Consider the following 57,671-nt stretch of genomic DNA (forward strand, 5'->3'; position numbering starts at 1 on the left):
GTTACCGGCGCCGTTGGGGCCGAGGAGACCGAGCACCCCGGGCCCGATCCGCAGGCTGACGTCGGCGACGGCCTGTCTATCCCGATAGGTCTTGGTGACGCGGTTCAGCTCGAGTTGCATGACTTCAGCTGACCATTCGATCGGTGGTGCGGTCACTGGGTCCACGCGGCCGATCGAAGGTGGTGTCAGCACCACCTTTCGGCTGTACTCCGCCTCATCCTGACGCAGCGGCCGCGTCGATAGGCTCACTCGGTGTCCTCCGATGAACCGACAACGGTGCTCACCGCGATCACACAGCGGCGCTTCCTACTGACCGGGTGGCCGTGGCGGTCGCTGGGTCATGTGCTGACCACTGTCCCGGTGGTGTGCGTGGTCGCGTTGCCATTCACAGCGTTCTGCGTCCCGTGGCTCGTGCTGGCCGTATGGGCCGGTGGCGGCATGTATCCACAACCGCTCGGCAGAGTGCTGTTCCTCGGCGTCCTCGGCGCAGTGCTGATGTTCGGGCTCGGTCCGTTGGTGGCGATACCGCTGGCGGCCCTGGAACGAACGCGCCTGCGCCTGGTGAGCCGCGACCGGGCGCTCTCGGCCCACTGTTGCCCTCCGGCAGCGGGCCTGTGGGCGTGGGTGCGCACCCGCTACACCGAGGCCGCGACATGGCGGGAACTCGGCTACACGTTCCTGCTGCTCACTCTGGTGCCCGCCTTGTGGCTCTCGGGTGCGGTGATCGTCGGGCTCATCGTGGTGATGGTGGTGAGCCCTCTGCTGGTGCGTGACGGCGACGAGGCAGTGGCGCTCGGTTTCAGTCAGATCACGTCGGTCGACCAGGCCGTCCCGTACGCGATCGCGGGTCTGCTCCTGCTGCCGGCGATTCCGTACGTGAGTGCTCTCATCGCGGGCCTGCACGGCGCGCTCGCCCGGTCGCTGTTGTGCGGCGACGACCCGGACGCCCTTCGCGCACGACTCGTGGAGGTGTCCCGGTCCCGGGCCCGCCTGGTCGATTCTTTCGAGGCGGAACGCCGCAGGATCGAGCGGGACCTGCACGACGGCGCGCAGTCGCTGCTCGTCAACCTCACTTTGCAGTTGGGTATGGCCAAACTCGACCTCCCGCCGGATTCCGCGGCCGCGAAAAGCGTGTCGCAGGCGCATGATCAGGCCAAGGAACTGATGGCAGAACTGCGGCAACTCATTCGGGGAATCCACCCCCGGGTCCTCACCGACCGTGGCCTGCCCTACGCGTTGCGTGCACTGACCGAAGACTTCGTGGCCCCGGTCGGTGTCGCCGCGGACCTCCCGTCCCGCCCCGCCCCGGATGTCGAGGTCGCGGCGTACTTCGTGGTGGTCGAGGCGCTCAACAACGTCGCCAAACATGCGGATGCGACGGTCGTCGACGTGGCTGTCCGACGCGACCGGGAGGTTCTGGTCGTCGAGGTCGTGGACGACGGCTGCGGCGGCGCGGATCCGCAGCGGGGGAGCGGTCTGACGGGCCTGGCCGACCGGGTCGCGGCGGTCGACGGGAGAATGCTGCTGTCCAGCCCGCCTGGCGGGCCCACCGTTGTCCGTGTGGAGTTGCCGTGGATCGAGAGCTGACTGCCGTGCGAGTGGTCCTCGCCGAGGGCGGTGCACTGCTGCGCGAAAGCCTCGCCGCGATGCTCGAACGATTCGGGTTCGAGGTCGTGGCCGCGGTCCCCGATGCCGTGGAACTGGAATCGGCTGTCGCCGAGCACCGTCCGGATCTGGTCGTGACCGACGTGCGGATGCCCCCCGGTTTCACCGACGAGGGATTGCGCGCAGCGGTGGCGCTGCGACGAACCTATCCCGGGCTTGCCGTGGTCGCGCTGAGCCAGTATGTCGAATTGAGTTACGCCGACGAACTCATGGGGGCGGAAGGGGGCCGGGTGGGGTATCTGCTGAAGGATCGCGTCGTCGATGTAGAGGACTTCGTCTCCACTCTGCGTCAGGTGGTTGCCGGCGGTACCGTGATCGACCCGATGGTCATACAGCAGTTGTTCCGTCGACGGCGGGATCCGTTGGCGCAGCTGTCGCCGCGTGAACGCGAGGTGCTCGCCTCGATCGCGGAGGGGCATTCGAATGCAGCGATCGCCGCGCAGTTGTTCATCACCGAATCGGCGGTGGGCAAGCATGTCGGCAATATCTTCAACAAACTGATGCTGCCGCCGACCGACGACACGAATCGTCGGGTGCTGGCCGTGCTCGCGTATCTGCATCGGGACGAGGTCGGCTGAGACACATCCGACGCTCTTCGGACGTGCCCGCACGGCTCGCGGCGAGCTCCGCCGGTCGGCGCCTGTCGTTTGGGGCGAAGGCCGGAACGGCCGGGTTCACCGGCACTGGGGGATGTCGTGCGGTTCACCTCATTGTGGGGCGACTACGTCGGGCGGGTGTCCGCGTATGCCTGCCGACATGTGGACCACCACACCGCGCAAGAAGTGGTGTCCGAGAAGGTGGCCCGCATTGAGCACGTCGCGACGGCCGCGCCGCGCGCCGACGTCGCCGTTACGACACGCTAGAAGCGCACAGCAGCCGAGAGGTGGCCGTTCCCGTTCAGTTGGAGCCCATTCCCGTTCGGTCGGGCAGTGTCAGTGCTGCGCCGCCCACCACGCCTTCAGTTCGGCGACGGCGTCGTCGTAGTCGAGCGGGCCGCGGTCGAGCCGGAGTTCCTTGAGGTACTTCCACGCCCGCCCGACGTCGGGGCCGGGCGGCAGGTCGAGGACGCGCATGATCTCGTTGCCGTCGAGATCGGGGCGGACGCGGGCGAGGTCCTCCTTCGCCGCGATGGCGTCGATCCGCTGCTCGAGGTCGTCGTAGCTCGCCCGCAGCGCCGCGGCACGACGCTTGTTGCGGGTGGTGCAGTCCGCGCGCACGAGCTTGTTCAGCCGCGGCAGCAGGGGGCCGGCGTCCGTCACGTACCGGCGCACCGCGGAATCGGTCCACCGCCCTTCGCCGTACCCGTGGAACCGCAGATGCAGGAACACGAGCTGCGAGACGTCGTCGACCATCTGCTTCGAGTACTTGAGGGCGCGCATGCGCTTGCGCGTCATCTTCGCGCCGACCACCTCGTGGTGATGGAAGCTGACGCCCCCGCCCGCCTCGTTGCGCTTGGTGTCGGGCTTGCCGATGTCGTGGAGCAGCGCGGCCCACCGCAGGACGAGGTCGGGATCTCCGTCCTCGAGGTCGATCGCCTGCTTCAGGACGGTGAGCGAATGCCGGTAGACGTCCTTGTGCTGGTGGTGCTCGTCGATCTCGAGCTTCATCGCCGGGATCTCGGGGATCACGCGCTCGGCGAGGCCCGTGTCGACCATGACGTCGATCCCCTCGAGCGGATGCTCGCCCAGCATCAGCTTGTCGAGTTCTGCCTGCACCCGCTCCGCGGTGATACGGGTGATCTCGTTCGCCATGTCGGCGATCGCGTCACGGACCCGCGGCGCGAGCGCGAAACCCAGCTGCGAGACGAACCGCGCCGCCCGCAACATCCGCAGCGGATCGTCGGCGAACGACTCCTGCGGCGTCGCCGGAGTGTCGAGGACACCCTCCAGAAGCGCGTCCATGCCGCCGAGCGGATCGGTGAACTCGAGCGCACCGCCCCGCCCCAGCCGCACGGCCATCGCGTTCACCGTGAAGTCCCGCCGGACCAGATCGCCGCCCAGGGAATCGCCGAACCGCACGACCGGATTGCGCCCGACCCTGTCGTACGCATCCGCCCGGAACGTCGTGATCTCGATCTGGTGCTCCGGCGCATCGGGCGTCTCGCCACGCTTGACGGCGCTCACCGTCCCGAACTCGATCCCGGTGTCCCACAGTGCGTCGACCCAGCCGCGCAACAGTCCCTGCACCTGCTCGGGCCGCGCATCCGTCGTGAAGTCGAGGTCCGCGCCCAACCTGCCCAGCACGGCGTCCCGGACACTGCCGCCGACCAGATACAACTCGTGACCCGCCTCGGCGAACCGATCGGCGAGTGGCGTGAGGACGTCGGAGAGCTCCGCGAGTGTCGTCGCCGCACCCGCGAGCAGCCGGCTGCGGCGCTCGTCGGGGGCGCCTGCCTCGGGGTCACGGCTGGGGGCGTTCACGTGAGCGAAGCTTACCGACGCCACGAAACGACGGGGCCACACCGTCGCACCGCGAGCGCTCCTGCGTCGGTCACGAGCCGGACGCACGCCGTTCACTAGTATCGAAATCGTGACGTCCGCAGACCGCCCCCATCGCCGCCGCCGCTCCGGCCGGCGACGCAGTGGTGGGCGCAGACCGGACGCCGCGCAACCCGACACGCAGGCCCCCGACACCCCCCGCCCGGACGCCCGCCCCGCCGACGCGAACCCGGCCGGCACCGCCGGCGCGGACCGCAAGAACCCGCCGCCACAGCAGAGCCAGAAGAAGCAGCACCCCAAGAAACTGGGGGGCGACGCGCCACCACGGAAGCAGGGCGCCGACGCGCCACGGAAACAGGGTGGCGACGCCCCGCGCGCCCGCACGGGCAGGCGCGGACGCGGAGGGAAGAAGGGCGGCCCCGCGCTGCGTACCGTCCGCGAGACGTCCGCGGGCGGCCTCGTCGTCTCGGGTCTCGACGGCCCCCGCAGCGGCCAGCGCGCGGCCCTCATCGGCCGCACCGATCGCCGCGGCCGGCTGCTCTGGTCGATGCCCAAGGGTCACATCGAAGCGGGGGAGACCTCCGCGCAGACCGCGGTGCGCGAGGTCAAGGAGGAGACGGGCATCGACGGCGTCGTCCTCGCTCCGCTCGGCACCATCGACTACTGGTTCGTCGCCGAGAGCAAGCGCGTTCACAAAACCGTGCACCATTTCCTGCTGCGCGCGACGGGCGGCGAACTCTCCGACGAGGACGTCGAGGTCACCGAGGTCGCGTGGGTCCCGCTCGACGAGCTCGACTCCCGCCTCGCCTACGCCGACGAACGCAAGCTCGCGCGCATCGCGGAGGACCTCATCACGTCGCTGCAGGCCGACCTCGGGGTCCCCGCAGCCCGGACCGCGAACACCCGGACGCCCGACTCGACGCCACTCGAGCACGAGCCGCGCCGCGGATGAGTCGCGTGATCGGACGGGCCGCGGCCTGGGCGCTGCTCGTCGTGCTCGTGACGTGCGCCGCCGTCGCACCGGGACTCGCCGTCCCCACCGAGGCCACCGCGGCGCCGTCCCACACCCAGTCGTCGCAACAGACCCGCTCGCAGTTCCTGCGGCTCAGCATCGACACCGTCACACCGAGCATCGTCACGACGGGCAGCGAACGCACCGTCACCGTCACCGGCAGCGTGCGCAACATCGGCGACCGCGTCGTCGAGGACGTCGCGGTGCGGTTGCAGCGGGCGGCGGGCGTCACGGAGTCGTCGGAGCTGCGGTCGTCGCTCACCCTCGATCAGTCGAGCTTCGACACCGTCGGGCTCTTCGAGACGCTCACCGACAGGCTCGACCGCGGCCAGAGCGAGAACTTCTCGCTCTCGCTCCCGCTCGACTCCGAGACCGACTACTCGCTCGGCATCACCGAACCGGGCGTGTATCCGCTGCTCGTCAACGTCAACGGAACCCCCGCGTACGGCGGCGCGGCGCGGCTCGACGACGCCCGCTTCCTGCTGCCGGTCACGGGAGTGCCCGGGGAACGCCCCGACGCCGCCCCCGCGCCACCCGTCGCGACGACTCTGCTGTGGCCGCTCGCCGCGCCGCCGTCGCTGGCCGCCGGCGTCCCCGGCTCGCTCACCGATCCCGTCCGGCTGCTGCGCGACGACCTCGCCGACTCGCTGGCCGACGGCGGACGCCTCGACGGACTGCTCGCGGCGATCGAGGCCACCGACCCCGCCCGATCTCGCGGGGCATGGGACCGGCAACTCCGCGACAGCACGTGCCTCGCGATCGACCCCGACCTCCTCGCCACCGTCGAGGCCATGACGACCCGCTATCTCGTCGTCGACGACGCCGGCGAACCCGACGGCGCCGCGACCGAGGGGACGGGCACACCCGCCGCGACGGAGTGGCTCGAGCGGCTCCGCACCGTCGCAGGACAGATGTGCGTCGTCGCGCTGCCCCGCGCCCAGGCCGATCTGTCGGCGCTCGCGACCATCGACGACCCGACGCTGACGTCGATCGCGCTGAACGAGCCCGCCGACGTCGTCGACCGGATCCTCGGGATCACGTCGCAGCGCGGGACGACCTGGCCCGACTCCGGAACGCTCACCCCCGCCGCAGCCGACCTCGTCCGCGGCGCCGGCGCGACGACGTCGCTGCTCGCATCGACCGCCGTCGACACGCCGGGTGAGGCACCGATCGCCCGCATCGCGGGCCCGACGCCCGACGACCCCGAGCCGCTCGACGCCGTGCTCTTCGATCCCGCGGTCGGCGCCGCACTCGCCGCCGTCGGATCCGACCCCCAGACGCCGTCGTACGTGCCGTCGTCCGTCCGCTACGACCTCGCCTCCGACTCCGAGACGGCACGGCTGCAGGACGCCCTCGGCGCGGTGCTGTGGTCCTCCGTCCGTCCCGACGCCCCGGACGGACGGTCGGCGGTGATCGCACCGCCGCAGCTCTGGTCGGCCGGTCCCGACGAGGCGTCGGCGATCCTGAACTCCGTGACGGGGCTGTTCCGTTCCGGGGCCGCGACGCCGCGCCCCCTCGCCGATCTCACCCGTACGCAGGATCCGGCCCCACCCCCGCGCGCCCTCTCCGCACCGGAACAGTCGGTCTCGGACGGCGTGCCCGAGCACGTCCGCGCCGCCGTCGCCGACCAGCTCCCGCGCATCGACTCGCTCGGCGCGAGCCTCGTCACCGACCCGTCGTCGCCGCTGACACCCACGCTCTTCCTCGCACCGCTGCGCGGCGACCTCGTCCGGTCGCTGACCCTCGCGCAACGCCGCGGCGACGACCCGTCCCGCGCCGAGACCGCTGCCACGACCCGCGTCAACGAGGTGGCGACGACCGTCGACGCCCTCTACAACTCGGTCTCCGTCGTCTCGCCCGGCGGCGTCTACACCCTCGCGTCCGAACAGAGCCCGCTGCTGCTCGTCGCCCGCAACGACCTGCCGATCGGCGTCACCGTCCGGCTCGACGTCCAGGCCCCCGACGGCGTCGACATCACCGACGTCGGCGCGACCGCGCTGCCCCCACGCGGCAGCCGCACCCTCACCGTGCCCGCGCGCATCGACGACTCCCGCAAGCTCGTCGTGCAGTTCGCGCTCACGAGTGACGAAGGTCGCCGCTTCGGCGAACCGATCAGCGTCACCGTGCGATCCAACGCCTACGGGCAGGCGCTCGCCATCGTGACGGCATGCGCGGGTGCGCTGCTTCTGTTCCTCGCCGGCCGCCGGTTGTGGCATCGTTTCCGTGGCCAGCCCGATCCGGCGGACGACGCACTCGCCCCGGACGAGCGGCCTGGGTACGAGGACGGGGAAGGCGTGACCAGCGACCGGGAACGTGACGGCGACGAACGCCAGGACGAAGGACGAGGGCGGACATGACCCGCAACATGCCGCCGCGCGGACACCGGCCCGGCACCGGCCGGCCGTCCGGACCACCCGAGCGCCCGCGCGAGAACCGCGAGAAGGTCGGGCCGCTGCCGCAGGAACCGACGTCGCCGCGTCGTCCCATGCCCGCCCAGCGCAGGCCCGCTCCCCGCCGCGACTGGGACATGCCCTATCGCGGCCCCGAGATGCGCTGGGACGACGCGCCGACGGTGCAGTTCGCGGCCGTCCGCCTCCCGCAGGACCCGCCGCCGGTACCCGACTCCGAGGTCACGCCGCTCGACGAGCAGCCGAGCACCGGCGAGGCACCCGACGACGACCGCAACTCGAACTCGCGGCTGCTGGCCTCGACCGGATCCATCGCCTTCGCGACGCTCGTCTCGCGCATCACCGGCTTCGCGAAACAGCTGCTGCTCGTGACGACGCTCGGCGCCGCCGTCGCCAGCGCCTACACCGTCGCCGCCCAGATCCCGAACATGATCTCCGAGTTCGTGCTCGGCGCGGTGCTCACGGCGATCGTCGTCCCCGTCCTCGTCCGCGCCGAACGCGAGGACCCCGATCGCGGCGAAGCGTTCGTCCGCCGCCTGTTCACGGCGAGCCTGTGTCTGCTCGGCGGCGCCGCACTCCTCGCGACCGCCGCCGCACCCCTGCTCGCGCGGTTGTTCGTCGGATCCGACGGGCAGGTGAGCACCCCGCTCACCACGGCACTCATCTACATGCTGCTGCCCGCGATCCTCTTCTACGGGCTCTCGGCGCTGTTCACCGCGATCCTCAACACGCGCCAGATCTTCAAACCCGGCGCATGGGCTCCCGTCCTCAACAACGTCGTCGTCCTCGTCGTGCTCGCGATCTTCTGGGCGATGCCCGGCGAGATCAGCCTCGACCCCGTCCGCATGGGCGAACCCAAACTCCTCGTCCTCGGGCTCGGCGTCACCTTGGGCGTCGTCGTCCAGGCGTGCAGCCTGCTGCCCGCGATCCGCCGCGCCGGGGTCTCGCTGCGTCCGCTGTGGGGTTTCGACGACCGCCTCAAGCAGTTCGGCGGCATGGCCGTCGCGATCGTGCTCTACGTCGCGATCAGCCAGATCGGCTTTCTCGTCGCGACCCGCGTCTCGGCGCACTACGACGAGGCCGGACCCGTCATCTACAACAACGCGTGGCTGCTGCTGCAGCTGCCGTACGGCGTCCTCGGCGTCACCGTCCTCACCGCGATCATGCCGCGGCTCAGCCGCAACGCCGCAGCCGAGGACACGCCCGCCGTCGTCGACGACCTCTCGGTGTCGACGCGCCTCACGATGATCGCGCTGATCCCCATCGTCACCTTCCTGACGATCGCGGGACCGCAGGTCGGCGAGGCGCTCTACGGCTACGGCAACTTCGGTTCCGGCGACGCGCAGCGGCTCGGTCTCGCCGTGAGCTTCTCGGCGTTCACGCTGATCCCGTACTCGCTCGTCCTCATTCACCTTCGCGTCTTCTACGCGCGAGAACAGGCATGGACGCCGACGTGGATCGTCCTCGGCATCACGTCCGTCAAGATCGTGCTGTCGATGCTGGCGCCGTTCGTCGCCCGCGACGATCAGCAGGTCGTCCTGCTGCTCGGCGCCGCGAACGGTCTCGGCTACATCGCGGGCGCCGTGATCGGCGGCTGGCTGCTGCACCGCAGCCTCGGCAATCTGCAGATGGCGAACGTCGGCCGCACCGTGTGGGTCGTCGTCGTGGCCTCGCTCGCGGGCGGCGCAGCGAGCCTCGGGTTCGACCGCCTCGTCGGGCTCGAGCGGCTCACCGGATCCCTCGGTGCACTGGGTTCGTTCACTCGCGTCGCGCTGGGCGGCATCCTGCTGCTGATCGTGACGTTCACGATCCTGCTGCTCGCGAAGATCCCCGAGGTCGTCTCGGTACAGGTCGCGCTCACCCGCAGGCTCCGTGGCAGGCGCGGTGGCGACGAACCCGACGCGATCGACGACGCCGCACCGGCCGAGGTCGTCGCGGCCACCCCGCCGGAGCGTCACCACGACAGCTTCTCGGACGCCGCGACGATCCTGCTCCCCGTCGTGCGGGACACACCACAACCCCCGCACCACCGTGACGTGCGAGAACCGCATCATCACGGCGAGCCCCCGAGGAATGTCCCGTACCCTGGACGCGACACGACGGCGCCCGGGCAGCCCGTGCCTCACGTGCGCGCGGATGTGACGCCACAGGCGGGGACCGATCGGATCGACCGTTTCGAGCGTGAAGGAGTGAGGGTGAGCGACGAGGATCGTGGTTCACGCACGGGAGCGTCGGGGACCGGGACCGCGGACAGGGGTCCTGCCACGCCGTCCGGGCAGTCACCCGAGGCCGGCCGGCCGGAACGCAGCGACGACACCGGCGCCACCGACACCCCCACCACCGCCGTGCCGCACGAGCGCGCCGATACGACAAGCGATTCCGGTGCACCGACCGAGGCCACGCCTGCCGCACCGGGCGGCACGGACTCCGCAGCCGCCGAGTCCGACGCACCCACGCCGCCCGCCGGCGCACCCGCGCCCCGGTCGACTCCCCGTGGCCCCAAGCTCATTCCGGGCGCATCCGTCGCGGGAGGCCGCTACCGGCTGCTCACCCCGCACGGCGGCTCGCGCGGTCTGCAGTACTGGCAGGCACTCGACGTCAAGCTCGACCGCGAGGTCGCGCTGACCTTCGTCGACGCCGATCAGCGTTCGTCCGCTACGGGATCAGAAGGGCCACAGGCGATCCTGTCCCGGACGCTCCGCCTCGGGCGCATCAACTCGCCGGGCCTCGCCCGTGTTCTCGACGTCGTCCGCGGCAGCTCGGGCGGAATCGTCGTCGCCGAGTGGACGCCAGGACGCTCGCTGCGCGAGATGGCCGACACCACACCGTCTCCCATCGGTGCCGCACGTGCGATCAGCGCTCTCGCGCAGGCCGCCGAGACGGCCCACCGCGCAGGCGGCGCGCTGTCGATCGACCATCCCGATCGCGTGCGCATCAGCATCAACGGCGACGCCGTGCTCGCCTTCCCGGGCACGCTCGCGGACGCCGACGCGACGTCCGACGTCCGCGGTCTCGGTGCGATGCTCTACGCACTCATCACCGCCCGCTGGCCGCTCGACGACCCCGGCACCCCACCCGGCGGCAAGCCTCCGGCGACGGTCGGCGGGCTTCGCCGCGCGGACCGCGACGCGAGCGGCGCGCTGCTCAGCCCGCGTGCCGTCCGCCCCGAGGTGCCCTTCGAGATCTCGGCCGTCGCACAGCGCGCGCTCGAGGCCAACGGTGGAATCCGCACCGCGGCAACGGTTGCCCACATCCTCGATCAGGCGACCGTCGTCAACGACAAGACCGAACTGATCCCCGCACTGCGGATCGGTCAGCGCGCTCAGGCCACCGAATCGCTCTCGGACCCGGAAGCCGTCGCGCAGCAGAAGAAGAAGACGAACCGGATGCTGCTCGTGCTGGGCCTGCTCGGCACCGTCACCGTCATCGTCCTCGTCCTGCTCGCGGTGTGGCTGTCGAACTTCCTGGGCGGCAGCAACTCCGACGCCCCGCTCGATCAGCAGGAGTTCGGGCTGACCTCCGAGGCCACCCCGCCCGCCCAGGAGCAGGGCGGCGAACCCGCGCCGCCACCGCCGCCTGCCGCCACACCCGTCGCCCCCGCCGGCGTCACCGTCTACTCGCCGCAGGGCACACCCGACAGCGCCGCGACGGCCTCGAACGCGATCGACGGCGACCCGGCCACGCTGTGGAGCACCGACGTGTACTTCCAGCAGTTCCCGGCACTGAAGAACGGCGTCGGCCTCATGGTGTCGCTGCCCGACGCCACCCGCGTCGGCCAGGTCGCCATCACCTCGCCCAGCCCCGGGACGCAGGTCGAGATCCGGTCGGCTCCGTCGCCCGACGCCCCGCTCGCACAGACCCAGGTCATCGGAACCGCCAACCTCACGGACGGTGTCACCGACATCGCGATCACCGACGACGCCCCCACCCAGAACGTGCTCGTGTGGATCACCCGCCTGAGCACCGAGGACGGCAACAACCAGACCCGCATCGCCGACGTCTCGGTCCGCGCCGCGGGCTGACCGGGCCGTCTCGCCGCACCGCGAGGTCGACGGCGGCGCCGCGCCGCACGGTGGGCTACGATCCGCGGCGTGGCGAGCGAGCGGGGGGAGACCGCACCGACGTCGCCGGTCGAGCCCCTCGCCGACCCGGCCGACGACGTACTGCTGCGCGCCCACCTCGCGGGAGACCCGGATGCCTTCGGGCAGTTGTTCCTTCGACATCGCAATCACCTCTGGCACGTCGCGCTCCGCACGAGCTACAACCCCGACGACGCCGCCGAGTGCCTCCAGGACGCGATGCTCTCCGCGTGCCGGTCCGCGGCCTCGTTCCGCGGCGACTGCTCGATCCGGACCTGGCTGCATCGCATCGTCGTCAACTCGTGCCTCGACCGCATCCGCCGCAACAAGGCGCGCCCCGTCGCCGCCGTCCCCCTGGACGACGTCGTCGTTCCTGTGCTCCGAGATCACATGTCCGACACCGAGCTTCGGATCGCGTCGAGCACGCGCTTGCGGAACTGCCGCCCGAGCAGCGTGCCGCGATCGTCGCCGTCGACCTCGAAGGGTTCTCGACGAGCGAGGCTGCCGCACGCCTCGGCGTCCCGGAGGGCACCATCAAGAGCCGGTGCGCGCGCGGACGCAAGCGACTCGTGGTGTCGCTCGGCCACCTCCGCGGCGACGAGACCGAGCCCCCGCCGCAACGAGAACCCGAACGTACGACGCGGGAACCGGCACGGGGCCTGCTGCGTCGAACCAAGAGAGTGCAGCCGCACGACGAGCGCCGCGCTCCCCGGACCGCCACACACGGACCCGGGACGCCCGAGCCGGGAAGGGGAACGCGATGACACCGCCACCACGCGACCGACCCGAGCCGCACGAGTCCGATCAGCACGAGCCCGGCCCCACCGAGCAGCAGATCGATGCCCTGCGCGCCGAACTCCGGCGGATCGGCGAGGACGAGTCGGCACAGACGCCGATCCCGTTTCACGTGGAACACGACATCCTCGCGGCGCTGGCAGCCGAGCGGGCCGTCGCACACACCGAGACCCCCGACACCGACAGCACGGTCACACCACTGCGCCGCCGCCGGAGGTTCGCCACCGCCGCGTCCGCCCTCGCCGCGGCGGCAGCAGTCGCGATCGGACTCGTCATGGTCGTCTCGGTCCGCGGCGGCGTCCAGGACGGGGGAGAGGGGTCCGCGATCCTCGCCGATCCTCACCCGGGCACGAACGCACCCACCGAACTGCCCGACGACCCACCCGTCGCACTGTTCGCAACGCTGGCCGGTACCTCCGACCCCGGCCCGTTCGCCGACCCCGCGGTGCTGCGAGCGTGCCTCGCCGCGAGCGACGTCGCCCCCGACACTCCCGTCCTCGGATCGCAGCGCGTGCGCTTCCGCGGCACCGACGCCGTCGCGCTGCTCACTCCCGGCCCCACGCCCGGCGCTCTGACCGCGCTCGTCGTCGACACGCTGTGTTCTTCGGATCACGCCGGGGTCCTGTGGCGGCAGGACATCGGCTGACTGGCCGGTCCGCCGGGAACAAACACCCCTTACCCTGGTGTTGACGACCCACGACAGGTGGTGCCGCGCACCGCCCCATCGGACACTCCGACGAGGCGTTCGTGCGAAGCACACTCCACCGACGAACACTGTAAGGGGACCTTCTTCGATGACCACGCCATCGCCGATCCACGACCTCATCATCGTCGGATCCGGACCCGCGGGGTACACCGCAGGTGTCTACTCGGCCCGTGCCGAGCTGAAGCCGCTGCTGTTCGAGGGCACCCAGTTCGGCGGGTCGCTCATGACGACGACCGAGGTCGAGAACTTCCCCGGATTCCGCGAGGGCATCATGGGCCCGGACCTCATGGACGAGATGCGCGAGCAGGCCAAGCGGTTCGGCGCCGACATCCGCACCGAGGACGTCGAGGAACTCGACCTCGCGGGTGACGTCAAGAAGGTCGTCGCCGGCGGCGAGACGTACTACGCCGACGCCGTCGTCCTCGCGATGGGCAGCGCCCCGCGCTACCTGAGCATCCCCGGCGAGGAGACGCTCCTCGGCCGCGGCGTCAGCGCGTGTGCCACGTGCGACGGCTTCTTCTTCAAGGACCAGGACATCGCCGTCATCGGTGGCGGCGACTCCGCGATGGAGGAAGCGACCTTCCTCACCAAGTTCGCGCGCAGCGTCACGATCGTGCACCGCCGTGACGAGTTCCGCGCATCGCGCATCATGCTCGAGCGCGCGAAGGCGAACGAGAAGATCCGCATCCTCACCGACACTGCTCCGATCGAGGTCCTCGGCGAGACCGCGATGACCGGTCTGCGCGTCCGCAACACCGTCACGGGGGAGGAGTCGACGCTCGACGTCACCGGCATGTTCGTCGCGATCGGCCACGATCCCCGCAGCGAGCTCGTGCGCGGCCAGGTCGAACTCGACGACGAGGGCTACGTCATCGTCACCCACCCGACAACCGCGACCTCGATCCCCGGCGTCTTCGCCGCAGGCGACCTCGTCGACCATCGATACCGCCAGGCGATCACCGCGTCGGGCACCGGATGCTCGGCCGCCATCGACGCCGAGCGGTGGCTCGCCGACCGCGGCGACATCTCGCCCAACACCGTCGAGGCCGCCGGCGAGCCCGTCGACGCCGCCGCAGCCACTGCCTGACCCCCGCACATCCACAGGAGGATTCGTGTCGAACACCGTCAAGATCACGGACGCATCGTTCAAGGACGACGTACTCGCGAGCGACAAGCCCGTTCTCGTCGACTTCTGGGCGACGTGGTGCGGCCCGTGCAAGATGATCGCCCCGGTACTCGAAGAGATCGCGGGTGAGCACTCCGAGAAACTGACGGTCGCGAAGCTCGACATCGACGAGAACCCCGAAGCCGCACGGGAGTTCCAGGTGATGTCGATTCCGACGCTGATCCTCTTCAAGGACGGCAAGCCGATCAACACCGTCGTCGGCACCAAAGGCAAGGCAGCACTGCTGAAGGAACTGTCCGAAGTACTCTGATCGACACGATCGAGTCCTCTGACCGATCCGTCGGAGTTGCCGAACACCTGCCTCATCCGTGATGCAGCGGTGACCCCGAGAACCACATAGACGGTCGACGCATGACAGAATCGATCGATGTGCCTGGGGCCCGGCGCCCCGGCACATCGATCGTTTCGTGTGGATCGTCCAGCAGTAATCCGCGCGGTGGGAGCACGTTTCACCACCGCCGACATCTGGAGGCTTCGAGTATGCACCGACTCCGTCACGGTGATCACGGCCCGGCCGTCGCCGAGATCCGGAGCTCGCTCGTCTCGCTCGGGTTCGTCGAATCCCATGGCGGCGACCTCGCGGTCGGCGCCCCGTCCTGGAACGACACCGGCCATCTCTTCGACGCCGCGCTCGACAGCGCCGTCCGCGCCTTCCAGCAGCAGCGCGGCCTGCTCGTCGACGGCGTCGTCGGGCCCACGACGTACCGGTCGTTGCGCGAGGCGTCGTTCCGCCTCGGTGCGCGGACCCTCTCGTACCAGCTGTCCGCACCGCTGTTCGGCGACGACATCGCGACGCTCCAGACCCGGCTGCAGGACCTCGGGTTCTACGTCGGCCGCGTCGACGGGTACTTCGGCCCGCAGACCCACGAGTCGCTCTCGTCGTTCCAGCGTGAGACGGGCATCAACGCCGACGGCATCTGCGGCCCCGCGACCCTGCGGGCGCTCGATCTGCTCGGCACGCGCGTGACGGGTGGATCGCCGCACGCGATCTCCGAGCAGGAGCTCGTCCGCCGCTCCGGCCCGCAGCTCAGCGGCAAGCGCATCCTCATCGATCCCGGTCTCGGTGGAGGAGACTCCGGCGTCGTGCTCCGCACCGAGCAGGGCGAGACGACCGAGGCCGACATCCTGTGGGATCTCGCCGCACGGCTCGAGGGCCGCATGGCCGCGACCGGCATGGAGACCTTCCTGTCGCGTCCCCGGCACGCGAATCCCTCGGAGTCCGAGCGCGCTGCCCGCGCGAACGCCTTCGACGCCGACGTCATGATCTCGCTGCGGTGCGACACGAACGACAGTCCCGCCGCGAACGGCGTCTCGTGCTTCCACTTCGGCAACTCGCACGGTTCCACGTCGACCATCGGTCAGGCACTCAGCGGCCTGATCCAGCGTGAGATCGTCGCCCGCACGACGCTCCTCGACTGCCGCACTCACGGCCGGACCTGGGATCTGCTGCGGCTGACCCAGATGCCGACGGTGCAGGTCTATCTCGGCTACCTGACCAACACCAAGGACATCTCGATCCTCACCGATCCGCGGATGCGCGACGTCATCGCCGAGGCGATCCTCGTCTCCGTGAAGCGGCTGTATCTGCTCGGACAGGACGATCAGCCGACGGGCACCTACTCGTTCGCCGAGCTGCTCGCACAGGAACTCTCCGCAGCCGAATAGGCTCCGCTCCGCTCGTCGGTCGTCCCGCGCTCAGCGCAGGGCGGCCGACGTCGTCTGGTCCCCGGTGATCATCTCGAGGGCGGCCGACTGCAGCAGCTGATCGAGCGCCGCCTCGACGTCCGTCTTCCACTCGTGGTCACGATCGAGTTCGAGGCGGAACCGCGGGTATCGCGCATGGGGCGCGACGAGCTCGAACCCGAACTCCTCGAGGAAGCCGGCGTCGATCATGCAGTACTCGTCGCCGCAGGGGGTCTTCGTCACGCGCGACGGGCCCGAGACGCCGTCGCGCCGGATACCGAACGCTTCGACCGCGCGCACTCCACGGCGGACCAGATCGGTGACGACGGCGCGCACGAGATCCGTCGCCATGTCGAACTCGGTCGCGAGCGGCTCGAGCCGGATGCTCGTGAGGAGCACGGCGTCGCTCCCGACAGGGGAGGTGGGGAACGACGCGGCACGGGGGACCGTCCGGGGCGGCGCGTACAACGCGCTGCCCGCCGGACGGCCACCCACCGTCGCGAGCTGTCCGCACGTTCCCCATTCCAGGAGAACCATCGACAGCCACGCTTCCTTCTCGAACTCCGGGTCGAGGAGATTCGCGGCGTCGGCAGTCCCGGGATCCATCTCCCAGAACACGCACTTGCGGGTGTGCCGCGGAAGCTTCTCGACGCTGTCGAGGGTGAGCGGTTCGATCACGACGGACACCGGTGTCCTCCCGCGGCCGGAACGTGTGGAGCCATGATCGATTCCGTACTCAGGACTCGCCCTTGCCGGTCTCCATCATCTGCACGATGCGCTGGAGATCGTCGACGGAACCGAACTCGACGACGATCTTGCCCTTGCGCTTGCCGAGGCTGACCGTCACTCGGGTGTCGAAGGAGTCGGACAGGCGTTCCGCGACGTCCTGCAGGCCAGGCATCTGGATGGGCTTGCGGCGCGGGGGAGTGGGGTCGGTGGCGTCGCCGCGATTGGCGAGCGTGACCGCCTCCTCGGTGGCGCGGACCGACATCCCCTCGGCAACGATGCGCGCGGCCATGACCTCCTGCGCGTCCGCCCCGGCGTCGAGCGCCAGCAGTGCTCGGGCGTGGCCGGCGGAGAGCACTCCCGCAGCGACCCGCCGTTGCACCGGGACCGGGAGCTTGAGCAGCCGGATCATGTTGGTGATGACGGAGCGCGAGCGTCCCAACCGCGTCGCGAGTTCCTCGTGGGTGACCTCGAACTCTTCGAGCAACTGCTGATACGCCGCGGCCTCTTCGAGCGGGTTCAGCTGCACGCGATGGATGTTCTCGAGGAGCGCGTCGCGGAGCAGATCGCCGTCGTCCGTCTGCCGGACGATCGCGGGGATCTTCTCGAGGCCCGCTTCCTTGCTCGCACGCCAGCGCCGCTCGCCCATGATGAGCTGATAGCGGCCGTCCTCGATCGTCCGCACGACGATCGGCTGCATGAGCCCGAACTCGCGGATCGAATGGATCAGTTCGGCGAGCGCTTCGTCGTCGAACACCTGCCGCGGCTGCTTCGGATTGCGCTCGATGTCGCCGAGCGGAATCTCACGGTAGACGGCGCCGGGATCGACGAGCTGCTCGGCGCCGGACTCGGCGGCGGTCGCGTCGTCGTTGTTTCCCGTGAAACCGTCCTTCGTGTTTCCCGTGAAACCGGCGGCGGTCGTCTCCTGCTCCGTCGTCTCGGCGTCCTGCTTCGGCTGCGCTGGGGTTGCGACCGCGGTCGACGCCGAGCCGATCACGACGTCGGCCGCCGCGTTCCCGAGCCCGGGCCCTGCTGCGGGTCCGGTCGGAATCAGCGCGGCGAGTCCCCGCCCGAGTCCACCTCTACGTGTCTGGCTCATCCCTCGCGCTCCTGCTCCGAAGCGGCCCGAGCGGCGAGCTCGCGACCGGCGTCCATGTAACTCATCGCTCCCCGCGATCCGGGGTCGTAGTCGAGAACGGTCATCCCGTAGCCGGGAGCCTCCGACACCTTGACGCTTCGTGGAATCACCGACCGCAGGACGGTGTCCCCGAAGTGCGCGCGCACCTCTTCGGCGACCTGATCCGCGAGCTTCGTCCGGCCGTCGTACATCGTGAGGAGGACGGTCGACACGTGAAGCTCGGGGTTGAGATGCGACTGGACGAGTTCGATGTTGCGGAGCAACTGGCCGACGCCCTCGAGCGCGTAGTACTCGCACTGGATCGGAATCAGAACTTCCTTGGCGGCGACGAGCGCGTTGACCGTCAGCAGGCCGAGAGACGGCGGGCAGTCGATCAGCACGTAGTCCGCGTTGATGTCGGCGAGCTTCGCTTCGCTCAGCGCAGTCTTCAGCCGTCCCTCGCGAGCGACCATCGAGACGAGTTCGATCTCGGCTCCGGCGAGGTCGATCGTCGCGGGGATGCAGAACAGTCGCTCGTTGTGCGGACTCTGCTGAACGGCCTCTGCTGCGGTCACCTCACCGAGGAGGAGTTCGTAGCTCGACGGCGTTCCCGCCGTGTGCTGGACACCGAGAGCCGTACTCGCATTGCCCTGGGGATCGAGGTCGACGACGAGCACCCGCAGTCCCTGGACGGCGAGGGCGGAAGCGAGGTTCACCGCGGTCGTCGTCTTGCCGACGCCGCCCTTCTGGTTCGCGATCGTGAAGACCCGGCGGTGAGCCGGCTTCGGCAGCGACGCGCCGGTCGGATGGAGCACCTGGCTCGCGCGATGTGCTGCGACGGCAATCGGAGTATCGCCGGCCGACAGGCTCGAGTACGGCGCCGAGAAGTCGTCGTCCAGTTCGGCATCGGACTGCGTTTCACGTGAAACGACAGAATCGGGACCACCCGTCATCGAACGACTCCTCCATCTCGAACGTGCACAACGACACCCCTCATCTGTTCTGCCTCCTGCGGGTGCGAGTCGACTTGGTCGCCCGGACCACGACGGTGGGAACCGGAAGGATGCCGACGCCGCACTCGACGACATCGATCTCGTCGGCACCGAGCTTCTTCATCGCGGCGCGATCTCGTGTGATCTCCTCGGTTGCACTCGCGCCCTTCAATGCGAGCATTCTTCCACGCTCGTGCACGAGCGGCAGCGACCACCGCGTGAGCTTCGCCAACGGAGCGACGGCCCGTGACGTCACGACGTCCGCGCCACCTGCTTCCTTGACGACGCCCGAATCCTCCGCGCGACCGCGGACGACGAGAACGTTGGTCAGCTGGTTCGTCTCGACGAACTCGGCGAGGTACACCGAACGGCGCAGCAGCGGCTCCACGAGCGTCACGCGGATGTCGGGACGTGCGATCGCGAGGGGAATTCCGGGAAGCCCGGCGCCACTGCCGACGTCGACGACGCTCTCGTTCTCGGCGACGAGTTCCGCGATCACTGCGCAGTTGAGGATGTGCCGCTCCCACAGCCGCGGGATCTCGCGCGGCCCGATCAGCCCGCGCTCGACACCGTCCTGCGCGAGCGATTCGTGATACTTCTCGGCGAGGCCGAACCGATCACCGAAGAGTTCACGGGAAGCCGCGATCGGATCGAAGTCCGGCTCGGACTGGTCGGGTTCCACGTGAAACATCCTCCTGCACACCATCGACATTCAGCGGCTCTCAGCGTATCTGTCGCATCGTCGGGAGGACATACGGAAGCCTGTGTGTCTGCCGACAAACTCGCACACGGCGTCACCGCACCCGCGTCACAGTGACGAAACTCCCGCGGGTGTCCGATCATTCACGAACCGTCGCCGAAAAACACTTCGGGCCCGCGTTTCACGTGAAACGCGGGCCCGAGAGGTGGGTGCCGGGAGGGACCCGGCCGCGGCTACTTCTTGACGACGACGACGTGCCGGTTCGGCTCGGCGCCTTCGCTCTCGCTTGCGACGCCGTCGATGCGCGCGACGGCGTCGTGCACGATCTTCCGTTCGAACGGCGTCATCGGACGCATGCTCTCCGCTTCGCCCGAGGCGAGCACTCGCTCCGCTGCTTCGGTGCCGAGGTTCGTCAGCTTCTCCCGAAGCCCCGCGCGCCATCCCGCGACGTCGAGCATCAGCCGGCTGCGTTCGCCCGTCGACTGCTGCACGGCGAGCCGCGTCAACTCCTGAAGCGCATCGAGAACTTCACCCTTCTTGCCGACGAGCTTCGTCAGATCGTCGCCGCCGTCGATGGACACGATCGCGCGGTCGCCCTCGACGTCGAGATCGATGTCGCCGTCGAAATCGAGGATGTCGAGCAACTGCTCGAGGTAGTCGCCGGCGATCTCGCCTTCTTCGACGAGATCGTCGTCCTCGTCGAAGTCGCTGTCGACGGTCGCGTCCACCGCGGTGTCGTCACCCTGGGCCTCGTCACCCGGCGCCTCGGGGAGGGGAGTGGTGGCGTCGGTTTCCACGGCGTTTCCGGCCTCACTGGTCATGGATGTCACTTGCTCCTGTGTCGGGCCCGACCGGGCCACTCGTCCGGCCGCTCAGCGCCGTTTGCGCTTGGCGTTCTTGCCACGGTTCGCGCGCGGCCGGTTCTGCTGGGGCTTCGGGTTGCGTGGTGCGGAGTTCTTGCCGCCACCGCCGGACTGCCCGGAGGTCGTCTTGGGCCTCGGGTCCTGACCGGACTTCTCCGACTTCGACGCGGCACCGTTCGATTCGGCGTCGCCGGCAGGCTCGGTCGTGTCAGCCTCGATCTCGGTGGCCGAGTCGTCGGTGTCGCCGGCGACGGTCGCTGCGCTCTGGGCACCCTTGCCACGCTTCGGCTTCGCACCGGGCTTCGGCGCATTCGCGGTACGACGCTCCATGGCCTCGGCCTTCTTCGCCTGCTCCTCGCGGTCGATGCGGCCGAACACGAGGTGCTGCTGGCCGTAGGTCCACACGTTGTTGGAGACCCAGTAGAGCAGGATGGCGATGGGGAGGAACGGGCCACCGACGAGCACGGCGAACGGGAACACGTACAGCGCGAGCTTGTTCATGATCGCGGACTGCGGGTTGGCGGCGGCCTCGGGGCTCTGCCGCGCAACCGACGCGCGCGAGTTCATGTGGGTCGCGATGCTCGCGATGAGCATGAGCGGCACCGACACGGCGACGATCGGCCACACCGACGGGACGCCGCCGAACGGCTCGAACGCCTCGAGGACGTTGTCGGGGCTCGTGATCGCAGCCGAGATGGGTGCGCCGAACAGACGGGCACTCAGGAACGACTGGACGTCGTCGACACTGAAGAAGTAGTTCGGGGTGTTCGCGTTCTCCTCGGGCGACATGCCGAGCTGACCGAGTCCGGTGCCGGTGCGGTTGAACGACCGCAGCACGTGGAACAGACCGAGGAACACCGGCGCCTGCAGCAACACGGGCAGACAGCCCATGAGCGGATTGAAGCCGTGCTCCTTCTGGAGTTTCTGCAGCTCCAGCGCCTGCCGCTGACGATCGTTCGAATACTTCTTCTGCAGCGCCTTGATCTGCGGCTGCAGTTCCTGCATCTGGCGCGTCGTCCGGACCTGCTTGACGAACGGCTTGTACAGGATCACGCGGAGCGTGAACACGAGGAACACCACGGACAGTGCCCAGGCGAAACCGTTGTCCGGCCCGAGTACGGCACCGAAGACCTTGTGCCACACCCAGAGGATGCCGGAGACCGGATAGTAGATGATGTCGAGCACGGCTCTATGTACCCCTCTGCTTTTCGGCAGTAAGCAACGGTTCTGTCGTGGTCCGCTCGGGCGCTCTCCGGCGGGGCGGCACGGGATTCCAGCCACCAGGATGCCAGGGGCCACATTTGGCGAGCCGCACGAGGGTCAGCAGCGATCCGACGACGAAGCCGCGGGTCCGCAGCGCTTCGACGGCGTACTCACTGCACGTCGGTGTGAAGCGGCAGGTCGGCATGCGCGTGGGCGACACGTACGTGCGATAGAGCTCGACGGCGAAGACCGTCGCCGTCACCGGGAATCGCCGGACGGTGGCGAGTGGATGCCGGGCACGGGCATCTGAGTCGTCGGTCATGACGCCCTGCTCGTCGACGCGGTGAGGCCGAGTTTCGACACGGCCGAACGGAACTGGGTCTCGAGGTCGGTGGACGTCGCGGACGCGGCGCCCGGAAGCGCGCGAATCACGATGTCGTACGCGGGATCCACGGTCGCGACGGTCGTGGCGCAGATATGACGAAGCCGGCGGGCGACTCGATGTCGAATCACCGCCGGCCCGACAGCCTTGCTCACGATCAGCCCGTATCGCGGACCACCGCGCCTCACCAGATCGCCCGCTGCCACGGTGTCGTAGGCATGTACGACGATGTCGCGACGCCCGGTACGCCGTCCCCGACGTACCGCGGCCCCGAAATCGGCGTGACTGTGCAGGCGATGCCGATCAGGAAGCATGCGTGCTCCCGATCAGCGAATCATGCGGTGAGCGATGCGCGGCCCTTACGGCGACGCGCCGTGACGATCGCGCGTCCGGCGCGGGTCCGCATACGAAGACGGAAGCCGTGAACCCGCGCGCGGCGTCGGTTGTTCGGCTGGAACGTCCGCTTGCCCTTGGCCACGGTGAACACTCCTCGAGTCGTGCGGCGCCCACGGCGCCTTGTCTGCTGAAGACGCTGCTGCGTCCGGTCTGTCGAGCCACCGTGCCTCGGATCCGTGGGTGGAGCCTCGTGACCGCACCGCCGCCGACGGCGACATACGGCCACCGCACGACAGGGTGACCGTTCGAGAATACGGATTCGGACCCGCCTCGGTCAAACCAGCCCCGTCGCCGCGGCGACCAGGGCGATCGTCGTCACGTCCCCCACTCCTCGAGGGCGTCTCGAGGCGGGTGTCTCGAGGAGTGGCTCGAGGAGTCGTCCGCCGCGTCTCGAGGGGCCGAAGGTCCGGTGAATCTTCGATGTCCACCAAAACCGCATGACGGAGCGAATCACGCTGCTAGCGTCGACTCCATGATTTCGGGGGCGGCCTGCGGCGATTCATCCACAGCAGGCGTGTTCGGGCGGTCGGCCCGCGCGCCGAGTCGATGCAACGCGCCCACGTCCCGCACCCACTGAATATCACCCCACACCGCACTCTCTCGCATTTCTCCAGGTGAGAGGCTTGTCACGACCTCGTTCGCGCGGCTCATGCCGCGACGCGGGGCCGGGTGTGCAGCTTTTCCACACCTGTGGATAATCGTGTGGATATTCGCCGGGCACGTCCCCGGACACCACTCGCGGCGCGAGGTGCAGGGCTCGTCACCGAGCGCGCTCGCCAGTGCCGCCCGACACCAGGGAGGCACCCGTGACCGAGGATCCCGACGCCCTCGCCAGAGTGTGGCCGGCGGTCCTCGCCGAACTCACGTCGCCGACCCCCGGCGGGGACCGGCCGCCGCTCTCCCGCGGGCAGCGCGCGTGGCTCGCACTCGTGAAGCCGCTCGCACTCGTCCAGGGTTTCGCGCTGTTGTCGGTCCCGTCGTCGCTCGCGCAGGAGGCGATCGAGCGCGATCTGCGTGAACCGATCCTCTCGGCGCTCGGCCGTCACCTCGGCGAACAGGTCGAGGGCCTGGGCGTACGGATCGCCGCGCCCGACCCCGACGAACGCACGCCCGACGAACCGGTCCGGCCGGCGCCGCGTCCCGAACCCGTCGCCGCACCCGCCCACCGCGACGCCCCCGCCCACCGCGACGCCGATTATCGCCCGGAGCCGCAGCGCACCGTCCAGGCCGGCGGATACGGCCGTCCCGACGTGACCTTCGAGAGCGATCTCGACGAGGTCGACGACGAGAGCGATGCGATCGCCGCCGTCCAGGAGTCGTGGCCGTCGTACTTCACGAAACCACCGTCTCCGAGCACTCCCTCCGCGACCGGCGGCAACAGCCTCAATGCGAAGTACACCTTCGACACCTTCGTCATCGGCTCGTCGAACAGGTTCGCGCACGCCGCAGCCGTCGCCATCGCCGAGGCGCCGGCCCGCGCCTACAACCCGCTCTTCATCTGGGGCGCGTCCGGGCTCGGCAAGACACATCTGCTGCACGCCGCCGGCCACTACGCCCAGCGGTTGTTCCCCGGGATGCGCGTGAAGTACGTGTCGACCGAGGAGTTCACGAACGACTTCATCAACAGTCTTCGCGACGACCGCAAGGTCGCGTTCAAGCGGCGTTACCGCGAGACGGACGTGCTGCTCGTCGACGACATCCAGTTCATCGAGGGCAAGGAAGGCATCCAGGAGGAGTTCTTCCACACCTTCAACACGCTGCACAACGCGAACAAGCAGATCGTCGTGTCCTCCGACCGCCCGCCCAAGCAGCTCGCGACCCTCGAGGAGCGGCTGCGCACGCGGTTCGAGTGGGGACTCATCACCGACGTGCAGCCCCCCGAACTCGAGACCCGGATCGCGATCCTCAGCAAGAAGGCCCGCATGGACCGCCTCGAGGTGCCGCACGACGTCCTCGAGCTCATCGCCAGCAGGATCGAGCGCAACATTCGTGAGCTCGAGGGCGCGCTGATCCGTGTGACGGCGTTCGCGTCGCTCAACCGGCAGCCGCTCGATCTCACGCTCGCCGAGGTCGTGCTGCGTGATCTCATGCCCGACGCCGCGACGGTCGAGATCAACGCCGCGACGATCATGGCGGTGACGGCCGAGTACTTCGGCATGTCGATCGACGATCTGTGCGGCCCCGGCAAGGCACGTGCGCTCGCGCAGGCACGCCAGATCTCGATGTACCTGTGCCGGGAGCTGACGGACCTGTCGTTGCCCAAGATCGGTCAGACGTTCGGCCGTGATCACACGACGGTCATGTACGCCGACAAGAAGATTCGCAAGGAGATGGCGGAGCGTCGCAAGGTCTACGACCAGGTCCAGGAGCTCACGGCGAGGATCAAGCAGCGCTCGAAGCGCTGACTCCCGTGCCGCATCGCGCCCCCTCGAGGTTTCCCCGAGGGGGCGTTCTCATGCCCCGGAGGGTTCGTCCGCCGGCCTCGAGGCGGGCTCGAGGGGCTCCTCGAGGTCTTCCTCGAGGGTTGCGTTTCGGCCCGCTCGAGCGGTCCCTCGAGGGCCGCGGAACCCGGCGACATGGGGCACCTCGAGCCGTTCGGCGTCCACTCCTCGAGACGGCCCGTCCGACACGCCGCGGCGACACGCCGGTCTTTCGACCTGCGGCGGAGCACTCACACCTGTGGACAACTGTGGGGATCACGTGGACAACGTGTGGACAATTGGTGCAGAAATCGGGCTGACCTCGAGGATTCCACATGCGAGCCCGATCGGTCCTCGAGTCGGTCCTCGAGATGTCCACATGCCTCGAGGCGGTGCGACCAGCCTCGACGGGGGTTCGTCCCCAGATTCCACAACACCTATTGGTACTGCTGTTGTCTCTCTCCATTCATCTCTTCGAAAACAGCTGTGGGGACAACCGTCGTACACAGGCCTCGTCTCGAGTCGGATCGTCTCGAGCGGATCGGGTTTGCGGCGGGGCCTCGAGGGCTTACCGTTGTGCAGCGCAGTCGACACCTCCCCGTGACCGAATTCGCTCCGTGAACGGACGACGCGTCGGACTGCTGTGGGAGACTCGGCGCAGATGATCAGACGGCCCGGTAGGTGGTGTTCGCATGCACGGTGACGTGGTACCGACGGAGAGGAACGACGCGGCGATGGAGCACGCTGAGGGGCAGACGGGGGATCTGAGATTCCGCGTCACCCGTGAGGAGTTCGCGGACGCCGTCGCGTGGGTCGCTCGCAGCCTGCCGTCCCGGCCTCCGGTGCCCGTGCTCGGTGGCGTGCTCCTCGAAGCCGGCACCGAAGGACTCACCGTCTCCGGCTTCGACTACGAGGTCAGCGCACAGATCCGCGTCGCCGCGGAGGTCGCGAACGGCGGCCGCGCACTGGTGTCCGGGAAGCTCCTCGCCGACATCACCAAGTCGCTGCCCGGCAAGCCCGTCGACGTCACGCTCGACGGCACGCGTGTGCTCATCAACTGCGGCAGCGCGAAGTTCTCGCTGCCCACGATGCCCGTCGAGGACTACCCGCAGCTCCCGTCGCTGCCGGCACGGACCGGCACGATCGAGGCGACGGTCTTCGCCGAGTCGATCGGTCAGGTCGCCGTCGCCGCAGGTCGCGACGACACCCTTCCGATGCTCACCGGTATCCGCGTCGAGATCGGCGACGGCTCGATGGTCCTCGCGGCAACGGATCGCTTCCGGCTCGCCGTCCGCGAACTCGAGTGGTCGCCTGCCGGTGCGGGCGAGGCAGCCGTCCTCGTTCCCGCCAAGACACTCTCGGAAGCCGCGAAATCCATTCCGGGAGAAGGTAGTTCTCCCGTCGAGCTCGCCCTCGGCAGCGGCTCGGCCGTGGGCCACGACGGCCTCCTCGGCATCGTCAACGAGGGCCGTCGCACCACGACCCGCCTTCTCGATGCGGAGTTCCCGAAGTTCCGTCAGCTCCTGCCCGCCGAGCACACGTCGATGGCGGACGTCGAGGTCGCTCCCCTCGTCGACGCGATCAAGCGCGTCGCCCTCGTCGCCGAGCGCGGAGCCCAGGTCCGGTTGCAGTTCACGCCCGGCAGCGTCGTGCTGTCGGCGGGTGGCGACGACGCCGGCAAGGCAGAGGAGGAACTGCCCGCCGAGTTCCACGGCGAGCCGCTCATGATCGCGTTCAATCCCGGTTACCTGCTCGACGGTCTCTCGTCGCTGCACTCCGAGAAGGTGAGCTTCGGCTTCACGACGCCCAGCCGTCCCGCGGTGCTCCGTCCCGCGAGCGACGAGGCCCCTCAGCCGGACGACTCGGGCAACTACCCCGCGCCGCACAGCGTGTACACGTACCTGCTGATGCCGGTCCGGCTCCCGGGCTGATCCTCGTCGATCGACACCACCCGCAATCCCGAGCGAACGGAGGCGCTTCGATGAAGATCGGCATGATCGGACTCGGCCGGATGGGATTCAACATGCGGGAGCGGTTGCGCCGCGCCGACATCGAGGTCGTCGGGTTCGACCCCCGGCCCGAGGTGACCGACGTCCCGGACGTCGCCGGGCTCGTCGCGGCGCTCCCCGCGCCGCGGATCGTGTGGGTCATGGTGCCGAGCGGCCCCGTGACGCAGTCGGTGATCGGCGAGCTCGCGGGCGCGCTCGAGGCCGGTGACCTCGTGATCGACGGCGGAAACTCCAAGTGGACCGACGACACCGCACATGCCGCGGCACTCGCCGAGCACGGTATCGACTTCGCCGATTGTGGTGTGTCCGGCGGTGTCTGGGGACTCGAGAACGGCTACGGGCTCATGGTCGGTGGCACCGACGACGCCGTGTCGCGGGCGATGCCGGTCTTCGACGCGTTGCGACCGGCCGGCGAGCGCGCCGACGGCTTCGTTCACGCCGGTGCCGTCGGCGCAGGTCATTACGCGAAGATGGTGCACAACGGCGTCGAGTACGGACTGATGCAGGCCTACGCCGAGGGATTCGAGCTGCTCGGTGCGCCGGGCCTCGTGTCGGACGTTCCCGGTGTCCTGCGTGCCTGGACGAACGGCACGGTGGTGCGGTCCTGGCTGCTCGACCTCCTCGTTCGGGCGCTCGACGAGGATCCGGGCCTCGAGACGATCTCCGGCGTCGTCGACGACTCCGGCGAAGGCCGTTGGACGGTGGACGCCGCGGTCGCGAACGCCGTTCCGGCACCGGTGATCTCGGCTGCGCTGTTCGCGCGTTTCAGTTCCCGGCAAGGGGATGCGTCGCCGGCGATGAAGGCCGTTGCGGCGCTGCGTCAGCAGTTCGGCGGCCACGCCGTGCACACGAACACGGAGCCGTAGTTGTTCGTCAGATCGCTACGGCTGCGCGACTTTCGATCCTGGGATCACGCGGAGTTCGTGTTCGCTCCCGGGCCCACGGTGCTCGTCGGGCCGAACGGCCACGGCAAGACGAACGTCGTCGAGGCCGTCGGATACCTGTCGACGCTGTCGTCTCATCGCGTGTCGTCCGACGCCCCGCTCGTGCGCAGCGGTCGCACTGAGGCGACCATCTCGGCGACCGTCGTCAACGCGGGTCGCGAACTCACGATCGACGTCGAGATCGTTTCGGGCGCAGCGAACAAGGCCAGGATCGGTGGTTCGCCGACTCGCCGGACTCGCGAGATTCTCGGGGTCCTGCAGACCGTGGTGTTCGCGCCCGAGGACCTCTCGCTCGTACGCGGCGATCCCGGCGATCGCCGACGGTATCTCGACGAGATGATGACAGCGCGCAGGCCGGCGCTCGCGGGTACTCGCGCGGACTACGACAAGGTGCTGCGACAGCGTTCGGCGTTGCTGAAGTCCGCCGGCGGCGCACTGCGTCGCGCGTCGGCGGCGGGGCGCACGGATCCCGAAGCCGCGAGCGCACTCTCGACTCTGGACGTGTGGGACGGGCATCTCGCGGAGTACGGTGCCCAGTTGCTCGTGGCACGTGCCGAGGTCGTCCACGCGCTCGCGCCGCACGTGACGAGTGCCTACGCGTCGATCGCGCGGAACTCGCGTCCTGCGACGATCCGGTACCGCTCCTCGCTCGCGGAGGCGCTGCCGGAGGGTTTTTTCGATCCCGCGCGCGCCCCGGAGGACGGCGACGTCGACCTCGTTCGCAGTGCCTTCGTCGCGGAGCTGGAACGTGTGCGGCGCAAGGAGATCGAGCGCGGCGTCTCGCTCGTCGGGCCGCACCGCGACGATCTCGAGTTGCTGCTGGGCGACGGCCCTGCGAAAGGTTTTGCGAGTCACGGTGAATCGTGGTCGTTCGCGCTGGCGCTGCGGCTCGCGCCGTTCGAGTTGTTGCGTGACGAGGGGACCGATCCCGTGTTGATCCTCGACGACGTCTTCGCCGAACTCGACCGTGACCGTCGCCGCGCCCTCGTCGATTTCGCGTCCGGTGTCGAGCAGGTGCTCGTGACGGCCGCGGTCGAGGACGACATTCCGGAAGTGTTGCGGGCGCATCGTTTCCGGATTCGTGCCGACGACGGAGCGGACGGCAGGATCTCGGCGGTGGTCGGAAGTTCGGATGGTCCGGTGGAGAGTGCGAGGGGGTCGGCGTGAGCGACGGTGACGCGGCGGGAGGCGGCACACCCGAGCAGCCACGGGGAGTCGACATCGCGCGACGGGCGCTCGAGGAGGCGCGTGCCGCGGCGAAGGCGAAGGGGCAGGCAGTCGGACAGGGCCGCGCGTCCGGTGTGCGCGCGCTGCGGAGCGGCAGGGGACGCGGCCGTCGCGGGTGGTCGGGTCCCGGCCCGGATGCGCGTGATCCGCAACTGCTCGGTGCGCTGACGGGTGCGTTGTCCAAGCAGCGGGGGTGGTCGGGGAAGGTCTCGGAGGGCGTCGTGTTCGGGCGGTGGGAGGACGTCGTCGGTCCGGACATCGCCGCTCACGCGCAGCCGACCGCGTTGCGTGATCAGACGCTCTCGGTCTCGGCGGAGTCGACGGCATGGGCGACGCAGTTGCGCATGATGCAGCCGCAGATTCTGGCGCGGATCGCCGATGCCGTCGGGAACGGGGTGGTGCGGTCGCTCACCATCACCGGGCCCACCGCGCCGAGCTGGCGGAAGGGCGAGCGGCACATCCGTGGCCGGGGTCCGCGCGACACGTACGGCTGACGCCGGCGGGCGACCGGCGATTCCTCGACCTGTGGACGGAACCCCTGGCAATTGACTGTAACCAGCTGTTACAGTTATCGAAGTTCAGTGGCATGCATCACTGGTGTCGTGCGATTCTGTCGTCCCATCACCGGTGTCGCCCCGCTCCAAGGAGGTCCCGATGACTGCTCGACTCGACTCGCCGCAGCTCGCCGACACCGGGTACGACGTCTCTCGACACGATGGCGCTCGACACGACGAGGCGCCGGATCACGTGATGCTCCACGCCCGCAACGTCGAGTTCGACTGGACCGGTGTGCCGATGCACTGGATTCCGGGCGATCCGTTCAGCACCCACGTCTTCAACGTCCTGCATCTGCTGCTGCCGGCGGGGGAGGACTGGTTCGTCGAGACGTTCAAGGAAGCACTGCCGCTCATCGAGGACGAGAAGCTGCGGGACGACGTCATCGGCTTCATCGGCCAGGAGGCCGTGCACTCGCAGTCCCACTCGGGTGTTCTCGAGCACCTCGAGGGTCAGGGTCTCGACACCACACCGTTCACCGATCAGATCGAGTGGGTGTTCGGCAAGCTTCTCGGTCCGCGTCCACTCACCGGTCTGCGCGCCCGGAACTACCTCGTCGAGCGGCTCGCGCTGATCGCTGCGATCGAGCACATCACCGCGTTCCTCGGCGACTGGATCCTCAACGCGGACGGCCTCGATCGGGCCGACCCGCACCCCACGATGCTCGATCTGCTGCGCTGGCACGGTTCGGAGGAGGTCGAGCACCGGGCGGTTGCGTACGACGTGCTGTGGTACTTCGATCAGCGCGAGTTCCGCCGGTTGCGCGCCCAGGTGATCGTCACACCGGCGATCGTCTGGCTGTGGGTTCGTGGCGTCCGTTTCCTCATGCGCTCGGACCCGCAGCTCGAGAAGTGGTCTGCGCATCGCCGCAAGCCGCACCTGTCCGACTTCCGCGCCGCCGGGCGCCGCGGCACGCTGCCGACGTCGTTCGAGCTCGCGAAGCGGATGGCGAAGTACTTCCGCCGTTCGTACACCCCGCTGGACGAGGGCGACACCGGTCAGGCCGTCCGTTACCTCGCGTCGTCGCCCGCCGCACGAGCGGCCGCACAATGAGTGTGCGCTCGGCCGCAGAACGAACGCGGGCGGCGCTGCGCAACGGAGTCCGGTTCGAGGTTCCACCCGATCTGCGGGGTCGTTCCCGTGGTGATCTCGCGATCCGGGCCGCGCAGGCGGTCGTCGGCCGCTACGTCGATCTCGTCGGTGGGTGGGACTACGACGACGCGTTCGCTGTCCACGATCCGAACGCGGACTTGCACCTGGTCGTGACGGGCCGCACCGTCGTCGCGCACGACGAGAACGTCGTGCAATTGCGGTTCGCGGCTCCTGCCGGCGGTGTACTGCCGTCGTGGAATCCGGGTGCCCACCTCGACATCCATCTTCCGTCCGGTCGACGCCGGCAGTACTCGCTGTGCGGCGATCCGGCCGACCGTTCCGGTTACTCGATCGCGGTCCGCCGGATACCGGACGGTGGTGGCGGTTCGATCGAGATGCACGGGCTCGCGGAGGGAACGCAGGTCGTCGTGCGTGGACCCCGCAACGGTTTTCCGTTCGTTCCCGGTGGCAAGGCACTGTTCGTCGCGGGCGGTATCGGCATCACCCCGATCATCGCGATGACGCGTGCGGCCCGTCGGCTCGGGATGGACTGGCAGCTCGTGTACACGGGCCGCAGCCGCGACTCGTTGCCGTTCCTCGACGAGATCGAGACGTGGGAGCGCGATCGCGTCGTGATCCACACCGACGATGTCGACGGCCTGCCGACGGCCGAGGATCTGCTCGGACGCGCACCGCGGGACGGCGCCGTCTACTGCTGCGGACCGGTGCCGATGCTCGACACGATCCGTGCGCATTTCGACGCGTGCGGTGCGCGTGCTCTCCACTTCGAGCGGTTCGGGCCGCCTCCCGTCGTCGGCGGAGTCCCGTTCGAGATCGAGCTCGCGAGTACCGGCACCGTCGTACAGGTGCCGGCGGACGAGTCCGCGCTGGCCGCCATCCGTCGTGAGGTGCCCGAGGTCGCGTACTCGTGCCAGCAGGGTTTCTGCGGCACGTGCCGCGTCCGCGTGCTCGCCGGCGAGCCCGAGCATCGCGAACGACGGCTCACGCCCGACGAGCAACGCACCGAGATGCTGCCGTGCGTGTCGCGCTGCGACGGCGGCCGGCTCGTACTCGATCTCTGACCTGCGACGGCTACCCGCGCACACCCGCGCAGTGAACACCAGGAAGGAATATTCGTGACCACTCGTCTCACCGTCACCAACGGCTCCGTGGATCTCGCGGTCGTCGTCGAGGGCAACCCGGACGGCGAGACGCTCGTACTCGTCCACGGCTGGCCCGACACGCACGGCATGTGGGGCGGCGTCGTCGAACGCCTGGGTGACCGCTTCCGGATCGTTCGGTTCGACAACCGAGGGGCGGGCGAGTCCTCGGCGCCGAAGGGCGTCGAGTGGTACTCGCTCGGGCATCTGGCGGCGGATCTGTTCGCCGTGATCGAGGCGGTGAGCCCCGACGCGCCGGTCCACGTGCTCGCACACGACTGGGGTTCGGTCGCGGTGTGGGAGGCGGTGTGCGAACCGGGAGCCCCCGAGCGGATCGCGTCGTTCACCTCGGTCTCGGGACCGAATCTCGACTACCTGTCGACGTGGGCGCGCGCGTCGCTGTCGCAGGGACGGCTCGCGGGACCGCTGGCCCAGGTCGCTGCGTCGGCGTACACGGTGGCCTTCCAGATCCCGGGTCTCGCGGCTCCCGTGCTGCGTGGGCTGTCGCGGGTCTGGCCGCGTTTCCTCCGGTTCTTCGACGGACTCGATCCCGCGACCGTGCACGTCGCGCCGACGCTCTACGAGGACATGGTCCGTGGTCTCGCTCTCTACCGGGCGAATATCCGCGAGCGCCTCGCACGGCCCCGACGGCGGACGACGACGGTGCCGGTCCAGCTGGTCGTCAACAGTCGCGATCATGCGGTCCGGCCGGTGAGCTACGAGATGTACGAGCAGTGGGCCCCGATCGCGCGGCGCGTGACGATCTCGTCGGGCCACTGGGCGCCGTTCTCGCACCCCGGCGACCTCGCGCGGGCGGTCGCCGACTTCGTCCCGTCCCTCGCCGCCGGTGCCGCCACGCACACCGAAACGGCGGCGTCCGCGTCGCAGCCCGGGTAGCGCTCTCGCGCCTGTCAGTCTCCCCGATGCGAGAACGTCGCCCTGTGAGCCGGTGAGCGGCGTTGCACGGGGGACGCCGGGCAGGTGAACCAGTAGAATGATCGGGTACATCAGCTTCGTTCCGGCACTCGCCCCCTTCGGGTCGCGCGCGTATCGGCTTGACGGATAAGGAGAGCTACCCACCCGTGGCTGCCCAGAAGTCGGACAAGAACACCAAGGACTACGACGCTTCCTCCATCACCGTCCTCGAGGGACTCGAGGCCGTGCGCAAGCGTCCCGGCATGTACATCGGCTCGACCGGTGAACGCGGGCTGCATCACCTCATCTGGGAGGTCGTCGACAACTCCGTCGACGAGGCGATGGCGGGTTACGCCACGAAGGTCGAGGTCACGCTGCTCGAGGACGGCGGCGTCCAGGTCGTCGACGACGGCCGCGGCATCCCCGTCGGCATGCACGCGTCGGGCGTCCCCACCCTCGAGGTGGTGCTCACGCAGCTGCACGCGGGCGGCAAGTTCGACTCCGACTCGTACGCGGTGTCGGGTGGTCTGCACGGCGTCGGTATCTCCGTCGTCAACGCGCTGTCGACGCGGCTCGAGGTCGATGTCGACGTCGACGGCCACCACTGGTCGCAGACGTACATCGACTCCAAGCCCGGCGAGCTGATCAAGGGCGAGCCGACGACCCACACGGGCACGACCGTCCGGTTCTGGGCCGACCCCGACGTCTTCGAGACCACCGAGTACAACTTCGAGACGGTGGCTCGCCGGCTGCAGGAGATGGCGTTCCTCAACAAGGGACTGACGATCTCGTTCACCGACGAGCGCGTCCTCGAGACGCCCGCCGAGGCCGAGGACGTCTCGACGGAGGTCGCGGACGCCCCCAAGACCGCCGACGAGCCCGAGCCCGTGAAGGTCAAGAATCGCGTCTACCACTACCCGGGTGGGCTCGAGGACTACGTGCAGTTCATCAATCGCAAGAAGCAGCCGATCCACAAGTCGGTCGTGGGCTTCACGGCGAAGGGCCCCGGCCACGAGCTCGAGATCGCGATGCAGTGGAACTCCGGTTACTCGGAGTCCGTCCACACTTTCGCGAACACGATCAACACCCACGAGGGCGGCACCCACGAGGAGGGTTTCCGTTCGGCGCTCACGTCGGTCGTCAAGCGGTACGCCAAGGAGAAGAAGCTCGTCAAGGACAAGGATCCCGAGCTCAGCGGCGACGACATCCGTGAGGGTCTGGCCGCGATCATCTCCGTGAAGGTCGGCGAGCCGCAGTTCGAGGGGCAGACGAAGACCAAGCTCGGCAACACCGAGGTCAAGTCGTTCGTGCAGAAGGCCGCGAACGAGCATCTCGCGCACTGGTTCGAGTCGAATCCCGCGGACGCGAAGGTCATCGTCACCAAGGCGGTCTCCTCGGCGCAGGCCCGCAACGCCGCTCGCAAGGCGCGCGAGTTGGTGCGGCGCAAGAGCGCGACCGACATCGGCGGGCTGCCCGGCAAGTTGTCGGACTGCCGCTCGAAGGATCCGAGCAAGTGCGAGATCTACATCGTGGAGGGCGATTCCGCCGGTGGCTCGGCGAAGTCGGGCCGCGACTCGATGTATCAGGCGATCCTGCCGCTGCGCGGCAAGATCATCAACGTCGAGAAGGCCCGCATCGACCGCGTTCTCAAGAACGCCGAGGTCCAGTCGATCATCACGGCGTTCGGCACCGGTATCCACGACGAGTTCGACCTCGCCAAGCTGCGCTATCACAAGATCGTGCTCATGGCGGACGCCGACGTCGACGGCCAGCACATCTCGACGCTGCTCTTGACGCTGCTGTTCCGTTTCATGCGCCCGCTCGTCGAGAACGGTCACGTGTATCTTGCGCAGCCGCCGCTGTACAAGCTCAAGTGGCAGCGCGGTGTAGCGCCGGAGTTCGCGTACTCCGACCGTGAGCGCGACGCTCTGCTCGAGGCGGGTCTGGCCGACGGCAAGAAGATCAACAAGGACGACGGCATCCAGCGGTACAAGGGTCTCGGCGAGATGAACGCCAAGGAGTTGTGGGAGACCACGATGGACCCGGACGTGCGGGTGTTGCGGCAGGTGACGCTCGACGACGCCGCCGCGGCGGACGAGTTGTTCAGCGTTCTCATGGGTGAGGACGTCGAGGCTCGACGCAGCTTCATCACCCGAAATGCGAAGGATGTCCGCTTCCTGGATGTCTGACGGCTCCACCCGAGACGGCCCCCTCGCGCACGATGCGAGGGGGCCGTCTTGTGTCGGTACGATCACACGTGAAAGATCACGGATCTGTCACGACAGGACAGGTTCAGGGTATCGGCAGGGTCGGCGCACTGTGATACAAACGCTCGACCCGGCGCTCCGAGACGCGCTCGGCGGCCCGATCGACAGCTGGAAGGGGAGCGTGAGGTCATGGCGCCATACGAGCCGATCGAGCGCGAACGCGAACGGGGGAGCACATGAGCAGCACCGACGAGGAACGCGAGCGCACTGCGGAGCGCCGCGCCCCCCGCGTCTTCGACATCGACAACTGGAGTCTGCGCGCCAAGATCACGGCGGTGCTCGCGCTGCCGGTCACGGTCGCGATGGTCCTCGGTGGTCTTCGGGTCGCGACCGAACTCGAGAACGCCGTGCACTTCACGACGGCGGCGGAGCAGATCGCGGGCGTCCCCGATCTCGTCGCGCTCGAGGGCGCCATGGGCGCCATGGTCAGTGGTCACGTGTCCGGGACCGCCGAACCGCAGGAACGCAGCAACGTCGAAGGCCAACTCGACCGCGTCGCCGACTTCGCGGAGACCCCCGACCTGCCGGCGCAGACCGCCGAGGCGATCGAGGAGTCGGTCGCGCAGGGCCGCGCGATCCTCGATCTGCTCGACACGCCCGGCACCAGCACCGGGGCCGTCGCGGAACGGCAGACCGAGTTCGCCGAAGGCGTCATCGGCGAGGTCGACGACATCATTCGTGTCATCGACGATCCCGAGGTCATCGACAAGGGTGCCCTGCTCGGCACCGCATGGAACGCACAGCGGACGCTGTTCGACCAGTCGGTCGCGATGATCGAGATCCTCTTCGATCGCTCGACTCCCATCAACGACGTTCTCGCGACGAGCGGCGCCGAACTCGCGTTGCTCGACAGCATGAGCCGGTACTACGCGGAGCAGCCGGACAAGCTCGAGCAGGTCGACGCGCTGCGTGCGGCAGTCGCAGAGCGTGGCCGCCTCATGGAACAGACGGTGCGGTCGTTCGCCACGAACCCGCAGGCACAGATGCCGGTCATCCCGCTGCGTGCCTCGCTGCTCGAGAGTCGCGACACGTATCGCGCGCTCGTGACGGATGCCGCCGTCGACATCTCGTCGAGCGTGCAGGCACGCGCCGACGACACGCGGGCGGCGGCGTTGCGCGACACCGCGATCGTCGTCGTGACGCTGCTGGCGGCACTGGTGCTCGCACTGATGGTGTCGCGGTCGCTCGTCGGCCCGATCCGTCGGCTGCGCTACGGCGCGTTGCGGGCGGCCCGGCGTGATCTGCCCGAGGCCATCGAGCAGATCAGGTCGACGGACGATCCGCGCAAGGTCTCGTTCGATCCGGTCGAGGTGCACACCGACGAGGAGATCGGGCAGCTCGCCCGCGCCGTCGACGACATCCACGCGCAGGCGCTGCGGCTGGCGGGCGAGCAGGCGCACCTGCGGCTGCAGATCAACGACATGTTCGAGACGCTGGCCCGCCGCAGCAAGTCCCTCGTCGATCAGCAGCTCGGGCTCATCGAGAGCCTAGAGTTCGAGGAGAAGGATCCGCGGCGACTCGAAGCGCTCTTCAAGCTCGATCACCTCGCCGCGCGCATGCGTCGCAACGGCGAGAACCTGCTCGTCCTCGCCGGCACCCGCACCCGCCGAACGCAGTCCGAGTCCATCTCGCTCGGCGACGTCCTGCGTGCCGCGATCTCGGAGGTCGAGGACTATCAGCGCGTCCAGATGGACGCGGTGCCCGACGGCGCACTCGCAGGGTCGGTCGCGACGGACGTCGTGCACATGCTCGCCGAACTCGTCGACAACGCGCTGCGGGCGTCGCCGCCGGACAGCGCCGTGACGTTCGGGTTCGCGCGTGCAGTCGACGGCGGTGTGCTGCTCGAGATCGCCGATCGCGGCATCGGTATCCCCACCGATCAGCTGCGTGCGATCAACGAACGGCTCGCGTCGGGCGGCGAGATCGGTCCGGACACCGCGCGTCACATGGGACTGTTCGTCGTCAGCCGCCTCGCGGAGCGTCACGGCCTGACGGTGCGGATGCGCGCGACGTTCGACACCGCCCGCAACCCGGGCATCACCGTCTCGATCCACGTTCCGACGGGCGTGCTCGTGTCGAACCCGCCGCTCGGCGGCGCGCGTTCCGTCGAGCGCACCGGGCCGCAGCGGGCGGTCGCCGCGCCCGCGCGGCAGACGGAGCTTCCGCAGCGCAGCGCGGCGCCCGCCGCAACCGAGACGACGCGCAGCGGGCTCCCGCGGCGCGCCCGTCGTGGCGACGTGGCGCCCGCACCGGCGCAGGCGCAGGATTCGGCTCCGACGCAGCAGTTCTCGACGTATTCGCAGCAGCCTGCCCGGAGCGAGCAGCCCGCTCCCACCGAGCAGGCGGCACCGGCGGCGGTGCCCCGCAAGACCCTCTCGGGTCTGCCGAAGCGCACCCCCGGCGCGAGCGGCATCGCACCGGACGCCGTGCCCGCACCGCAGCAGTCCCGCCCGGAGCTGCAGGAACAGCCGAGCGAACCCGACCGGGTGAGCACCGGGGAGCTGCCCGTGACGCAGGGCTGGACGCTCCCCGGGGCGGAGGCCGAGCAGACACCGAAGGCCGAGCGCCCTGCGCCCGCGCCGCGTCACCGGTACCGGTCCGACACCGCCAAGACGGCGTCCTTCTTCGCACCGCGCAGTGGCGACGACGCTCCAGCGCCGGCGAGCCGGCCGGCGGACCGCTCCCAGCAGGTGACGCCGATCTTCGCGGAGATGTCGCGCTGGCTCAGCGATCCGGCCGAGACGGCCGAGCCCGATCCCGACTGGCAGTCGGCGGGCGACTCCGGATGGGCTGCGGCGGCGCGGGTCTCGGAGGCGTCCGCGCCGGTCGATCCGGAGATCGGGCTGCCGCGCCGTACGCCCGGCGATCGGCTGCTGCCCGGCAAGGTCGAGGACGCCGACACGGGGACGTTCCGTAAGGTCCGCGATCCCGATGCGATCCGCGCGAAACTCAGCAGGCACCAGCAGGGCGTCCGCGACGGGCGTGCCGCGCGTCGGCCGGCAGTGACCGGTTCGGCACCACACCTCCGGGCGACCGGACGAGGAGAGGGAGACCAATGACCAGCCCGATCGGTTCCGATACGGCCCGGCCACTCGATTGGCTGGTGTCGAACTTCGCCGACGACGTCGCCGGCGTCTCGCACGCCGTGCTCGTCTCGGCCGACGGCCTGCTCATGGCAGCGAGCCGCCATCTGCCGATCGACCGCGCCGAGCAGCTCGCCGCCGTGACGTCCGGGCTCGCGAGCCTGTCGGCGGGCGTCGCGCGTCTCTTCGACGGCGGCGGCGTGCTGCAGTCCGTCGTCGAGATGCAGAACGGCTACCTGCTGCTCATGAGCGTCGGCGACGGCTCGTATCTCGCGACGCTGACCGACGCCGAGTGCGACATCGGGCAGGTCGGGTACGAGATGGCCCTGCTCGTCGATCGAGTCGGGACCACCGTGCAGGCGACGGCGCGCGTCCCGCGCGGCTGATGAACGACCGGAACGAGGAGCGCGGCGACGCGATGGGCCGCGGCTACCGCGCCTCCGAGCACGGGGGCGCGACGGAGTCGCCGTCGATCGTCCGCCCGTACATGCTCACGTCCGGCCGCACTCGGCCCGCGGTCGAACTGGCGCTCGAGGCTCTGATCCGGGCGCTCCCGGACTCGAACGAACGAGCGTGGCAGCTCGGCGAACTCGACGCCGCGATCGTCGAGCTGTGCCGGCAGTCGCCGTCGGTCGCCGAGATCGCCGCGCGTCTGGGCCTGCCGCTCGGCGTCGCCCGCGTGCTCGTCGCGGATCTCGTCGAAGCCGGTCATCTCCAGATCCTGGCCACCCTGCGTGAGGATTCGTCCGAATCCGAGCGCCGCGAACTCATCGAAAGGGTCCTCAGTGGACTACGGGATATCTGACAGGGCGTACGGGACGCCCGGCCCCGCGTACGACGCCGGGGAGTCCGATCGGGTCACCTCCGCGAAGATCGTGGTCGCGGGCGGTTTCGGTGTGGGCAAGACGACGCTCGTCGGCGCCGTCTCGGAGATCGTTCCGCTCAAGACCGAGGCGCTCGTGACCGATGCCAGCGAGAGCGTCGATTCGCTCGCGGGCCTTCCGCAGAAGTCGACCACGACCGTCGCGATGGACTTCGGCCGCATCAGCCTCGCGGACGATCTGGTGCTGTATCTCTTCGGAACCCCAGGCCAGCACCGGTTCTGGTTCATGTGGGACGACCTCATCCGCGGTGCGATCGGTGCGATCGTCCTCATCGACACGCGGCGGCTCGACGAGTCGTTCGCGGCGGTCGACTTCTTCGAGGCGCGCGGGCTGCCGTTCATCGTCGCGATCAACCAGTTCGACGACGCGCCGCGGTATCCGTTCGAGGACATCCGCGACGCGCTCGCCGTGCCGGGGGACGTGCCGATCATCTCGGTCGACGCGCGCGATCGCGAATCCGCCAAGCGTGCGCTCGTCGAGGTGACGCAGTACGCGCTGCGCAAGCTGCATTCGGTCGCACGCTGACCCTCCGGCCGCGCCCGAGCGGGTCCGGCCGGTACCGACACACGAACGACGAACAGGGCTATGAACGCTGACATCCAACAGTTCTCGATGGGCACGTGGGTCGCGATCCTCGCGGCCGCGACGTCCTTCGTGGGCGTCTTCGTGGCGATCGCGTCGACGCGCACGGCCGGCGCCGCACGCGGTGATCGCGCGCGTACCGGCTGGGTCGGGTGGGCGGCGTTCGCCTTCGCCGTCCTCGGAGCGTGGGTACCGCAATTGCTCGTCGCGGCGGGCTTGGGTCTGTCGTCCGGTGACGTGGACGTCTCGACGCGGATCCGCTTCGATCTCACGTGGCTCGTGATCTCGCTGGTCGTCGTCTTCGTCCTGTCGGCGGCAGCGTTCTTCGTCCTCGCCTCGCCGCGTCGTTCGTGGCAGGCGACCGGTGCGCTCGCCGCGGCACTGCTGTGGGTGGGTCTCGTCGGCGGGAATCTCGCGTTCGTCCGGTCGCTCGTGCTGCAGGGGACGCATTCGCTCGATCCGCTGTACGTGGGGGTGTCCGCCGCGGTCGCTCTCGTGGTCGCGGTGGGTGTCGTCGCGACGGTGCTCCGGCTCGGCACGCGGACGCTGCGGCTCGTCGCGTCGCTGCCGATCGCCGCCCTCGTCGTGGTGATCTACTGGGCCGGGTTCGAAGGCGTATCCGTCTCGCCGGATCCGCAGTTCGCGCCGCCGAGCGGTGTCGAGATCTTCTCGGCGCTGCTTCCCGCGTTCCTGCTGGGCATGCTGGTCGTGACCATTCCGATCGCCGCGCTGCTCATGGCTCCCGACCGCGTGTCGGCCGCGCTCGAGCGTGAAGCCGACCTGCTGGCAGAGGAGTCGAACGAGGCGTTCACGCTGAACTGAGCACGTCGGATTCCCGTCGGGCGTGTGTCCGTGCAGGCGACACCTGACCTGCACATATAGACTCGAGTGGTTGCGCGAGCACCACCGGAAGCGAGTCCTTCCTCCGACCAGGGTGCGCACCGCAGCCGTTCGCCGACGCCCGCGACAGTGGGCGGGAGAAGAAGGAGCTCATGACTGACACCACGTTGCCGCCGGAAGGACCGGGCGACCGGGTCGAGCCCGTAGACATTCAGCAGGAGATGCAGAACAGCTACATCGATTACGCGATGAGCGTGATCGTGGGGCGTGCGCTGCCGGATGTGCGCGACGGGCTCAAGCCCGTGCACCGCCGTGTCCTCTACGCGATGTTCGACAGCGGTTTCTTCCCGAACCGCGGGTACGTGAAGTCGGCGCGTTCGGTCGCCGAGACGATGGGCAACTATCACCCGCACGGCGACTCGTCGATCTACGACACGCTCGTGCGTCTCGCGCAGCCGTGGTCGATGCGCTACCCGCTCGTCGACGGTCAGGGCAACTTCGGTTCGCGTGGCAACGACGGCCCCGCCGCGATGCGCTACACCGAGGCGCGGCTGACTCCGCTCGCGATGGAGATGCTCCGCGAGATCGACGAGGAGACCGTCGATTTCCAGCCGAACTACGACGGCCGAACACAAGAACCTGTGGTTCTCCCCAGCCGTATCCCCAACCTGTTGATCAACGGGTCGGGTGGCATCGCGGTCGGCATGGCGACGAACATTCCGCCGCACAACCTCAACGAGGTCGCCGACGCCGTCTACTGGGCGCTCGACAACTACGAGGCCGACGAGGAGACGACGCTCGAGGCGTGCATGGAACGCGTCAAGGGACCGGACTTCCCGACGCACGGCCTCATCGTCGGCACGCAGGGCATCCAGGACGCGTACCGCACGGGTCGCGGCTCGGTCCGCATGCGCGGCGTCGTCGAGATCGAGGAGGACGGCCGCGGGCGTACCACGATCGTCATCACCGAGCTGCCGTACCAGGTCAACCCGGACAACCTCATCCAGTCGATCGCCGAGCAGGTTCGCGACGGCAAGATCGCCGGCATCTCGGACATCCACGACGAGTCGTCCGACCGCGCGGGCATGCGCATCGTCGTCACGGTCAAGCGCGACGCCGTCGCGAAGGTCGTCCTCAACAACCTCTACAAGCACACGCAGCTGCAGACGAGCTTCGGTGCCAACATGCTCTCGATCGTCGACGGCGTGCCGCGCACGCTGCGCCTCGATCAGATGATCCGGCTCTACGTCGACCACCAGATCGAGGTCGTCCGCAGGCGCACCGAGTACCGGCTGCGCAAGGCCGAGGAGCGCGCCCACATCCTGCGCGGACTCGTCAAGGCACTGGACATGCTCGACGAGGTCATCGCCCTGATCCGTCGCTCGCCCGACACCGAGAACGCCCGCAACGGGCTCATCGAGCTGCTCGACATCGACGAGATCCAGGCGACCGCGATCCTCGACATGCAGCTGCGTCGCCTGTCGGCGCTCGAGCGGCAGAAGATCATCGATCAGCTGGCCGAGATCGAAGAGCAGATCGCCGACTACCGCGACATCCTCGCCAAGCCCGAGCGGCAGCGGCTCATCGTCCGCGAGGAGCTCGCCGAGATCGTCGAGAAGTTCGGCGACGACCGCCGCACCAAGCTCGTGGCCGCCGACGGCGACGTCGCCGACGAGGATCTCATCGCGCGCGAGGACGTCGTCGTCACGATCACGGAGACCGGCTACGCGAAGCGCACCCGCACCGACCTGTACCGCTCGCAGAAGCGTGGCGGCAAGGGCGTCAAGGGTGCGGACCTCAAGCAGGACGACATCGTCAAGCACTTCTTCGTGACGTCCACGCACGACTGGCTGCTGTTCTTCACGACGAAGGGCCGCGTCTACCGCGCGAAGGCGTACGAGCTGCCCGAGGCGAACCGCACGGCGCGCGGCCAGCACGTCGCGAATCTCCTGGCGTTCCAGCCCGACGAGCGCATCCAGGGCGTCATCCGCATCAAGTCGTACGAGGACGCGCCGTATCTCGTGCTGGCGACGCGTGGCGGCCTCGTCAAGAAGAGCAGGCTCAGCGACTTCGATTCGAACCGCTCGGGTGGCATCGTCGCGATCAACCTGCGCGGCGAGGACGAACTGGTCGGCGCGGTGCTGTGCTCGTCCGAGGACGACCTGCTGCTCGTGTCCGCGAAGGGGCAGTCGATCCGGTTCCACGCGACCGACGACGTGCTGCGTCCGATGGGCCGTGCCACCTCGGGTGTGCAGGGCATGCGGTTCAACGAGAGCGACGTGCTGCTCTCGCTCAACGTCGTCAAGGACGGCGTGGGCAAGTACCTGCTGGTCGCGACGTCGGGTGGCTACGCCAAGCGCACGCCGATCGAGGACTACACACCGCAGGGTCGTGGCGGAAAGGGCGTACTCACCATCCAGTACGACCCGAAACGTGGCACGCTGGTCGGTGCCTTGATGGTCGACGACGACGACGAGCTGTACGCCATCACGACCAACGGCGGTGTGATCCGCACGCCCGCGAAGCAGGTCCGCAAGGCCGGTCGCCAGACGAAGGGGGTTCGTTTGATGAACCTCGGTGACGGCACCAACCTGCTGGCGATCGCGTACAACGCCGACGAGCCCGAGCCCGAGACCGCAGAGGGAACGAAGGAGTCCAAGTGAGCACTCCCCACCAGCCGGGTAGCGACCAGCGTGAAGACGATCGCTCGGGCAACGGTGCGGCCGGGCAGCCGCCGAAGGGACAGGACTCCCCGAAGGGCGGGGCCGGAGTGACGGGGCAGGGGTCCGGTGCAGCCGGTGCCCAGAAGCCCGGAGCTCCGAAGTCCGACGCGGCAAAGCAGGACGCCGCGACGAGCGACTCTCCGAGGGCCGACGCCCCGAAGGCCGCATCCCCGAAGGGTGAGGCACCGAAGGGTGACACGCCCAAGGGGGATGCGCCGAAGGGTGATGCCGGGAAGCCGGCGTCGCCCGCACCCGCGGCACCGAAAGGTGACGTGGCGAAGGCTCCGGCTGCTGGTGCCGTGAACGGCGATCAGCGCAAGCCGCAGCAGCGTGATCCGCAGCATCAGGGGCCGTCCAAGGGTTCGGCGGGTCGTCCGATTCCGCCGCAGCACAAGCCCGCTGCAGCGTCCGGCCAGGCGGCTCAGCAGGGCAAGCCGGGTCAGGGTGGTCAGCAGGCGAAGCCGGTGCGTGGTCAGCAGGAGCCGCCGTGGCAGCGCGGCGTCCAGCGGGAGCCGCAGACCAACGTCCGCCGTGATGCGCCGCAGCAGAACCGCCCCGCGGGGTCGCCGCCGGCCGGCGGACCCAAGACCGGTGCCACGCCGGCTGCGTCGGGGGCACCCGCGAGTGGCAAGCCCGCCGAGAAGGGTCCGCAGTCGGGTCGTCCCGTCGTGACGGGGACGGCCGCGCCCGGTGCGCCGCGGCCCGCGGATCGCGAGGCGGCGAAGGCGAAGCAGGCGGGGATCGACGGCCCGACCCGCCACATCCAGCGCAACACGTTGCCGAAGGACATGCCGGATCTCTCGGAGGCGAAGCATCCGACGCCGCAGGAGGAGCCGCAGGCGGCGGAGAAGAAGAAGCCGTACACGCCGCAGGCGACTCCGCAGCGGGTCGCCGAGGGCGAGGCGCTGCGCGCCACCGTCCAGATCCGCCGGGTCGATCCGTGGACGACGCTCAAGGTGTCGTCGGTGCTGTCGGTGTCGCTGTTCCTCGTGTGGATGGTCGCCGTCGGTCTGCTCTATCTCGTCCTCGACGGGATGGGTGTGTGGGACCGGCTGAACGGCGCGTTCACCGACCTCGTGTCCGAGACGGGAGCCGAGGGCCTGATCTCGGCGGGGCAGGTGTTCGGGTACTCGGCGATCGTCGGCCTCGTGAACATGGTGCTGTTCACGGCGCTCGCGACGGTCGGGGCGTTCATCTACAACATGGTCGCCGACCTCGTCGGCGGGCTCGAAGTCACACTCGCAGATCGCGACTGAACTGGGGAGATGCGTACCGCCCGGACCCGTTTTGGTGTGCGCGGGGCCGGTGCGGTAACCTTCATTCTCGGTTCGAGCGAAACCTCGTGAGGTTGCGTGTGAGCCATCCAGGGCCTATAGCTCAGGCGGTTAGAGCGCTTCGCTGATAACGAAGAGGTCGGAGGTTCAAGTCCTCCTAGGCCCACTCCTGGTGTCGACGAGAGGCATCCCGACGATGCGAAAAGCACTGCTCATCATCGGTGCGGGTATCGTCGCGGGGCTGATCGTCACCACGCTGACATCGCGCAGCGAGGTCTGGCACAAGGCCTGAGTCCGCTCGGGTAGCAGGAAACGGGGCCTTAGCTCAGTTGGTAGAGCGCTGCCTTTGCAAGGCAGATGTCAGGAGTTCGAATCTCCTAGGCTCCACAATCACATTTCATACGCACACGACCTACGAGTCGTGTTCACGACGAGGGTGCCCCCACTGCGGAGGCACCCTTCGTGCATTCCGGGGTACGCCAACGGCCTGGACTGCGATTCGCCGTGAGTTCGCGGCGAGCGTGTTGACTGTGTTCACATCCGCCCGTAACTTCGAGTTCGCGGTGCGCACATGGTCCCGGATCGCAGTCCCTGCACCAGGACGCACGGGGCAACGAGCTCGGCCGCTACCGGAACGAGGACGTGCCATGACATCCGTGCTGATGGTGCTCTCGGCAGCACGCCACTGGACGCTGAAAGACGGCACTCGGCACCCGACGGGGGTGTGGGCCGAGGAGTTCGCGGTCCCATATCAGCTGTTCGTCGACGCGGGGTTCGAGGTCACGGTCGCGACGCCCGAGGGCGAGCAGTCCGTCATCGACGAGCTCAGCCTGGGTATCTCCGGTGGCCTGCCCCCGAAGACGAAGCGGATCGCCGCCGAGATCGAGCGTCTGCAGCCGGTGCTGGACCATCCTGCGGATCTGGCCGACATGAACCCCGACGACTTCGACCTGGTCTTCTACTCGGGCGGCCACGGGCCGATGGAGGACCTGGCCGTCGATCCGGTCTCGGGGGCACTGCTCACCGAACGCTTGAAGTCCGGGAAACCGCTCGCCTTGCTCTGCCACGCGCCTGCCGCCGCATTGGCGGCGAAGAACCCCGACGGCAGCTGGCCGTTCGCCGGCTACCGGATGACCGGGTTGTCCAACCGCGAGGAGCGTCTCAACAGATTCGCCTGGAAAGCCCGGTGGCTGCTGGAGGACCGGTTGAACGAGGCCGGGGCCGACTACTCCAAGGGGTTCCCGTTGCGCCCGCACATCGTGCACGACCGCAACCTGTACACCGGCGAGAACCCGCAGTCGTCGGAGAAGCTCGCCCGACAGCTCATCGCCGATCTGCAGAGCTCGCCGAGCGCTCACTGATCGGGGCGAAGCCGACGTGCTCCGCGACGACGGCGCGCCGTTCACCGACCGACCGAGTGCCGCGCGGCGAGGAACTCGCGCCACGTCGTCGAACCTCGTTGAACGCCGTCGTCGGCGAGGTTGTCGCCCGCGCGGTAGGCCCGCCCGACCTTTCCGGGGATCCGCACCGGCAGGCTCGGGCGGTGGCTGCGGCCGGTCTCGTCGTAGTAGACGTCGGCCAGTTCGCGCAGGGTGGACACCTCGGGTCCGGCGATGTCGGCGACCCGGCCGGCCGGTGCGCCGAGCGTGAGTTCGCACAGCCGGGCGGCGACGTCGTCAACCGCGACGGGCTCGAACCGCAGGCCGCCGGGCCTCGGGAGTAGCGGGAGCCGGCCCATTCCGCGGACGATCGGAAGGACGAAATCGTGCAGTTGCGCGGACCGCAGGATCGTGAAGGGCACGCCGCAGGTGGCGACGATCCGTTCCGCTTCGGCCTTGGCGCGGAAGTACCCGATCGGCATCGCGTCGGCGCCGGTGACGGAGATGAGGATCAGGTGTTTCACGCCGGCAGTGTGCGCAGCGGCCGTGAGATTCTTCGCGGCGACGTCGTCGCCCTTCGCACCGCCGGCCAGGTGCAGCACGACATCCACGCCGGCGAGCGACTCCGTCAGGCCCTGCCCGCTCACCGTGTCGGCCTCGACGTGAACGACTCCCGGCTCGTCGGTGCCGGGGTGGCGGGAGACGACGCGCACGTCGCGTCCGGCGTTCGTCAGCAGGGGGACCACGCGGCTGCCGATGGTTCCGGTTCCGCCGGTCACGAGAATGGGGGAGGTCATGGGTACTGTCCTTTCGGTCACGAACGAGCCCGTTCGCTCGTCGGCATCACGACGATCGAGCTCGCACAGATGTGACAACGGACCGGGAGGTACGGCATGACGGATCAGCGAATCCTCGCTCGCAGGTTCGAGACCGAGCGTCCGCGGCTCCACGCGATCGCCGCGAAGCTGCTCGGATCGAGTGTCGACGCCGACGACGCCGTCCAGGAGACCTGGCTGCGCTTCGCGCGTACCGGTCCGGAGGGGATCGACAACCTCGAGGCGTGGCTGACCACGGTCGTGTCCCGGATGAGTCTCGACATGCTTCGCGCACCGCGGCGGACGCGTGAACAGTCGTGGCAGGTCGAGACCTGGCGGGACGAGCCGGTCGCACTCGATGCGGATGCGGCCGAACTGGTGTCGCAGAACGAACAGGTCGGCGTCGCGTTGCTCACGATGCTCGAGTTGCTGGGCCCCGCCGAACGAATCGCCTTCGTGTTGCACGACGTGTTCGGTCGGTCCTTCCGTGATATCGCCGAGGTCCTCGATCGGTCGCCCGAGGCCGTCCGTCAACTCGCGTCACGGGGGCGCCGACGGCTCCGCGGTGCCGAGGACGTCGCGCGCTCCGACCGCGTGCAGAGCCGCCGAGTGGTCGACGCATGGCTCGTCGCGGCCCAGGGCGGCGATCTCACCGCCCTGCTGTCTCTTCTCGACGACAGCGCGGTGCTGCATGCCGACTACGGCACGTCGACGCAGATCGTCAGCGGTGCGACGGCGATCGCGCAGCAGGCGGTCCTGTCCGGTCGCCTGGCCGCTCATTCGACGCCGGTCCTCATCGACGGCCGGCCGGGTGTCGCCGCCGTCATGGGCGGCCGGGTCGTCTCGATCATGGCCTTCGAGATCTCGGGGGAGCGCATCACCGGTCTGCGCGTGCTGGCGGACCCGGAGCGGCTCGGCGCCGTGAGCCGGGTGCTCGGGCTGTAGATCTCGGGCGTGCGCCTCCGTGGTAACGCTGTCCGCGATGGTCGACCATCCGCCATTTTCGTATAACACTAATGGCATGGGCGAGCGCGAGACGATCAACGGGATGCCGGTCACGGAGGCGCAGATCGCAGCATGGGCTGCTGAAGCCGAGGCCGGATTCGACGTCGCCGCTCTGAAAAAGCGCGGCCGTGGCCGCCCAGGCCGTGGCGCCGAGCCGTCACAGGTCATAGCACTGCGTCTCACCGCGGACGAGATCAGCGCTCTCGACGCTCGGGCGGTGCGGGAGGGCAAGTCTCGCTCCGAGGTGATCCGCGAGGCGCTGGCGTCGAGGTGAGAGTTCATCCCTAGGCGTTGAAGCACGGGATCGGTGCCGAGGACGCGATCCAGGCTGCGACGTGGGCGACGTGGGTCGAGAACCTCGATGACGACAGTCCCGCCAGGCAGCTTCGACTCGGGTTCGATACCCCCGGCAGGATGCTGGAGACAGTTGTCCTGGTCGTGGGGCGCCCCGGCATCGCCGCACCCGATGTCGAGAACGCGGCTGTGCGGGTCCAGGCACCGGTGCTCGAACTTCGTTGCCCGTGTTGCCCTACCGTGCCACGATCGGATGCGTGATCGATCCCGGGCTCGACGGCAAGACGGTGCTGGTGACCGGTGGTGCGATGAACATCGGTGCCGCCATCTCGCGGGCGTTCGCCGCGCAGGGTGCGCGCGTCGCGGTGCACTACGTCGGCGGCGTGTCCCCCGACGGGACGCAGGAGCACCGGCGCGTGGCGGACGACGACGTCGAGCGGTTCGTCGCGTCGCTGCCCGGCGCGGTGGCCGTCGAGGCGGATTTCCTCGAACCGGGTTCGGCCTCCGGTCTTTTCGATCGGGTGCACGACCTCCTCGGCGGCGTGGACGTGCTGGTGAACAACGCGGCGTATGCGACGGAAGCCGACACCTTCGCGACGATGGACGATGCAGGACTGGAGCGAACGTATCGCGTCAACGCGATCGCGCCCGCGATGCTGATCGCCGAGTTGTCGAGCCGTCTGCGGGACGACGGGAGTGCCGCCGTCGTCAACATCTCCACCGACGCCGCACGCGGGTTCCCCGGGCAGGTCGGGTACGGGACGTCGAAGGCCGCGCTGGAGTCGCTGACACGAGGCGCCGCCCTCGATCTCGGTCCGAGGATCAGGGTCAATGCGATCGCTCCGGGCCCGGTGCAGACGGGGTGGATGACCGACGAGATCGTCGAATCCGTGGTCCCGTCGATACCCTTGCGCCGCGTCGGCGACCCGGACGACATCGCCGACGCCGCAGTCTTCCTCGCGTCACGGCAGGCTCGGTGGATCACCGGGCAGGTGGTGCAGGTCGCGGGCGGGCACTGGCTCTGAAGGCGCATCGACGCGTCGGCTCGCGGGAGTACCGTTCGAGTAGCGACCGAGGAGGCCTCCGATGCGCAGAGTCACCTATTCGATGGGAATGTCGCTCGACGGCTACATCGTGGGCCCTGACGGCAATTTCGCGTGGGGTGCGCCCGACGACGACGAGTTCCGGTTCTTCATCGACCAGATCCGCGAAGTCGGCGTCCACCTCATGGGCCGGCGCCTCTACGAGACGATGCTCTATTGGGAGGACGCCGTCGGCGATCCGGACCTGAGCGCGCTGGAACGCGAGTGGATCACGCTGTGGAATCCCCTGCCCAAGGTCGTGTTCTCCCGGACGCTCGATGCAGTGCGCGGCAATGCCGTCCTGGCCACCGGGTCGCCGGCCGAGGAGATCGCGCGCCTCCGGGCCGAGCCGGGTGAGGGACACATCGCGATCGGCGGAGCGGATCTGGCTGCTGCGGTGGCCGAGGCGGACCTGATCGACGAGTACCGGCCGAAGATCGTCCCGGTGCTGGTCGGCGGCGGGACACCGTTCTTGCCGCAGCACGCACGGCAGGTCGATCTCGCTCTCGTCGAGACGCGCACCTTCGCCTCCGGCCTCCTCTACGCCCGCTACGACGTGCGGCATCAGACGTCGGACTGACGCTTCGCGCCTGCCGCGACGGCGTCGCTTCCGGGCTCGGGCTCCCATCGCAGCAGATCGCCGGGCTGACAGTCGAGAACCTCGCACAGCATCTCCAACGTGGTGAACCGGACCGCTTTGGCGCGGCCGTTCTTGAGGACGGCGAGATTGGCGGGGGTGATGCCGATGCGCTCCGCGAGCGTTCCTACCGCCATCTTGCGCCGGGCGAGCATGACGTCGATGTCGACGACGATGGGCATCAGATGACCTCGTCGAGTTCGGCTTCGAGATACTTCGCCCTGGTGTCGAGGGCGACTGCCTGGGCCAGCAGTGTTCGCATCACGTAGACCACGAGGGCGACGCCGGCGAGGACCAGCGCGAACCCGCACACCAGGGCTACCAACCCGGGCGCGACCTCGTCGCCGGGCGCGGCACGGTTCGCGAACCGGGCGACGACTGCGATGCCGAACGTCAGGACCGCCGCGATGGCGATCGCTCCGATGACGAGGTCGACATAGCGGAACGCTGCGTGAGAGAACACGGTGCCGCGGCCGACCATGGTCAGCAACCGCCAGATGCATACGGCCACGACCTGCATCGTCGCCGTTCCGACGACGCCGATGACGGTCAGCGCCACGTCGAGTGTCCCCGTCGGTGTTCGCTCGGAATCGAGCCAGAGCATCGCCACCATCATCACCTGGACGACGACGGATCCGGCCAGCGCGACGGCGATCACCGCTTTCAGCGTCAGGATCACCCATCGATTCATATCTCGCACAATACATCGTAGAACGACGTTTATCTATCGATAAACAATAGATTCGGGAGCCGAGTCTCCACAGTTGCCCGCCGATCGCGCGGTGCCGGAGGACACTCGGCGTCGTGCCGATCGCCCTCGCCTATCCGTTCGCGGACCGGTGGCTCGTGCAGAACAGCCGGGCCGATCGCGTGCCCAGCCACGGCACGACGCTGTTCGGGTCGTCGTACGCGATCGACTTCGTGCCCGTGGACGCCGACGGCCGCACGGCGCCGATCACGCTCGCGAGCCTGATCCGGCCGGAGCCGCCGGAGCGGTTCCCGGGTTTCGGGCTCCCGGTGCTCGCGCCGGTCTCCGGAACGATCGTCGCCGCGCACGACGCCGAGCCCGATCACGCGGCGTATCGCGGCCTGCCGTCGGTGGGGTACGCCCTCACGCAGCGGCGACGGCTCGCGGCGGGCTGGCCCGCGCTCGCGGGCAATCACGTGTTCGTGGCGACAGGTGACGGCGTGATCGTCGCGCTCTGCCACCTCCGGCACGGCAGCGCCGCGGTGGTGCCGGGCACGCGAGTGGACACCGGCGACGTCGTCGGTACCTGCGGAAACTCGGGAAACAGCACCGAACCGCACCTCCACGTCCAGGCGATCGATCGCCGCGACGTCGAGCATGCGCGCGCCGTCCCGATGACGTTCGCGGGGACCGTCCCGCGCAGCGGCCAGGTGGTCGTCGGGTAACGCCACGGGGTGTGGTGGGCGACACATAAGGTGAGTCATTCGTCCATGCAACGACTTCTGGAGGAATTCCCGTGACCACACGCCACACCTTGCGTCTTCTGGCCGCCACTGCGGGAGTGGGCGCTCTCGCGCTGCTCGGGACGCCCGTCGCGTCGGCGCAGACGGAGGCGACGGAGTTGTGCACGATCCCGTACCCGAACGCCAACGTCTTCGAAATCCCGGCGTCGAGCCGGGTCGAGGTGTCACCGGCGGGACCCGGCACGATCGACGTCGACATCCACACGAAGGCGAACTCGCTGATCGGCTACGACCAGCGGATCGGGGTGGTGTGGGCGAACCTCGACACCGGACGCAGCGGCGTCGCGGAGACGAACGCCCGCGTCCGTGGCTTCGACACCCTGCTCGAGATCGACGGCCTCACGACCGAGCCGGGGACCATCGCGTTCGTCTTTTCCGCGAGCAATCACGGCTGGGGTGACAACTACACGTACGGCGACTGTTCGGCCGAGTACACGGTGTCCTGACGTTTCACGTGGAACCGGCGGCGACGTGGTCGGTCCAGATCTCCGCAGCTTTCGGGAGTGTCCCCGTGGCGACGCGCGGTGCCGTCCACAGCGTCGACTCGACGAGACCTGGTTCGGTGCGAAGCTTGACGAGGTCGGCCTCGACGACGAGCGCGAGTTCGGGAACGTTGCCCTTCGACTCGAACCGCTCGCGCAGCGCGGCGTCGGTGCTCAGCCGTGCGGTGCCGGAGACGTGGAGCACGCGATCGTCGCCGGGGACCACCGCGAGCACCGAGATCGCCGGGTTCGCCAGCAGATTCCGGTAGGTGTCGGTGCGGCGATTGCCGGGCCGGTCGGCGATCGCGAGGGTGTGGTCGTCCAGTGCGACGAAGAACCCGGCGGGCTCGCCCTTCGGGCTGACGTCGGCGAATCCGTCGGCGTCGACCGTCGCGAGAGTGAGGAACGGTGAGCGCGCGAGGAACGCGGTCACCGCGGCGTCGTGGAAGACGGCGCCGGGGACGGCCTCGCCCGGCTCGTGAGCGTCGTCCCACAGCTTGGAGCGGAGGATGCACTTCGCGCAGTGCAGAAACGCCTCCTCGACGTCGAGGGCGAGCGCATCGCCGTCGCGCCGGAGCCGTCCGTTGACGCGCAGCGTCTCGCGGTAGCCGGGGACGAACGCGACGAGTCCGGCGGCCGCGCCGTCCTCGGCGGGAACGTCGGCCGCAGGCAGGGCGATCCGCGTGTCGGTCACGGGATGCAGTGCGCCGGGCTCGCCGCCGAGCGCCACCGAGTGCAGCCGCCCGCCGGCATCCTCCGTGCCGAGCACCGCGAACGGCGAGTGCGCCAGGAACGCGAGGCAGTGCTCGTCGAGCCGGTCGATCGACTTCGCGAGCGTGATCGGCGGCTGCTCCCCGAGGAGCGATTCGAGTTCGGCGACGGAGGTGACCACGAAAACCACTATCCCACGGTCGGAACTGCGGTCGACGGGTCGTCGTCGGAGGCCGCGGCGAGTGCGGGCACCGTCGCGTCGATGAGGTACGGCAGGCTCAGCGGGCTCGCGAAGCCGAGCGCGCCCTGCACGTCGTTGCCGAACTCGCCGAGGTAGACGGTGCGGTCCTCGCTCACGACGTCGAGCCCCGCGAACAGCGGATCGGCGGCGAGCTGCTCCTGCGTCGCACCGAGGATCACGAGGGTGTCCTGATCGAGGAGGTCGATGCGCTCGGCGCTGACCTCGCCGGTCTCGTCGGGTGCGGTGAAGCCGAGGTCGTAGAAGAACAGTCCGCGCGGATCGCCCTCGCCGAGGATGTAGAACGAGCCGTCCATGTACATCGCGACGGCGGCGGTGCGGCCCTCGAACTGCGGGTTCTCGCTGCGGGCCGTCTCGAAGTCCGCGTCGACCGACTCGCGCAGCTCCTGTGCCTCCTGCTCCTTGCCGAGCGCCTCGCCGATCGTCTCGAGTTGCGCCTCCCACGACGCCGAGCCGCCCTGCCCGTCGGTGAGATCGCCGATCGTCGGGGCGAGCGCGGCGAGCGTGTCGTAGCCGGCCTGCTCGGTCAGCGAGTACGTCGCCGAGATGAGGTCGGGTTCCGCCGCGGCGATCGCCTCGTAGTCGAGTTCCATCTCGCCGACCTCGGGGATGTCGGTGGCGTAGCCCTCCGCCCACGGGCGCTGCTGGTAGTCGTAGCCGGAGAAGGCACGCGTCGCGACGGGCGTCTCGCCGAGCGCGAGGACGAAGTCGAGATCGTTGAAGCCCGCGGTGACGATGCGCTGCGGCGCCGACTCGACCGTCGTCTCGCCGTAGGCGTGCTCGACGGTGACGGGGAAGGGGCCGCCGGTGGGCTGCGTCGCGGTGTCGTTGGCGTCGTCGTCGGATCCACAGGCCGTGAGTGCCGTGGCGCCGGCGACGGCGAGTGCGGTGAGGGCGGCGGCGCGACGGGAGTGCTTCACGGGTGACTCATTTCTGCCGAATGACGCATTCGGCACGACGATTTCATTGCAGGCTAACCTAACCTGCCGCGATCCGGTGACCGCGGGTTCGTCGAGCAGTGGTGCGTCAGGGGGCGCCGTCCCACGAGTGGACCGTCACCCAGTCGACGTAGAAGTGGCCGCCGCCGATCGCCGGATACAGGCTCGATTCGAGCTGCAGCTGCCACCGCATCGGCGTCGTGGGGATGCCCCGGTTCGACTCCAGCAGGACGCGGTCGTCGAGCAGGAAGCGCACCGCCCAGGGCGTCCATTCGATGGTGACGACGCGCCAGTCGTTGTACGTCGACGGATCGACGTCGGAGAGGTCCTGCGAGTTCGGCGTCGCGCCCGGCTCGGCCCAGTGATGGAAGCCGAAGATCGGGCCGGTGAGCGGGCCCTCGGGGAAGTTGATCTCGCCGTCCTCGGGCCAGTTCTCCGACTGCGGCCACAGCAGCATCGCGAGCCGGTAGCCGGTGATCATCGGATGGCTCACCTTGATCCGCGCCGAGTAGCGGCCGTACACCTGGCCCTGATCGTCGCCGTGGAGCACGGGCGAGAGGTTCGCTCCGGCGCGACGTCCGTCCACCTCGCGCAGGTGATGGTCGAGCACGCCGTCGTGCACGCTGAGCACCTCGTCGGCGCGGTAGGGATTGCGGTTGTACGTGTCGAGGTAGCACTCGGGATAGGTCCGCCAGCGCGTGTCTTCGGTGCCGGTGTAGACGATCGCGTTCGGATTCCCGCAGTCGGCGTTCGCGAACGACCCCGTCGGAGCGTCGGTCGTGAAGTCGTCGACGAACACCTCGCGCCATCCGGGGATCGGCACCCGCGGCGCCGGTTGTGTACCGGATACGGCGCCGCCCGCCGAGCCCGTGGATTGGGCTGCGGCGGGCGCGGATGTGGCAACGAGAGTTGCCGTGGCGGCGGTGACGATGAGCGCAGCACGCAGAAACGGCGGGACTGGCACGGGCACGAGCGCCTCCTGGTTCGGGAACGCTCGTACGCTAGCCGGGCCGATGCCGGAATTGTGAGCTACGTCCTTCTCGGGTTACTGCACCGTGTCTCGTCACCGGTCGGGGACGTCAGGCGGTCAGGGCCTTCTCGATGGCGCCGACGAAGTCGTCGAGATCGTGCGGATTGCGCGACGTGATGAGCGTGTATCCGCTGCCGTCATCGGTGACCACCGATGCGTCCGTCCACTGCGCACCGGCGTTGGTCAGATCGGTACGAAGCGATGCATAGCTCGTCAGCTGCTTGCCGTCGACGATGCCCGCCTCCACCGCGACCCACGGGCCGTGGCAGATTGCGGCGATGGGCCTGCCGGAACCGCTGAACGACTTCGTGATCGAGAGTGCGTCGTCGTTCAGCCGGAGGGTGTCGGCGTTGACGGTGCCGCCAGGCACGATCAGGAGGTCGTAGTCGGCCGCCTGAACCTGATCCAGGGTGGTGTCCGGGGCCACCTCTCTGCCAGGGTCCTTGTCGCCATCGAGGGTCGTGATCGGGTCGGACGAGACCGCCGCGACGGTGACGGTCGCGCCCGACTCGCGCAGCTTGTCGACCGGCACCACGAGCTCGTCCTGCTCGACGCCGTAGTTGGTCACGATCACCAGTACCTTCTTGCCGTTCAGGTCGGTCATGTTCCGTCTCCTTCGGGTAGGGATGGGCTCGTGCTCTTCTTGCGCCGTGTTCCTGGACTCCGTGCTTCTGGAGGCCGTGTTCGTGGACAACGGGTGACGGGTGACGGGCTATTCCTGCTCCGGAGTCACAGCGGCGATCGCGCTCACCTCGATGAGGGCACCCGGAACGGTGATCCCGGCGACCTCCGCGGCCGTGACCAGCGGTGGTGGCCCCGACCGCGCGAGTCGCGGTGCGATCGCGCCGTAGGCCGCGCGGATGTCGGCTCCTTGCGCGACGAGCACCGTCCACTGCACGACGTCGTCGAGTGTCGCGCCGGCCGCGCCGAGCGCGATCACGACGTTCTCGACCGCGCGCCGCGCCTGCTCGGCGATCTCCGGCGACACCACGGCGCCCGTCTCGTCGACGCCGTTCTGTCCGCCGACGTAGATCGTCGTGGCACCGGCGGGGACGATCGCGGCGTGACTGAACGCGGGGCTCGACACGAGTCCCGTGGGCTGCACGTAGGAGATGTCCATGGGTCCAGCCTGGCACCGCCCACCGACAGGTGTCAGACGAACGAGGCGGCGTGGTTCACGAGATCGAGCAGCGGCTGCGGGAACACGCCGAGCAGGACGGTCGCGACCGTGGCGGCCGCGACGACGCCGGCGGTCGCGGGCCTGCGAACGACCAGCACCTCGATGTCGGGATCGGGGTCGGTGAAGTACATGGCGCCGATGACCCGCACGTAGAAGTACGCGGCGATCGCGCTCGCGAGGACACCGACGACGACGAGCGCGCCGCCGCCCGCGCCGGCCGCCGCCTGGAAGACCGCGAACTTGCCGATGAATCCGCTCGTGAGCGGGATGCCGGCGAGCGCGAGCAGCGCCACCGCGAACGCGCCCGCGACGACCGGTGACCGGCGGCCGAGACCCGCCCACTGTGCGAGCGTCGTCGCCTCGGCGCCGTTCGGCTCCCGCACGAGCGTCACGACGGCGAACGCCGCGAGCGTCGTCACGGCGTAGGCGATCAGGTAGAAGAGCACCGACGAGATCCCGGTGCCGTCGAGTGAGACGAGCGCCGTGAGCAGGAAGCCCGCGTGCGCGACCGACGAGTACGCGAGCATCCGCTTGATGTCGGTCTGCGTCATCGCGAGGATCGAGCCGAACACCATCGACAGGATCGAGACGACCCACACGACCGGCCGCCAGCTGTCCACGAGCGACGGCAGCGCGACGTGCAGCAGCCGCAGCAGCGCCCCGAACGCCGCGATCTTGGTGGCCGCCGCCATGAACGCCGTGATCGGCGTCGGCGCGCCCTGGTACACGTCGGGCACCCACGAATGGAACGGGACCGCACCGACCTTGAACAGCAGGCCGACGACGACGAGCGCACCGCCGACGACGGCGAACTCGCGGCCCGGGTCGTCCGCGGCGAGCGACGCGGCGATCCCGGCGAGGTCGAGCGTGCCCGCCGCGCCGTAGAGCATCGCGACACCGAACAGGAAGATCGCCGACGCGAACGCCCCCAGCAGGAAGTACTTGAGCGCGGCCTCCTGGGAGAGCAGGCGGCGGTGCCGCGCGAGCGCGCACATCAGATACAGCGGCAGCGACAGCAGTTCGAGCGCGACGAACATCGTGAGCAGGTCGTTCGCGGCGGGCATGAGCATCATGCCGCCCGCCGCGAACAGCACGAGCGGGAAGACCTCCGTCTGCTGCACACCGGCCCGCTCGGCGTCGCGTTCGGCGACGCTGCCGGGAACGGTCGCCGCCTGCGCCGCGAAATGATCCGACTGGTGACCGGCGTGGACGGCGGCGTTCGTCACGACGCGCGCACGGGTGCGTTCGGCGACGAGCGCGACCGATGCCAGCGTCACGACGAGGACGGCGCCCTGCAGGACGAGGGAGACACCGTCGATCGCGACGGACCCGAGGATCGCGACGCTGCGGGTGCCCGCGAGCGAAGCGACCCAGACGAGCGCGACGACGAGAACGACGACCGAGAGCGCCACCTGCACCGCGTATCTCGCGCGGCGCGGCGCGAACGCCTCGACGACGACGCCCGCGATCCCGCCGGCGAACACGAGGATCATCGGCATGAGCAACGAGAACTCGATCGAGGGATTGAGCGCATCGGGGTTCAGCGCGTCGGGGTTCATGGGCCCTCTCCCTCGGTGGCTGCGGTGCGGTCGACGGTGGGCGCCGGATCGCCGCCCTCGATCCGGCTCACGGTGCGTTCGACCGCCGGATTCACGGCGTCGAGAACGGGTTTCGGATACAGCCCGAGGCCGAGGAGCGCGAGGACGAGCGGCGCTACGACGAGCAGCTCACGCGGCCGCAGGTCGCGCACGCCCTCGTTGCCGCCCCGGACGGGGCCCGTCATCATGCGCTGGTACGTCCACAGCACGTAGACAGCGGCGAGCACGAGCGCGAGCACGGCGGCGACGGCCGCCCACGGGTGCCGCGTGTACGTCCCGATGAGTACGAGGAACTCCCCGACGAACGGGCCGAGCCCCGGAAGCGACAGCGTCGCGAGCCCCGCGATCAGGAAGGTACCCGCGAGCACGGGAGCGACCTTCCCGATCCCGCCGTAGTCCGCGATCGCTCGGGTCCCGCGTTGCGTCACCAGGAATCCGGCGACG

The 57,671-nt window shown here is 69.1% G+C and carries 52 protein-coding genes, 2 tRNA genes and 2 pseudogenes (1 of these 56 running past the window's edge); 35 read left to right on the plus strand and 21 right to left on the minus strand.

Features of this window, described 5'->3' with window-relative positions:
• Positions 1–249 (minus strand): annotated as a pseudogene (locus tag RR1_RS22545) (hypothetical protein); the annotation flags it as partial.
• A gap of 3 nt (positions 250–252) precedes the next feature.
• On the opposite strand from RR1_RS22545, the gene RR1_RS15125 reads away from it, so the two are divergent.
• Positions 253–1,587, plus strand: coding sequence for a sensor histidine kinase (locus RR1_RS15125; protein WP_010838965.1), 1,335 nt, complete (start codon positions 253–255; stop codon positions 1,585–1,587).
• Complete coding sequence (locus RR1_RS15130) at positions 1,572–2,243, plus strand: response regulator transcription factor (protein WP_255312196.1); 672 nt, start codon at positions 1,572–1,574, stop codon at positions 2,241–2,243. The genes RR1_RS15125 and RR1_RS15130 overlap by 16 nt, the downstream gene beginning before the upstream one ends.
• Before the next feature lie 354 nt (positions 2,244–2,597).
• Here RR1_RS15130 and RR1_RS15135 read toward each other — a convergent pair whose 3' ends face one another.
• Positions 2,598–4,085: a CCA tRNA nucleotidyltransferase gene (locus tag RR1_RS15135; RefSeq protein ID WP_010838968.1), complete on the minus strand. Its 1,488-nt coding sequence runs from the start codon at positions 4,083–4,085 to the stop codon at positions 2,598–2,600.
• A 109-nt stretch (positions 4,086–4,194) separates the two neighbouring features.
• Between RR1_RS15135 and RR1_RS21660 the strand changes: the two genes are divergently transcribed.
• From RR1_RS21660 to RR1_RS15180, 8 genes and pseudogenes are all read left to right on the plus strand, one after another.
• The gene (locus RR1_RS21660) at positions 4,195–5,055 is read left to right on the plus strand and encodes an NUDIX hydrolase (protein ID WP_010838970.1); all 861 of its coding nucleotides are present in this window, start codon (positions 4,195–4,197) and stop codon (positions 5,053–5,055) included.
• Positions 5,052–7,472 carry a DUF6049 family protein gene (locus RR1_RS15145; RefSeq protein WP_040774069.1) on the plus strand — a complete coding sequence of 807 codons (2,421 nt, stop codon included), beginning with the start codon at positions 5,052–5,054 and terminating at the stop codon, positions 7,470–7,472. The genes RR1_RS21660 and RR1_RS15145 overlap by 4 nt, the downstream gene beginning before the upstream one ends.
• Before the next feature lie 215 nt (positions 7,473–7,687).
• Positions 7,688–11,545 (plus strand): murein biosynthesis integral membrane protein MurJ, encoded by a 3,858-nt coding sequence (murJ, locus tag RR1_RS15150; RefSeq protein ID WP_040774093.1) that lies wholly within the window; start codon positions 7,688–7,690, stop codon positions 11,543–11,545.
• Between the two features lie 141 nt (positions 11,546–11,686).
• Positions 11,687–12,195 (plus strand): annotated as a pseudogene (gene sigM, locus RR1_RS21665) (RNA polymerase sigma factor SigM); the annotation flags it as partial.
• A gap of 167 nt (positions 12,196–12,362) precedes the next feature.
• A complete protein-coding gene (locus RR1_RS15165; RefSeq protein ID WP_010838974.1) occupies positions 12,363–13,043 on the plus strand; it encodes an RsmA family anti-sigma factor in 681 nt (226 codons plus the stop codon).
• A 148-nt stretch (positions 13,044–13,191) separates the two neighbouring features.
• Complete coding sequence (trxB, locus tag RR1_RS15170; protein ID WP_010838975.1) at positions 13,192–14,190, plus strand: thioredoxin-disulfide reductase; 999 nt, start codon at positions 13,192–13,194, stop codon at positions 14,188–14,190.
• Positions 14,191–14,215: 25 nt separating this feature from the next.
• Positions 14,216–14,539, plus strand: a complete 324-nt coding sequence (trxA, locus tag RR1_RS15175; RefSeq protein WP_010838976.1) for a thioredoxin — start codon at positions 14,216–14,218, stop codon at positions 14,537–14,539.
• A 230-nt stretch (positions 14,540–14,769) separates the two neighbouring features.
• Complete coding sequence (locus RR1_RS15180) at positions 14,770–15,954, plus strand: N-acetylmuramoyl-L-alanine amidase (protein WP_010838977.1); 1,185 nt, start codon at positions 14,770–14,772, stop codon at positions 15,952–15,954.
• Between the two features lie 30 nt (positions 15,955–15,984).
• Here RR1_RS15180 and RR1_RS15185 read toward each other — a convergent pair whose 3' ends face one another.
• The 9 genes from RR1_RS15185 to rpmH all read right to left on the minus strand — a co-directional run bounded on the left by RR1_RS15185 (position 15,985) and on the right by rpmH (position 22,433).
• Positions 15,985–16,659, minus strand: coding sequence for a hypothetical protein (locus RR1_RS15185; protein ID WP_010838978.1), 675 nt, complete (start codon positions 16,657–16,659; stop codon positions 15,985–15,987).
• A gap of 49 nt (positions 16,660–16,708) precedes the next feature.
• Positions 16,709–17,797, minus strand: coding sequence for a ParB/RepB/Spo0J family partition protein (locus tag RR1_RS15190; protein WP_010838979.1), 1,089 nt, complete (start codon positions 17,795–17,797; stop codon positions 16,709–16,711).
• Entirely contained in the window at positions 17,794–18,768 is a 975-nt protein-coding gene (locus tag RR1_RS15195; RefSeq protein WP_010838980.1) for a ParA family protein, read from the minus strand. Before RR1_RS15195 ends, RR1_RS15190 begins: the two co-directional genes overlap by 4 nt.
• A gap of 40 nt (positions 18,769–18,808) precedes the next feature.
• Complete coding sequence (rsmG, locus tag RR1_RS15200; protein ID WP_040774074.1) at positions 18,809–19,498, minus strand: 16S rRNA (guanine(527)-N(7))-methyltransferase RsmG; 690 nt, start codon at positions 19,496–19,498, stop codon at positions 18,809–18,811.
• Positions 19,499–19,740: 242 nt separating this feature from the next.
• Positions 19,741–20,328: a Jag family protein gene (locus RR1_RS15205; RefSeq protein ID WP_010838982.1), complete on the minus strand. Its 588-nt coding sequence runs from the start codon at positions 20,326–20,328 to the stop codon at positions 19,741–19,743.
• 51 nt (positions 20,329–20,379) lie between these two features.
• Positions 20,380–21,555, minus strand: a complete 1,176-nt coding sequence (gene yidC / locus RR1_RS15210; RefSeq protein WP_010838983.1) for a membrane protein insertase YidC — start codon at positions 21,553–21,555, stop codon at positions 20,380–20,382.
• Between the two features lie 4 nt (positions 21,556–21,559).
• A complete protein-coding gene (gene yidD / locus RR1_RS15215; protein ID WP_010838984.1) occupies positions 21,560–21,895 on the minus strand; it encodes a membrane protein insertion efficiency factor YidD in 336 nt (111 codons plus the stop codon).
• Positions 21,892–22,269 carry a ribonuclease P protein component gene (rnpA, locus tag RR1_RS15220; protein ID WP_010838985.1) on the minus strand — a complete coding sequence of 126 codons (378 nt, stop codon included), beginning with the start codon at positions 22,267–22,269 and terminating at the stop codon, positions 21,892–21,894. Before rnpA ends, yidD begins: the two co-directional genes overlap by 4 nt.
• Positions 22,270–22,289: 20 nt before the next feature.
• Complete coding sequence (gene rpmH / locus RR1_RS15225) at positions 22,290–22,433, minus strand: 50S ribosomal protein L34 (protein WP_040744549.1); 144 nt, start codon at positions 22,431–22,433, stop codon at positions 22,290–22,292.
• A 724-nt stretch (positions 22,434–23,157) separates the two neighbouring features.
• On the opposite strand from rpmH, the gene dnaA reads away from it, so the two are divergent.
• The 19 genes from dnaA (at position 23,158) to RR1_RS15320 (ending at position 45,687) form a co-directional block, all read left to right on the plus strand.
• Positions 23,158–24,756, plus strand: coding sequence for a chromosomal replication initiator protein DnaA (dnaA, locus tag RR1_RS15230; protein WP_010838989.1), 1,599 nt, complete (start codon positions 23,158–23,160; stop codon positions 24,754–24,756).
• A gap of 749 nt (positions 24,757–25,505) precedes the next feature.
• Positions 25,506–26,702, plus strand: coding sequence for a DNA polymerase III subunit beta (gene dnaN / locus RR1_RS15235; protein WP_040774077.1), 1,197 nt, complete (start codon positions 25,506–25,508; stop codon positions 26,700–26,702).
• A 50-nt stretch (positions 26,703–26,752) separates the two neighbouring features.
• Positions 26,753–27,646: a phosphogluconate dehydrogenase (NAD(+)-dependent, decarboxylating) gene (gnd, locus tag RR1_RS15240; RefSeq protein ID WP_010838992.1), complete on the plus strand. Its 894-nt coding sequence runs from the start codon at positions 26,753–26,755 to the stop codon at positions 27,644–27,646.
• Positions 27,647–28,891, plus strand: a complete 1,245-nt coding sequence (gene recF / locus RR1_RS15245) for a DNA replication/repair protein RecF (protein WP_010838993.1) — start codon at positions 27,647–27,649, stop codon at positions 28,889–28,891.
• On the plus strand, positions 28,888–29,445 hold the full coding sequence (locus RR1_RS15250; protein WP_010838994.1) for a DUF721 family protein: 558 nt from the start codon (positions 28,888–28,890) through the stop codon (positions 29,443–29,445). The genes recF and RR1_RS15250 overlap by 4 nt, the downstream gene beginning before the upstream one ends.
• Before the next feature lie 256 nt (positions 29,446–29,701).
• A complete protein-coding gene (locus RR1_RS15255) occupies positions 29,702–30,559 on the plus strand; it encodes a metal-dependent hydrolase (RefSeq protein WP_040774099.1) in 858 nt (285 codons plus the stop codon).
• The gene (locus RR1_RS15260) at positions 30,556–31,680 is read left to right on the plus strand and encodes a PDR/VanB family oxidoreductase (RefSeq protein ID WP_010838996.1); all 1,125 of its coding nucleotides are present in this window, start codon (positions 30,556–30,558) and stop codon (positions 31,678–31,680) included. Before RR1_RS15255 ends, RR1_RS15260 begins: the two co-directional genes overlap by 4 nt.
• A gap of 54 nt (positions 31,681–31,734) precedes the next feature.
• The gene (locus RR1_RS15265; protein WP_010838997.1) at positions 31,735–32,655 is read left to right on the plus strand and encodes an alpha/beta fold hydrolase; all 921 of its coding nucleotides are present in this window, start codon (positions 31,735–31,737) and stop codon (positions 32,653–32,655) included.
• Between the two features lie 185 nt (positions 32,656–32,840).
• Positions 32,841–34,862, plus strand: coding sequence for a DNA topoisomerase (ATP-hydrolyzing) subunit B (gene gyrB / locus RR1_RS15270; RefSeq protein ID WP_010838998.1), 2,022 nt, complete (start codon positions 32,841–32,843; stop codon positions 34,860–34,862).
• A gap of 254 nt (positions 34,863–35,116) precedes the next feature.
• Positions 35,117–37,999, plus strand: coding sequence for a sensor histidine kinase (locus RR1_RS15275; protein ID WP_010838999.1), 2,883 nt, complete (start codon positions 35,117–35,119; stop codon positions 37,997–37,999).
• On the plus strand, positions 37,996–38,409 hold the full coding sequence (locus tag RR1_RS15280) for a roadblock/LC7 domain-containing protein (RefSeq protein WP_010839000.1): 414 nt from the start codon (positions 37,996–37,998) through the stop codon (positions 38,407–38,409). The genes RR1_RS15275 and RR1_RS15280 overlap by 4 nt, the downstream gene beginning before the upstream one ends.
• A 32-nt stretch (positions 38,410–38,441) precedes the next feature.
• Positions 38,442–38,828, plus strand: a complete 387-nt coding sequence (locus RR1_RS15285) for a DUF742 domain-containing protein (protein WP_040774107.1) — start codon at positions 38,442–38,444, stop codon at positions 38,826–38,828.
• Positions 38,821–39,432: a GTP-binding protein gene (locus RR1_RS15290; RefSeq protein ID WP_051111236.1), complete on the plus strand. Its 612-nt coding sequence runs from the start codon at positions 38,821–38,823 to the stop codon at positions 39,430–39,432. Before RR1_RS15285 ends, RR1_RS15290 begins: the two co-directional genes overlap by 8 nt.
• Before the next feature lie 60 nt (positions 39,433–39,492).
• The gene (locus RR1_RS15295; RefSeq protein ID WP_010839003.1) at positions 39,493–40,311 is read left to right on the plus strand and encodes an MHYT domain-containing protein; all 819 of its coding nucleotides are present in this window, start codon (positions 39,493–39,495) and stop codon (positions 40,309–40,311) included.
• A 170-nt stretch (positions 40,312–40,481) separates the two neighbouring features.
• Positions 40,482–42,992, plus strand: coding sequence for a DNA gyrase subunit A (gene gyrA / locus RR1_RS15300; RefSeq protein ID WP_010839004.1), 2,511 nt, complete (start codon positions 40,482–40,484; stop codon positions 42,990–42,992).
• Positions 42,989–44,308, plus strand: a complete 1,320-nt coding sequence (locus RR1_RS15305; RefSeq protein WP_040774080.1) for a DUF3566 domain-containing protein — start codon at positions 42,989–42,991, stop codon at positions 44,306–44,308. Before gyrA ends, RR1_RS15305 begins: the two co-directional genes overlap by 4 nt.
• Before the next feature lie 110 nt (positions 44,309–44,418).
• A tRNA-Ile gene (locus RR1_RS15310) sits at positions 44,419–44,492 on the plus strand.
• 148 nt (positions 44,493–44,640) lie between these two features.
• Positions 44,641–44,713, plus strand: a tRNA-Ala gene (locus RR1_RS15315).
• A 260-nt stretch (positions 44,714–44,973) separates the two neighbouring features.
• On the plus strand, positions 44,974–45,687 hold the full coding sequence (locus tag RR1_RS15320; RefSeq protein ID WP_010839007.1) for a type 1 glutamine amidotransferase domain-containing protein: 714 nt from the start codon (positions 44,974–44,976) through the stop codon (positions 45,685–45,687).
• Between the two features lie 41 nt (positions 45,688–45,728).
• Here RR1_RS15320 and RR1_RS15325 read toward each other — a convergent pair whose 3' ends face one another.
• Positions 45,729–46,502, minus strand: coding sequence for an SDR family oxidoreductase (locus tag RR1_RS15325; protein WP_010839008.1), 774 nt, complete (start codon positions 46,500–46,502; stop codon positions 45,729–45,731).
• A 96-nt stretch (positions 46,503–46,598) separates the two neighbouring features.
• Between RR1_RS15325 and RR1_RS15330 the strand changes: the two genes are divergently transcribed.
• From RR1_RS15330 to RR1_RS15350, 4 genes are all read left to right on the plus strand, one after another.
• Positions 46,599–47,465 carry a sigma-70 family RNA polymerase sigma factor gene (locus RR1_RS15330; RefSeq protein WP_010839009.1) on the plus strand — a complete coding sequence of 289 codons (867 nt, stop codon included), beginning with the start codon at positions 46,599–46,601 and terminating at the stop codon, positions 47,463–47,465.
• Positions 47,466–47,541: 76 nt separating this feature from the next.
• Positions 47,542–47,799, plus strand: coding sequence for a ribbon-helix-helix domain-containing protein (locus tag RR1_RS15335; RefSeq protein ID WP_010839010.1), 258 nt, complete (start codon positions 47,542–47,544; stop codon positions 47,797–47,799).
• Positions 47,800–48,076: 277 nt separating this feature from the next.
• Complete coding sequence (locus RR1_RS15345) at positions 48,077–48,844, plus strand: SDR family NAD(P)-dependent oxidoreductase (protein WP_010839012.1); 768 nt, start codon at positions 48,077–48,079, stop codon at positions 48,842–48,844.
• A 61-nt stretch (positions 48,845–48,905) separates the two neighbouring features.
• Entirely contained in the window at positions 48,906–49,481 is a 576-nt protein-coding gene (locus RR1_RS15350; protein WP_010839013.1) for a dihydrofolate reductase family protein, read from the plus strand.
• Here RR1_RS15350 and RR1_RS15355 read toward each other — a convergent pair.
• Positions 49,466–49,720, minus strand: coding sequence for a helix-turn-helix domain-containing protein (locus RR1_RS15355; protein ID WP_010839014.1), 255 nt, complete (start codon positions 49,718–49,720; stop codon positions 49,466–49,468). The genes RR1_RS15350 and RR1_RS15355 overlap by 16 nt on opposite strands.
• Positions 49,720–50,229 carry a DUF2975 domain-containing protein gene (locus RR1_RS15360; RefSeq protein ID WP_010839015.1) on the minus strand — a complete coding sequence of 170 codons (510 nt, stop codon included), beginning with the start codon at positions 50,227–50,229 and terminating at the stop codon, positions 49,720–49,722. Before RR1_RS15360 ends, RR1_RS15355 begins: the two co-directional genes overlap by 1 nt.
• A 113-nt stretch (positions 50,230–50,342) precedes the next feature.
• Between RR1_RS15360 and RR1_RS15365 the strand changes: the two genes are divergently transcribed.
• Both RR1_RS15365 and RR1_RS15370 read left to right on the plus strand, forming a co-directional pair.
• The gene (locus RR1_RS15365) at positions 50,343–50,951 is read left to right on the plus strand and encodes a M23 family metallopeptidase (RefSeq protein ID WP_010839016.1); all 609 of its coding nucleotides are present in this window, start codon (positions 50,343–50,345) and stop codon (positions 50,949–50,951) included.
• 71 nt (positions 50,952–51,022) lie between these two features.
• Positions 51,023–51,475, plus strand: coding sequence for a hypothetical protein (locus RR1_RS15370; protein ID WP_143153857.1), 453 nt, complete (start codon positions 51,023–51,025; stop codon positions 51,473–51,475).
• Positions 51,476–51,479: 4 nt separating this feature from the next.
• Here the strand turns inward: RR1_RS15370 and RR1_RS15375 are convergent, their stop codons facing one another.
• The 7 genes from RR1_RS15375 to RR1_RS15405 all read right to left on the minus strand — a co-directional run.
• Positions 51,480–52,403: a pyridoxamine 5'-phosphate oxidase family protein gene (locus RR1_RS15375; protein ID WP_238559029.1), complete on the minus strand. Its 924-nt coding sequence runs from the start codon at positions 52,401–52,403 to the stop codon at positions 51,480–51,482.
• A gap of 8 nt (positions 52,404–52,411) precedes the next feature.
• Entirely contained in the window at positions 52,412–53,401 is a 990-nt protein-coding gene (locus tag RR1_RS15380; protein ID WP_010839019.1) for an iron-siderophore ABC transporter substrate-binding protein, read from the minus strand.
• A gap of 106 nt (positions 53,402–53,507) precedes the next feature.
• On the minus strand, positions 53,508–54,389 hold the full coding sequence (locus RR1_RS15385) for a glycoside hydrolase family 16 protein (protein WP_238559030.1): 882 nt from the start codon (positions 54,387–54,389) through the stop codon (positions 53,508–53,510).
• 109 nt (positions 54,390–54,498) lie between these two features.
• Positions 54,499–55,053: a type 1 glutamine amidotransferase domain-containing protein gene (locus RR1_RS15390; protein WP_010839021.1), complete on the minus strand. Its 555-nt coding sequence runs from the start codon at positions 55,051–55,053 to the stop codon at positions 54,499–54,501.
• A 108-nt stretch (positions 55,054–55,161) separates the two neighbouring features.
• The gene (locus RR1_RS15395; protein WP_010839022.1) at positions 55,162–55,569 is read right to left on the minus strand and encodes a RidA family protein; all 408 of its coding nucleotides are present in this window, start codon (positions 55,567–55,569) and stop codon (positions 55,162–55,164) included.
• A 32-nt stretch (positions 55,570–55,601) separates the two neighbouring features.
• The gene (nuoN, locus tag RR1_RS15400) at positions 55,602–57,188 is read right to left on the minus strand and encodes an NADH-quinone oxidoreductase subunit NuoN (protein ID WP_010839023.1); all 1,587 of its coding nucleotides are present in this window, start codon (positions 57,186–57,188) and stop codon (positions 55,602–55,604) included.
• On the minus strand, positions 57,185–57,671 hold the 3' end of the coding sequence (locus RR1_RS15405) for an NADH-quinone oxidoreductase subunit M (RefSeq protein WP_010839024.1). It continues 1,121 nt past the right edge of the window; the window shows 487 of its 1,608 coding nt (coding positions 1,122–1,608); its start codon lies beyond the right edge, outside the window — the gene reads right to left on this strand; the stop codon is at positions 57,185–57,187. The genes nuoN and RR1_RS15405 overlap by 4 nt, the downstream gene beginning before the upstream one ends.

The sequence above is a fragment of the Rhodococcus rhodnii NBRC 100604 genome, assembly GCF_001894925.1.
GTDB lineage: Bacteria > Actinomycetota > Actinomycetes > Mycobacteriales > Mycobacteriaceae > Rhodococcus_F > Rhodococcus_F rhodnii.

Coding starts and splice junctions, on each gene's coding strand:
- RR1_RS15145 (WP_040774069.1), top strand. CDS start 5,052: ATGAGTCGCGTGATCGGACGGGCCGCGGCCTGGGCGCTGCTCGTCGTG.
- RR1_RS15165 (WP_010838974.1), top strand. CDS start 12,363: ATGACACCGCCACCACGCGACCGACCCGAGCCGCACGAGTCCGATCAG.
- trxB (WP_010838975.1), top strand. CDS start 13,192: ATGACCACGCCATCGCCGATCCACGACCTCATCATCGTCGGATCCGGA.
- RR1_RS15180 (WP_010838977.1), top strand. CDS start 14,770: ATGCACCGACTCCGTCACGGTGATCACGGCCCGGCCGTCGCCGAGATC.
- RR1_RS15190 (WP_010838979.1), bottom strand. CDS start 17,797: ATGAGCCAGACACGTAGAGGTGGACTCGGGCGGGGACTCGCCGCGCTG.
- RR1_RS15195 (WP_010838980.1), bottom strand. CDS start 18,768: ATGACGGGTGGTCCCGATTCTGTCGTTTCACGTGAAACGCAGTCCGAT.
- rsmG (WP_040774074.1), bottom strand. CDS start 19,498: ATGTTTCACGTGGAACCCGACCAGTCCGAGCCGGACTTCGATCCGATC.
- RR1_RS15205 (WP_010838982.1), bottom strand. CDS start 20,328: ATGACCAGTGAGGCCGGAAACGCCGTGGAAACCGACGCCACCACTCCC.
- yidD (WP_010838984.1), bottom strand. CDS start 21,895: ATGACCGACGACTCAGATGCCCGTGCCCGGCATCCACTCGCCACCGTC.
- rnpA (WP_010838985.1), bottom strand. CDS start 22,269: ATGCTTCCTGATCGGCATCGCCTGCACAGTCACGCCGATTTCGGGGCC.
- dnaN (WP_040774077.1), top strand. CDS start 25,506: ATGGAGCACGCTGAGGGGCAGACGGGGGATCTGAGATTCCGCGTCACC.
- gnd (WP_010838992.1), top strand. CDS start 26,753: ATGAAGATCGGCATGATCGGACTCGGCCGGATGGGATTCAACATGCGG.
- RR1_RS15255 (WP_040774099.1), top strand. CDS start 29,702: ATGCTCCACGCCCGCAACGTCGAGTTCGACTGGACCGGTGTGCCGATG.
- RR1_RS15260 (WP_010838996.1), top strand. CDS start 30,556: ATGAGTGTGCGCTCGGCCGCAGAACGAACGCGGGCGGCGCTGCGCAAC.
- RR1_RS15275 (WP_010838999.1), top strand. CDS start 35,117: ATGAGCAGCACCGACGAGGAACGCGAGCGCACTGCGGAGCGCCGCGCC.
- RR1_RS15280 (WP_010839000.1), top strand. CDS start 37,996: ATGACCAGCCCGATCGGTTCCGATACGGCCCGGCCACTCGATTGGCTG.
- RR1_RS15285 (WP_040774107.1), top strand. CDS start 38,442: ATGGGCCGCGGCTACCGCGCCTCCGAGCACGGGGGCGCGACGGAGTCG.
- RR1_RS15295 (WP_010839003.1), top strand. CDS start 39,493: ATGAACGCTGACATCCAACAGTTCTCGATGGGCACGTGGGTCGCGATC.
- gyrA (WP_010839004.1), top strand. CDS start 40,482: ATGACTGACACCACGTTGCCGCCGGAAGGACCGGGCGACCGGGTCGAG.
- RR1_RS15320 (WP_010839007.1), top strand. CDS start 44,974: ATGACATCCGTGCTGATGGTGCTCTCGGCAGCACGCCACTGGACGCTG.
- RR1_RS15325 (WP_010839008.1), bottom strand. CDS start 46,502: ATGACCTCCCCCATTCTCGTGACCGGCGGAACCGGAACCATCGGCAGC.
- RR1_RS15330 (WP_010839009.1), top strand. CDS start 46,599: ATGACGGATCAGCGAATCCTCGCTCGCAGGTTCGAGACCGAGCGTCCG.
- RR1_RS15335 (WP_010839010.1), top strand. CDS start 47,542: ATGGGCGAGCGCGAGACGATCAACGGGATGCCGGTCACGGAGGCGCAG.
- RR1_RS15350 (WP_010839013.1), top strand. CDS start 48,906: ATGCGCAGAGTCACCTATTCGATGGGAATGTCGCTCGACGGCTACATC.
- RR1_RS15355 (WP_010839014.1), bottom strand. CDS start 49,720: ATGCCCATCGTCGTCGACATCGACGTCATGCTCGCCCGGCGCAAGATG.
- RR1_RS15360 (WP_010839015.1), bottom strand. CDS start 50,229: ATGAATCGATGGGTGATCCTGACGCTGAAAGCGGTGATCGCCGTCGCG.
- RR1_RS15390 (WP_010839021.1), bottom strand. CDS start 55,053: ATGACCGACCTGAACGGCAAGAAGGTACTGGTGATCGTGACCAACTAC.
- RR1_RS15395 (WP_010839022.1), bottom strand. CDS start 55,569: ATGGACATCTCCTACGTGCAGCCCACGGGACTCGTGTCGAGCCCCGCG.
- nuoN (WP_010839023.1), bottom strand. CDS start 57,188: ATGAACCCCGACGCGCTGAACCCCGATGCGCTCAATCCCTCGATCGAG.